The sequence below is a fragment of the Stenotrophomonas sp. TWI809 genome (assembly GCF_039673205.1).
In the GTDB taxonomy this organism is placed as follows: domain Bacteria; phylum Pseudomonadota; class Gammaproteobacteria; order Xanthomonadales; family Xanthomonadaceae; genus Stenotrophomonas.
Genome location: NZ_JBDJLE010000028.1, coordinates 1 through 42,831, shown reverse-complemented (window position 1 = coordinate 42,831; position 42,831 = coordinate 1). Strand labels below are relative to the sequence as shown.

Annotated in this window: 46 protein-coding genes; 22 read left to right on the top strand and 24 right to left on the bottom strand. The window is 66.5% G+C overall.

Annotation, left to right across the window (positions count from 1 at the left end; translation table 11 throughout):
* Positions 1 to 109 precede the first annotated feature (109 nt).
* The 7 genes from ABE472_RS16930 to ABE472_RS16900 all read right to left on the bottom strand — a co-directional run bounded on the left by ABE472_RS16930 (position 110) and on the right by ABE472_RS16900 (position 9,009).
* Positions 110 to 1,534 (bottom strand): replicative DNA helicase, encoded by a 1,425-nt coding sequence (locus ABE472_RS16930; RefSeq protein WP_121037974.1) that lies wholly within the window; start codon positions 1,532 to 1,534, stop codon positions 110 to 112.
* 214 nt (positions 1,535 to 1,748) lie between these two features.
* Entirely contained in the window at positions 1,749 to 2,309 is a 561-nt protein-coding gene (locus tag ABE472_RS16925; protein ID WP_313210278.1) for an NADPH-dependent FMN reductase, read from the bottom strand.
* A 162-nt stretch (positions 2,310 to 2,471) separates the two neighbouring features.
* Entirely contained in the window at positions 2,472 to 4,415 is a 1,944-nt protein-coding gene (asnB, locus tag ABE472_RS16920) for an asparagine synthase (glutamine-hydrolyzing) (protein WP_346466678.1), read from the bottom strand.
* A 3-nt stretch (positions 4,416 to 4,418) separates the two neighbouring features.
* Entirely contained in the window at positions 4,419 to 6,698 is a 2,280-nt protein-coding gene (locus ABE472_RS16915) for a thiamine pyrophosphate-dependent enzyme (RefSeq protein ID WP_346466677.1), read from the bottom strand.
* A gap of 46 nt (positions 6,699 to 6,744) precedes the next feature.
* Complete coding sequence (locus tag ABE472_RS16910) at positions 6,745 to 7,404, bottom strand: glutathione S-transferase family protein (RefSeq protein WP_313210284.1); 660 nt, start codon at positions 7,402 to 7,404, stop codon at positions 6,745 to 6,747.
* 91 nt (positions 7,405 to 7,495) lie between these two features.
* A complete protein-coding gene (locus tag ABE472_RS16905; RefSeq protein ID WP_346464620.1) occupies positions 7,496 to 8,047 on the bottom strand; it encodes a GNAT family N-acetyltransferase in 552 nt (183 codons plus the stop codon).
* Between the two features lie 131 nt (positions 8,048 to 8,178).
* Positions 8,179 to 9,009, bottom strand: coding sequence for a glycine zipper 2TM domain-containing protein (locus ABE472_RS16900; protein ID WP_346466676.1), 831 nt, complete (start codon positions 9,007 to 9,009; stop codon positions 8,179 to 8,181).
* A gap of 159 nt (positions 9,010 to 9,168) precedes the next feature.
* On the opposite strand from ABE472_RS16900, the gene ABE472_RS16895 reads away from it, so the two are divergent.
* Together ABE472_RS16895 and ABE472_RS16890 are read left to right on the top strand one after the other, a co-directional pair.
* Entirely contained in the window at positions 9,169 to 9,393 is a 225-nt protein-coding gene (locus tag ABE472_RS16895) for a DUF6116 family protein (RefSeq protein WP_152152652.1), read from the top strand.
* Positions 9,390 to 10,163 (top strand): TatD family hydrolase, encoded by a 774-nt coding sequence (locus tag ABE472_RS16890; RefSeq protein WP_313218828.1) that lies wholly within the window; start codon positions 9,390 to 9,392, stop codon positions 10,161 to 10,163. Before ABE472_RS16895 ends, ABE472_RS16890 begins: the two co-directional genes overlap by 4 nt.
* On the opposite strand, the gene ABE472_RS16885 is transcribed toward ABE472_RS16890, so the two are convergent.
* Positions 10,137 to 11,540 (bottom strand): MFS transporter, encoded by a 1,404-nt coding sequence (locus ABE472_RS16885; protein WP_346466675.1) that lies wholly within the window; start codon positions 11,538 to 11,540, stop codon positions 10,137 to 10,139. The two genes, ABE472_RS16890 and ABE472_RS16885, sit on opposite strands and share 27 nt — an antisense overlap.
* A gap of 98 nt (positions 11,541 to 11,638) precedes the next feature.
* Between ABE472_RS16885 and ABE472_RS16880 the strand changes: the two genes are divergently transcribed.
* A complete protein-coding gene (locus ABE472_RS16880) occupies positions 11,639 to 12,511 on the top strand; it encodes a LysR family transcriptional regulator (RefSeq protein WP_346466674.1) in 873 nt (290 codons plus the stop codon).
* A 28-nt stretch (positions 12,512 to 12,539) separates the two neighbouring features.
* Here ABE472_RS16880 and ABE472_RS16875 read toward each other — a convergent pair whose 3' ends face one another.
* Positions 12,540 to 13,349 (bottom strand): tRNA threonylcarbamoyladenosine dehydratase, encoded by an 810-nt coding sequence (locus ABE472_RS16875; protein WP_313210297.1) that lies wholly within the window; start codon positions 13,347 to 13,349, stop codon positions 12,540 to 12,542.
* Positions 13,350 to 13,443: 94 nt separating this feature from the next.
* Here ABE472_RS16875 and ABE472_RS16870 point away from each other — a divergent pair, with 94 nt between their 5' ends.
* On the top strand, positions 13,444 to 13,884 hold the full coding sequence (locus ABE472_RS16870; protein WP_313210299.1) for a hypothetical protein: 441 nt from the start codon (positions 13,444 to 13,446) through the stop codon (positions 13,882 to 13,884).
* Positions 13,885 to 14,002: 118 nt separating this feature from the next.
* Entirely contained in the window at positions 14,003 to 14,488 is a 486-nt protein-coding gene (locus ABE472_RS16865) for a glycine zipper 2TM domain-containing protein (RefSeq protein ID WP_019185918.1), read from the top strand.
* An 84-nt stretch (positions 14,489 to 14,572) separates the two neighbouring features.
* Here ABE472_RS16865 and ABE472_RS16860 read toward each other — a convergent pair whose 3' ends face one another.
* Positions 14,573 to 14,776, bottom strand: coding sequence for a cold-shock protein (locus tag ABE472_RS16860; RefSeq protein ID WP_019185917.1), 204 nt, complete (start codon positions 14,774 to 14,776; stop codon positions 14,573 to 14,575).
* Positions 14,777 to 15,007: 231 nt separating this feature from the next.
* Between ABE472_RS16860 and ABE472_RS16855 the strand changes: the two genes are divergently transcribed.
* The 3 genes from ABE472_RS16855 (at position 15,008) to arsC (ending at position 17,166) form a co-directional block, all read left to right on the top strand.
* Complete coding sequence (locus tag ABE472_RS16855; RefSeq protein ID WP_259261564.1) at positions 15,008 to 15,493, top strand: DUF456 domain-containing protein; 486 nt, start codon at positions 15,008 to 15,010, stop codon at positions 15,491 to 15,493.
* Positions 15,494 to 15,646: 153 nt separating this feature from the next.
* The gene (locus tag ABE472_RS16850; RefSeq protein WP_346464624.1) at positions 15,647 to 16,813 is read left to right on the top strand and encodes a phospholipase A; all 1,167 of its coding nucleotides are present in this window, start codon (positions 15,647 to 15,649) and stop codon (positions 16,811 to 16,813) included.
* On the top strand, positions 16,813 to 17,166 hold the full coding sequence (arsC, locus tag ABE472_RS16845) for an arsenate reductase (glutaredoxin) (RefSeq protein ID WP_346466673.1): 354 nt from the start codon (positions 16,813 to 16,815) through the stop codon (positions 17,164 to 17,166). The genes ABE472_RS16850 and arsC overlap by 1 nt, the downstream gene beginning before the upstream one ends.
* Positions 17,167 to 17,175: 9 nt before the next feature.
* Here arsC and ABE472_RS16840 read toward each other — a convergent pair whose 3' ends face one another.
* On the bottom strand, positions 17,176 to 17,529 hold the full coding sequence (locus tag ABE472_RS16840) for a hypothetical protein (RefSeq protein ID WP_313210307.1): 354 nt from the start codon (positions 17,527 to 17,529) through the stop codon (positions 17,176 to 17,178).
* Positions 17,530 to 17,706: 177 nt separating this feature from the next.
* Positions 17,707 to 18,342 (bottom strand): glutathione S-transferase family protein, encoded by a 636-nt coding sequence (locus ABE472_RS16835; RefSeq protein ID WP_313218839.1) that lies wholly within the window; start codon positions 18,340 to 18,342, stop codon positions 17,707 to 17,709.
* A 160-nt stretch (positions 18,343 to 18,502) separates the two neighbouring features.
* On the opposite strand from ABE472_RS16835, the gene ABE472_RS16830 reads away from it, so the two are divergent.
* Complete coding sequence (locus tag ABE472_RS16830; RefSeq protein ID WP_313218840.1) at positions 18,503 to 19,138, top strand: LysE family translocator; 636 nt, start codon at positions 18,503 to 18,505, stop codon at positions 19,136 to 19,138.
* Between the two features lie 102 nt (positions 19,139 to 19,240).
* Here the strand turns inward: ABE472_RS16830 and ABE472_RS16825 are convergent, their stop codons facing one another.
* Positions 19,241 to 20,758 carry a fumarate hydratase gene (locus ABE472_RS16825; RefSeq protein ID WP_019185911.1) on the bottom strand — a complete coding sequence of 506 codons (1,518 nt, stop codon included), beginning with the start codon at positions 20,756 to 20,758 and terminating at the stop codon, positions 19,241 to 19,243.
* Positions 20,759 to 20,912: 154 nt separating this feature from the next.
* Between ABE472_RS16825 and ABE472_RS16820 the strand changes: the two genes are divergently transcribed.
* The 5 genes from ABE472_RS16820 (at position 20,913) to ABE472_RS16800 (ending at position 25,929) form a co-directional block, all read left to right on the top strand.
* The gene (locus ABE472_RS16820; protein ID WP_346464626.1) at positions 20,913 to 21,809 is read left to right on the top strand and encodes an RNA polymerase sigma-70 factor; all 897 of its coding nucleotides are present in this window, start codon (positions 20,913 to 20,915) and stop codon (positions 21,807 to 21,809) included.
* A 36-nt stretch (positions 21,810 to 21,845) separates the two neighbouring features.
* Complete coding sequence (locus ABE472_RS16815) at positions 21,846 to 22,289, top strand: carboxymuconolactone decarboxylase family protein (RefSeq protein ID WP_346464627.1); 444 nt, start codon at positions 21,846 to 21,848, stop codon at positions 22,287 to 22,289.
* A 144-nt stretch (positions 22,290 to 22,433) separates the two neighbouring features.
* Complete coding sequence (locus ABE472_RS16810; protein WP_259261553.1) at positions 22,434 to 24,305, top strand: ABC transporter ATP-binding protein; 1,872 nt, start codon at positions 22,434 to 22,436, stop codon at positions 24,303 to 24,305.
* A 95-nt stretch (positions 24,306 to 24,400) separates the two neighbouring features.
* The gene (locus ABE472_RS16805; protein ID WP_019185907.1) at positions 24,401 to 25,180 is read left to right on the top strand and encodes a ferredoxin--NADP reductase; all 780 of its coding nucleotides are present in this window, start codon (positions 24,401 to 24,403) and stop codon (positions 25,178 to 25,180) included.
* 203 nt (positions 25,181 to 25,383) lie between these two features.
* Positions 25,384 to 25,929 carry a TlpA disulfide reductase family protein gene (locus ABE472_RS16800; RefSeq protein WP_313210322.1) on the top strand — a complete coding sequence of 182 codons (546 nt, stop codon included), beginning with the start codon at positions 25,384 to 25,386 and terminating at the stop codon, positions 25,927 to 25,929.
* 226 nt (positions 25,930 to 26,155) lie between these two features.
* On the opposite strand, the gene ABE472_RS16795 is transcribed toward ABE472_RS16800, so the two are convergent.
* On the bottom strand, positions 26,156 to 26,638 hold the full coding sequence (locus tag ABE472_RS16795) for a glutathione peroxidase (protein ID WP_313210324.1): 483 nt from the start codon (positions 26,636 to 26,638) through the stop codon (positions 26,156 to 26,158).
* Positions 26,639 to 26,899: 261 nt separating this feature from the next.
* Between ABE472_RS16795 and ABE472_RS16790 the strand changes: the two genes are divergently transcribed.
* Entirely contained in the window at positions 26,900 to 29,071 is a 2,172-nt protein-coding gene (locus ABE472_RS16790; RefSeq protein WP_346466672.1) for a M3 family metallopeptidase, read from the top strand.
* Between the two features lie 122 nt (positions 29,072 to 29,193).
* On the opposite strand, the gene ABE472_RS16785 is transcribed toward ABE472_RS16790, so the two are convergent.
* The 5 genes from ABE472_RS16785 to ABE472_RS16765 all read right to left on the bottom strand — a co-directional run bounded on the left by ABE472_RS16785 (position 29,194) and on the right by ABE472_RS16765 (position 32,780).
* Positions 29,194 to 29,589: a tetratricopeptide repeat protein gene (locus ABE472_RS16785; RefSeq protein ID WP_346466671.1), complete on the bottom strand. Its 396-nt coding sequence runs from the start codon at positions 29,587 to 29,589 to the stop codon at positions 29,194 to 29,196.
* 92 nt (positions 29,590 to 29,681) lie between these two features.
* Entirely contained in the window at positions 29,682 to 30,149 is a 468-nt protein-coding gene (locus ABE472_RS16780) for a hypothetical protein (RefSeq protein WP_313210332.1), read from the bottom strand.
* Positions 30,150 to 30,421: 272 nt separating this feature from the next.
* On the bottom strand, positions 30,422 to 31,540 hold the full coding sequence (cfa, locus tag ABE472_RS16775; protein ID WP_346466670.1) for a cyclopropane fatty acyl phospholipid synthase: 1,119 nt from the start codon (positions 31,538 to 31,540) through the stop codon (positions 30,422 to 30,424).
* Positions 31,541 to 31,554: 14 nt separating this feature from the next.
* Positions 31,555 to 32,412, bottom strand: coding sequence for a DUF3298 domain-containing protein (locus ABE472_RS16770; RefSeq protein WP_313218849.1), 858 nt, complete (start codon positions 32,410 to 32,412; stop codon positions 31,555 to 31,557).
* A gap of 65 nt (positions 32,413 to 32,477) precedes the next feature.
* Positions 32,478 to 32,780 (bottom strand): GNAT family N-acetyltransferase, encoded by a 303-nt coding sequence (locus ABE472_RS16765; protein WP_121041132.1) that lies wholly within the window; start codon positions 32,778 to 32,780, stop codon positions 32,478 to 32,480.
* Positions 32,781 to 32,992: 212 nt separating this feature from the next.
* Here ABE472_RS16765 and ABE472_RS16760 point away from each other — a divergent pair, with 212 nt between their 5' ends.
* On the top strand, positions 32,993 to 33,172 hold the full coding sequence (locus ABE472_RS16760; RefSeq protein WP_313218851.1) for a hypothetical protein: 180 nt from the start codon (positions 32,993 to 32,995) through the stop codon (positions 33,170 to 33,172).
* Positions 33,173 to 33,415: 243 nt separating this feature from the next.
* Here the strand turns inward: ABE472_RS16760 and ABE472_RS16755 are convergent, their stop codons facing one another.
* Both ABE472_RS16755 and ABE472_RS16750 read right to left on the bottom strand, forming a co-directional pair.
* On the bottom strand, positions 33,416 to 34,039 hold the full coding sequence (locus ABE472_RS16755; RefSeq protein ID WP_019182898.1) for a rhomboid family intramembrane serine protease: 624 nt from the start codon (positions 34,037 to 34,039) through the stop codon (positions 33,416 to 33,418).
* A 7-nt stretch (positions 34,040 to 34,046) separates the two neighbouring features.
* Entirely contained in the window at positions 34,047 to 35,609 is a 1,563-nt protein-coding gene (locus tag ABE472_RS16750; RefSeq protein ID WP_070470348.1) for an oligopeptide:H+ symporter, read from the bottom strand.
* A 177-nt stretch (positions 35,610 to 35,786) separates the two neighbouring features.
* Here ABE472_RS16750 and ABE472_RS16745 point away from each other — a divergent pair, with 177 nt between their 5' ends.
* Positions 35,787 to 36,635: an endonuclease/exonuclease/phosphatase family protein gene (locus tag ABE472_RS16745; protein ID WP_313210343.1), complete on the top strand. Its 849-nt coding sequence runs from the start codon at positions 35,787 to 35,789 to the stop codon at positions 36,633 to 36,635.
* Between the two features lie 81 nt (positions 36,636 to 36,716).
* Here the strand turns inward: ABE472_RS16745 and ABE472_RS16740 are convergent, their stop codons facing one another.
* Positions 36,717 to 37,328 carry a superoxide dismutase gene (locus ABE472_RS16740; protein ID WP_123730769.1) on the bottom strand — a complete coding sequence of 204 codons (612 nt, stop codon included), beginning with the start codon at positions 37,326 to 37,328 and terminating at the stop codon, positions 36,717 to 36,719.
* A 268-nt stretch (positions 37,329 to 37,596) separates the two neighbouring features.
* Here ABE472_RS16740 and ABE472_RS16735 point away from each other — a divergent pair, with 268 nt between their 5' ends.
* Both ABE472_RS16735 and ABE472_RS16730 read left to right on the top strand, forming a co-directional pair.
* Positions 37,597 to 38,070 carry a ribonuclease domain-containing protein gene (locus ABE472_RS16735; RefSeq protein ID WP_346466669.1) on the top strand — a complete coding sequence of 158 codons (474 nt, stop codon included), beginning with the start codon at positions 37,597 to 37,599 and terminating at the stop codon, positions 38,068 to 38,070.
* The gene (locus ABE472_RS16730) at positions 38,067 to 38,513 is read left to right on the top strand and encodes a barstar family protein (protein ID WP_313210348.1); all 447 of its coding nucleotides are present in this window, start codon (positions 38,067 to 38,069) and stop codon (positions 38,511 to 38,513) included. Before ABE472_RS16735 ends, ABE472_RS16730 begins: the two co-directional genes overlap by 4 nt.
* Positions 38,514 to 38,620: 107 nt before the next feature.
* Here the strand turns inward: ABE472_RS16730 and ABE472_RS16725 are convergent, their stop codons facing one another.
* Positions 38,621 to 40,336: a hypothetical protein gene (locus ABE472_RS16725; protein WP_346466668.1), complete on the bottom strand. Its 1,716-nt coding sequence runs from the start codon at positions 40,334 to 40,336 to the stop codon at positions 38,621 to 38,623.
* 9 nt (positions 40,337 to 40,345) lie between these two features.
* Positions 40,346 to 40,945 carry an NfuA family Fe-S biogenesis protein gene (locus ABE472_RS16720; protein ID WP_313210352.1) on the bottom strand — a complete coding sequence of 200 codons (600 nt, stop codon included), beginning with the start codon at positions 40,943 to 40,945 and terminating at the stop codon, positions 40,346 to 40,348.
* A 90-nt stretch (positions 40,946 to 41,035) separates the two neighbouring features.
* On the opposite strand from ABE472_RS16720, the gene ABE472_RS16715 reads away from it, so the two are divergent.
* The 3 genes from ABE472_RS16715 to zupT all read left to right on the top strand — a co-directional run bounded on the left by ABE472_RS16715 (position 41,036) and on the right by zupT (position 42,718).
* Positions 41,036 to 41,377, top strand: coding sequence for a 4a-hydroxytetrahydrobiopterin dehydratase (locus ABE472_RS16715; RefSeq protein ID WP_346464526.1), 342 nt, complete (start codon positions 41,036 to 41,038; stop codon positions 41,375 to 41,377).
* A 4-nt stretch (positions 41,378 to 41,381) separates the two neighbouring features.
* Positions 41,382 to 41,801, top strand: a complete 420-nt coding sequence (locus ABE472_RS16710) for an energy transducer TonB (RefSeq protein WP_313210355.1) — start codon at positions 41,382 to 41,384, stop codon at positions 41,799 to 41,801.
* A 107-nt stretch (positions 41,802 to 41,908) separates the two neighbouring features.
* Complete coding sequence (gene zupT, locus ABE472_RS16705; RefSeq protein ID WP_019182887.1) at positions 41,909 to 42,718, top strand: zinc transporter ZupT; 810 nt, start codon at positions 41,909 to 41,911, stop codon at positions 42,716 to 42,718.
* Positions 42,719 to 42,831: the final 113 nt, after the last annotated feature.

The following is a 42,831-nucleotide window of genomic DNA, read 5'->3' as shown; positions in this document are numbered from 1 at the left end:
CCCCCTGGAGGCCCCGTTCAACCGCCCGGCCCCCCGGGGGCCCGCCGCCCCCGGCTCCGGGTCCCCCGGGCCCCGCCCCGCGCCCGGCACGACCGTAACGCCTTCGGCGTTACTCGAACGAACCCACCGAGTCGTGCGACAGGTTGTCGAAGCGGGTGTACTCACCGAAGAACTTGAGCTTGCACGAGCCGGTCGGGCCGCCTCGATGCTTGCCGATGATGATCTCGGCCAAGCCCTTGTCCGGCGACGTTTCCTTGTTGTAGTAGTCGTCGCGGTAGATGAAGACGATCATGTCCGCATCCTGCTCGATAGCGCCGGATTCGCGAAGATCGGCCATCACCGGGCGCTTGTCGGTACGCGTTTCCAGCGAGCGATTGAGCTGGGAGAGCGCGATGACCGGCACGTTGAGCTCCTTGGCCAGGCCCTTCAACGAACGCGAGATTTCCGAGATTTCGGTCGCGCGGTTTTCGCTGTTGCCCGGCACGCTCATCAGCTGTAGGTAGTCGATCACGATCAGGCCCAGGTCGTGCTCGCGCTTGAGGCGGCGGCACTTGGAACGCAGGATCTCCGGCGACACACCGGGCGTATCGTCGATGAAGATCTTGGTTTCCTTCAGCATCCGGATCGCACCGGTCACCCGGCTCCAATCCTCATCTTCCAGCTGACCGGTACGCAGGCGCTGGGCGTTGATGCGGCCGTTGGAGGAAATCAGACGCATCGCCAGCTGCGAGGCCGACATTTCCATCGAGAACACCGCCACGCCCTTCTTGGACTTGATCGCGGCGTACTCGGCGATGTTCAGCGCCAGCGTGGTCTTGCCCATGGCCGGGCGCGCAGCCAGGATGATCAGATCGGTCGGCTGCAGGCCGGCGGTCATCGCATCGAAATCGGTATAACCGGTTGGCAGGCCGGTGATGTTGCCGCCGTTCTCGAAGCGGTTGCGCAGCTCTTCAAAGGCGTCTTTCAACGCACCGGGCATCGCCACGAAATCGGTGCGGCCGCGCGCGCCCTGTTCGGCGATCGCGAACACGGATTTTTCCGCTGCCGAGAGCAGCTCGCTGCTTTCGCGGCCTTCGGGCTGGAAGCCGTCGTTGACGATGTCGGTGCCGACCTGGATCAGCTGGCGCAGCACGGCCTTGTCACGCACGATCTCCGCGTAGGCACTGATGTTGGCGGCCGACGGCGTGGTGCTGGCCAGCTCGATCAGGTACGCGCCATCCCCCACCAGCTCCATCTTGCCCTGCGATTCAAACCACTCGCCCAGGGTCACCGCATCGAACGGGCGATCGCGTTCGGACAGCTCGCGGATCGCGCGGTAGATCATCTGGTGATCGCGGCGGTAGAAGTCGGTTTCGGTCAGCTGGTCGTTGACCCGGTCATAGCTTTCCGGGGCCAGCATCAGCCCGCCCAGCACCGCCTGTTCGGCCTCGATCGAATGCGGCGGCACGCGCAGGGCGTCGATGCGCATCTCATCGCGATCAAAGCGGTCACCGCGGTCTTTGCGGTCGGAACGGAAGCCAGAACGGGCGGACATGGGGGGCGTATTTCCTGCAGTGTGAGGCGTAGGACATGGTAGGCACGCGGGGCGCCCCGCAGCCATGCACAAACCTGTGGATAAGCAGTGGATGAGCTGGGGATACCGGCGCCTGCCGGTACGATCGGCCGGGGCCGTCGCATCGCGTGCGACGGACGCCCTTGCGGCGCCCGTCCACGCCATTATCGCAGATGCATGACCCGCCCGCGGTGGATCAGTGCGTGCCGCCGTGGGTGCCGACCCAGGCGATGAATTTGTCCACGAAGCCCTGCAGGAAGTCCCTGGTGCCCTCATTGCTGATCGTGCCGTGCGCGTCGATCAGCCCTTCCTTGAAGTGCAGGAAGGCCTCGGGCTGGCCCAGCACCGGCATGTCCAGGTAGGCCAGGATGTTGCGCAGGTGCTGCTGGGCCAGCGCCGTGCCGATCACCCCGATCGAGGCGCCGATCACCGCCGCGGGCTTGCCGGCGAAGGCGCTGTCGCCATACGGGCGCGAGCCCAGGTCGATGGCGTTCTTGAGCACGCCCGGGACCGAGCGGTTGTATTCGGGGGTGACGAACAGCACCGCATCGGCCTCCCGGATCTGCTGCTTCAGGCGGACGCCCTGGCTGGGGTAATCCTTGTCGAAATCCTGGTTGTACAACGGCAGGTCACCGATCTCCACGTAGGAGAACACCGCCTTGCCGGCGGCGAGTTTCTCCAGCGCGTGAGCCAACGCCTGGTTGTGCGAGCCCTTGCGCAGGCTGCCGACCAGTACGGCAATCTTGTATTCGGCCATCACGTTCGCTCCGTTGGGGGAAAGGCCCAGCCTAGGCGGGCCCACCTTCGGCAACGGTGAAGGCGGCGTCAGCCACGCATGGCGTGGCGCTACGGCCGACACCACATACGGTAGAGCCACCCCATGGGTGGCTGCCTTACGTCCGCACCCGCACGCGCGGCACTACGCGCCCGTCACGTCGGCGCGTGCGTTGCGCCAATGCGCCTGCCAAGCCTGGAACATCAGCACGTTCCACAGATGCGTGTGCCATTTGCGCTCGCCCTGTTTGAACTGCTGCCACAGCGGGGCGACCGCCTCGACGTTGAACACCCCCTCCTCGGCCAGCCGCGCCGGATCCAGCAGTTCATCGGCCCAGCCACGCAGGTCGCCCTTGAGCCACGCGCTGACCGGGGCCCCGAAGCCGCGTTTGGGGCGGTGCACCATATCCTGCGGCACATAGCGGCCCAGCACGCGCTTGAGCAGGTACTTGCTGACGCCATCGCGCTGTTTCATCGCCATCGGCAGCGACCAGGCGAACTCGGCCACCCGCCAGTCCAGCAGCGGTGCACGCGCCTCCAGGCTGACTGCCATGCTGGTGCGGTCCACCTTGCACAGCAGATCATCCGGCAGATAGGTGCTGAAATCGGCCAGCATCATCGCGTCCGCCGGCGAGCCGGCGCCATGCAGCGGATCGGCCAGGTCGTAGAAGCTGCCGGCCGCCTGCGCGCCACGCACGGCGGCCACTGGATCACGCCAACGCGAAATGCGGTTGCGGTAGACATCCCCAATCCCACGCGCGCCGGACTCGGCCAGCAGCGCCGCCAGCCCGCCGGTGCGCGATGCCTCGCCCTGCGTGTGCGCATGGCGGGCCATCCAGCGCCGCAGCGGCGCAGGCACCTTGCCCAGCAGGCGCCAGTTGCGCATCGCACGCTGATAACGGGTGTAGCCGAAGAACAGTTCATCGCCACCGTCGCCGGACAGCGCCACGGTCACGCCCTGCCGCGCCAGCTTGGCGACCAGCGCCGTGGGCACCTGCGAGGCATCGGCGAAGGGCTCATCGAACATTGCCGGCAGACTGGGCACGACGGCCAACGCATCGGCACCGCTGACATACAGCTCGGTGTGATCGCAGCCCAGGTGCTGGGCCAGCGACTTGGCCAGCGGCGCCTCGTCATGGTCCGAGCCGGTGAAGCCGATGCTGAAACTGTGCACCGGCTGGCTCGACTGCGCCTGCATCAAGGCGGCCACCACCGAAGAATCGGTGCCGCCGGAAAGGAAGACGCCGACCGGCACATCGGCCACCATGCGCAGCGCCACCGCGTCGCGCAGCACGGCATCCAGACGTTCTTCGGCCTCGGCATCTTTACCGGTGAACGGCGCGGCCAGGGCCTGCTGCATGCGCTCGCGCGCGTTCCAGAACGGCTGTTGCAACTGGTCCGGGCGATGCGCGGCAGCGCCGGCGGCCACCGCCTCGGCATCCAGCCGCAGCACGCGACCCGGCATCAGCTTGAAACAACGTTCGTGGATGCAGTGCGGCGCCGGGATGTAGTCCAGCCGCAGCAACAGGGTCAGCGCATCGCGGTCGACCTCGTTGTCGAAGGCCGGGTGCTGCCACAGGGCCTTGAGCTCGGAGCCGAACACCAGTGTTTCACCGGCCCAGCCGTAGTACAGCGGTTTCTTGCCGACCCGGTCGCGGGCCAGCCACAGGCAACGCTCCGCGCGGTCCCACAGCGCGATGGCGAACATGCCGTTGCTGCGCTGCAGGGTCTCGTCGAAGCCCCATTCGGTGATCGCGGCGAGCAGTACTTCCGTATCCGAGTGGCCGCGGAACCCATGCCCCAGGACCTCCAGCTCGGCGCGCAGCTCGGCGAAGTTGTAGACCTCGCCGTTGTAGGCCAGCACGTAGCGGCCATCGGCCGAGGTCATCGGCTGATGCCCCAGCGGCGACAGGTCCAGGATGCTCAGCCGGCGATGCGCCAGCGCGATGCCGGCCGAGGCATCGGCCCACACCCCGCTGTCATCCGGGCCGCGGTGCACCAATGCGTCGCCCATGCGCCGCGCCTGTTCTTCCAGTGCTGCCTGCTCCCTTGCCGGAGCGGGCAGCAACATGCCTGCCAATCCACACATGTATCAATGGTCCTGCGCCAGCGCGAGGGCGGCGTTCAATACCGCATTGTCGCTTGGAAGCACGCACAATGCTGCCCCCGCCAGCGGCGTGTAGGTATCGGCCCCGCATACCCGCCGGATCGGCAGGTGCCCCAGCCCGGCCTCGACCAGCGCGGTGATCACGCCCTCCCCCACCCCCGCGCTGTGCCGCCCCTCATCGACCACCAGCACCCGCTGGGCATCGGCAGCCTGGCCAGCGATGAAACCGGCATTGAGCGGCACCAGCCAGCGCAGATCGACCACCCGCACCTGCCAGCCCAGCTGCTGCTCGATCGCCCGCGCCGCCCGCAGGCTCATCGGCACGCCATTGCCGTAGGTGAAGATGACCAGGTCACTGGCCTCCGGCGCGTAGACCCGGCCCTCGCCGGGTACCAGTGCCTGGTCGGCGGCCGGATACGGGAACAGCCATTGGCCATCGCCCGGCGCGTGCAGGTCCTTGGTCATGTACAGCGCGATCGGCTCGAGAAACACCGCGACCCGGCCGTCGACGGTCGCCAGCGCGGCCAAGGTACGCAGCATCATCGCCGCATCGTCGCCGCGCGAGGGACAGCCGACCACCAGGCCGGGGATGTCGCGCAGCGCGGCGATCGAGTTGTCGTTGTGGAAATGCCCGCCGAAGCCCTTCTGGTAGCCCAGCCCGGCAATGCGCACCAGCATCGGATTGCGGTACTGATCGTTGGAGAAGAACTGCAGTGAGCACGCCTCGCCACGCAGCTGGTCAGCCGCGTTGTGCAGATACGCCAGGTACTGGATCTCGGGGATCGGCAGCATGCCCAGGTTGGCCAGGCCCTGTGCCATGCCCAGGATCATGGTTTCATCGAGCAGGGTATTGAACACACGGCGCGGCCCGAAGGCCTTGAGCAGACCCTTGCTGACTGTGTACACCCCGCCTTTCTGCGCGACGTCCTCGCCGAACAGCAGCGTGGCCGGGTACTTGGCCATCAGATCGTGCAGCGCCTGGTTGATCTGGATCGCCAGATGGCGCGGCGGCTGTGTCTCGGGCAGCTGCGCCTCACCTCCAAACGCGGCGGCACGCGCGTCATCGGCAGCCACCCGCGTGGCTTCGGCATGGACCGCCGCCGGCGAGTACGGCGCCAATGGTGCGATCACTTCCGCGAGATCGGTCAGTTTCGGGCGGCGATCCGCCTCGGCGGCCGCGGCGAAACAGCGCGCGCGCACGCGCTCGTACAGATCGAGCACCTGCGCGGCGGTCATCCACCCGGACTGCAGGGCGATCGCCGCCGAGCGCAGCAGCGGATCGCTGGCCTCGGCCGCGCACAGCTCCGGCAACGGCCGCCATTCGATCTCGAAATCGGTGCCGGCATGGCCCATCAAACGCGTGGTGCGCAGGTGCAGGAAGGTCGGGCGGCGGGTCTGCCGGCAATGCGCCAGCGCGCGCTCGACCTGCGCATGCCCCTCGACCAGATCCAGCCCATCAGCGAAGAAGTAATCCAGGCCCGGGCGGTGCGCGAAACTCTGCGCGATCCAGCCGTCCGGGGTCTTGACCGAAATGCCGATGCCGTTGTCTTCGCAGACGAACAGGATCGGCGCTGGCAGCCGCTGGTAGGCCGCCCACGCCGCCGTGTTGAACGCGGTCTGCGCGGTGGCGTGGTTGGCCGAGGCATCGCCGAAGGAGCAGATCACCACGCTGTCCTCGGGAATCGGCAGCGTGTGACCGATGCGTCGCCCGCTTTCGATGGCCAGCGCGGTGCCCAGGGCCTTGGGCAGGTGCGAGGCGATCGTCGAGGTCTGCGGCAATACCCACAGCGGCTTGCTGCCCCACACTTTGTGGCGCCCGCCGCTGGCCGGATCGTCCCGACTGGCCGCGAACGAGAGCGCCGCGTCCATCACCGGGTCCATGCCGGGCAGCTTGCGGAAGCGCTCGGCCATGAAACCGCCGGAACGGTAGTGCAGGAACGCCGGATCGGTGTGCCGGGACAGGCGCGCCACCAGCGCATTGCCCTCGTGGCCAGACGAACCGATCGTATAGAAGACCTTGTTCTGCACGCGCAGCACGCGCGCCATCAGGTCCAGATGGCGGCTGATCAGCTGCGACTCGAAGAGGTCGGCAAAGCCCTGCGCGTCCAGCGAACTGCCAGGCAGGATGGGGCTGCCGGGGGCTGACCTCGGCGCAGGATCGCCACGCCACTGCTGCACGAAATCGATGAAGTTGGCGTCGCATATCTCGGCCCGGTTGAGGCCCTTCATGCGCGCGGGAATCGGATCGGGAACCACGGCAAACATGCATCACCCTCCGTGACGTGTTGCGTAGGCGGATAACCGGACGAACTCAGCGGGACTGCGCGAACAGGGCCTGCACCTCCGGCAGCGGTGTGGGCATGGGGACGAAGCGCGGCTGCTCGCGCACGCGCTGCAGCCAGGCCTGGACGGCCGGATACGGTGCCAGCGCGACGCCGCCATCCGCCGCGACATCGGTGTACGCGAACAGTGCGATGTCGGCGATGCCGTAGGCGCGGCCACTGAACCACGGCGCCGTGCCCAGATGCTCCTCCATCACCGCCAGCGCCTGGGCCGAGCGCTCACGCAGGCGCGGCAGCTCGGCACGGCGCGGTGACTCCAGCGGCGTCCAGCCGCTGATGAAGCGCGCGACCGCCAGGCATGGTTCGTGGCTGTACTGTTCGAAGAACATCCAGCGCAGCGTCTGTGCGCGCTCCCAGCCATCCGTGGGCAGATACGGTGTGCCCTCGGCCAGCCAGAACAGGATCGCGTTGGATTCGGGCAGCACACGCCCGTCATCGCGCTGCACCAGCGGCACCTTGGCATTGGGGTTCATCGCCAGGAAATCCGGCGTATGGGTCTGGCCGTGCGCACTGTCGACCTCGACCCAGTGGTAGCGCGTGCCCAGCTGCTCCAGCAGCATCCGCACCTTGTGGCAGTTGCCCGATACGGACATGCCGTACACCGTCAATGGAGCCCGCAACGACGTCATCGCTACCCTCTTGCGCATGCACCGCGGGCGGCTCGCCCGCGATGCCGAGTCTGGCCTCACCCGATCGCCTTTGCCAAGCGCGGGTGCAGCATCACCGTTGGCCGGCGCGGCGCTGCTGCCACTGCTGCCGCGACTGGCCCCAGATCTCGATCGGCTTGCCAGCGTGCGGCGGCGGCAGCTCGCCCATGCGCAACAGCGAACTGCCCAGCTTGCGCGCGACGACCTTGGAGTTTTCGTTGGCGGCATCGATGGTGTGGATGACCTCGTCCCAGCCCAGCGTGTCGAACGCCCAGTCCATGCTTGCCACCGCCGCTTCGGGCGCATAGCCCTTGCCCCAGCTCTCGCGGCGGATGCTCCAGCCGACCTCGGTGCCCGGCCAGTCCAGCGGCTGCCAGGGGCCCATGCGGCCGACCCACTCACCGCTGCTCTTTTCGATCACCGAAAACATCGAAAACCCGTAAAGATGCCAGCTGCCGACCAGGCAGCTGAAACTGCGCCATGCCTCCGAGGGGGGGCGCACACCACCGAGGTGCTGCATCACCTCCGGGTCCGAGCAGAAGCGCAGGAAGGCATCGAAATCCTCGGCGCGCGGTGGGCGCAGGATCAGACGGTCGGTCTCCAGCTGGAGGTCGAAAATGCTCATGGCGTCCTCGTGTGTTGCATGCGTGCCGGCATGATCGCAGATGCCGTGATCGGCAGGCCGTGCGGCGCACCCCAAAACGCAGCACGCCGGCAGAGGCCGGCGTGCTGGTGGTGCTTTCGAGCTGCAGGAACTTACTGCCTGTTCGCATCCAGTGCGGCGGTCTGGGTCACCAGCTGGCCATCGATCACCGGCAGGCGATCGCTGCTCGGCTTGTTGTCCATCTTCACGGTCTTCTCGGCGCCGTCGTAACGGTAGGTCACGTTGTAACCGGTGACCGCATTGGTGGTGCCCATCGGGATGCGGTTGCCCGGCTTGCTGGCCATGCGCATGGTGCCGGTGGTGCCGTCTTCATTGCGGTAGGTGATGTTGTAGCCGGTCACGCGGGTCGACTCGGAGGTGGCGGTTTCGGTGTGGCACTGGCGCTCGGTGCGGTTGACCACGCGGCCACCCACATGGCGCTTGTCCACCTGGTTGCCGATCATGCCGCCAGCGACAGCACCAGCGGCCGTGGCGGCCTTGCGGCCATTGCCACCACCGACCTGGTTACCCAGCAGGCCGCCGATCACGGCACCAGCGACGGTACCGCCAACGTTGCCGTCGCGTTCGGGCAGGCGTTCCTGCACCACCACGTCCTGGCAGACTTCATGCGGGGTCTGGGTGCTGGACGTCTCGCGCACCGGCTCGGTGCCGATCACGGTGGCGTACGCCTTTTCCTTCTTGGTCAACGGATCGACCTTGACGATGTCGGCGTATTCCAGCTTGCCCGCCTTGTCTTCAATGGCCAGCTGGTCGGTGCGCGCGCCATCGTCGGCGAGCGGCGTGGTGTCCAGAGTGGGCCGGGTCTGAGCAGCGGTCACCGCATCGGGCGAGGAACTGCCGCCCTTCATGAAGGCAGCGGTGGCGATACCGCCAACCAGCAGCGCACCCGCAGCGACCAACGCAGTAGTAGTTGTACTTTTCATAACCGGCTCCTTGCGGACGATCCGCAACGTTCTTGAGTGAATTCCAGCACGGCCACCCTGAACGGAATCTCCACGGATCGTGAACATCCTGCCGCCCATTCAGGTTCGGTGAGCCTTGAGCTCGTGATAGCGTTTACAGCATCTGCCCAGGAGTGCCTCATGTCCAATCCCATACTGTTGCCGGTGCTGGAATGGGCGCGTCGGCTGCGCTACCCCACCCTGTTCAAGATCACCGCCGCGCTGTTCGCGGTGACGCTGGTGATTCCCGACCCGCTGCCGTTCGTGGATGAAATCCTGTTCGGCCTGGGCACGCTGCTGCTGGCCAACTGGAAGCGACGCGGCGACAAGCTCCCGCCGCCGCTGCCGGCCAAGCGCCGCGCGTGAGGTTGATCGACAGCCACTGCCATCTGGATGCGGGTGAGTTCGATGCGGATCGCCCTGAGGTGATCGCGCGCGCGCGCGCGGCCGGCGTCATGGCCCAGGTCGTTCCCGCCGTCACTGCCGCCAGTTGGCCCGGCCTGCGCGATGCCTGCCGGCTGGCCGATGGTCTGCACCCGGCCTACGGGCTGCACCCGATGTTTCTGGACCAGCACCGCCCCGAACACCTGGAGGCGCTGCGTGCGTGGCTCGAACGCGAGCGCCCCTGCGCGGTTGGGGAATGCGGGCTGGACTTCTTCGTGGAGGGTCTGGACGTGGACGCTCAGCTGCACTACTTCCTGGGCCAGCTGCGGCTGGCACGCGAGTTCGACCTGCCGGTGATCGTACATGCGCGCCGCGCGGTAGATGCGGTGATCGCGGCGATCAAGCAGATCGGCGGGCTGCGCGGCGTGGTGCACAGCTTCTCCGGCAGCCCCGAGCAGGCACGGCAACTGCACCAGCTGGGCTTCCTGATCGGACTGGGCGGCCCGTTGACCTATGACCGCGCCCAGCGCCTGCACCGTCTGGTCGCCAGCATGCCGCTGGAGCAGCTGCTCCTGGAAACCGACGCGCCGGATCAGCCGGATGCGGGGATCCGCGGAGAGCGTAATGAACCGGCACGCTTGCCGGTGATCCTGGCGACGGTGGCGCGGCTGCGCGGGGAGCGGGCCGAAGTGATTGCCGCGCAGACCACGGCCAATGCGCGCACCCTATTCGGGCTTCACGGCTTCTCCTGAAGCGCGCAACGGGTGGAGTGGCCCCGGCCGCATGCCAGACCAGCACAGGACGCTCGCCAGCAATAACGCTCCCGCCGACATGCCGATCGAGATGTGCATGCCATGCATGAACGCATCCGGCGCGCCATCGCCGATCAGGCTGCCAAACAGGGCGACACCCAGCATGCCGCCGACCTGTCGCGCACAGTTGAGTACGCTGGAGGCGATGCCTGCCCGCGACCGGTCGACCGATGCAAGCGTCGCGTTGGTCATGGTCGGCACCACCAAGGCGACCCCGCTTGCCGCCATCAGCATCGGTACGATCAACAGCGCGTAATGGCCCCCGATGCTCACCCGCATCAACAACAGGTAACCCGATCCTGCCAGCGCAAGACCCATGAACATCAGCAACCTGGGACCGAGCCGCGTAATCAGGCGCCCCGCCACCACATTGAGTGCGACCAGAACGAGGGTCATCGGCAGAAAGGCCAGCCCGGTCTGTTGCGGGGACAGATGCTGCTGCATCTGAAAAAACAGACTGAACACGAAAATCAGACCGTAATAGGCGAAATTCACCGCGACGCCTGCCAGCGAGACGATGGAGAACGTGTGATTTCGAAACAGATTCAATGGCAGCATGGGTGAGGTGCTGTGAGCTTCAATCCAGAGGAAGGCGGTGAGGGACACGAGCGCCAACAGGGCCCCTCCGCGCACCACGCCATGCGCCCAACCCAGCTGACCTGCCTCGATCAGGGTCATGGTCGTCGCTGCCAGCGCAACCATGGCAGCCACCTGCCCACTCCAATCGAGGCCACGCCGATGCCCGCCGCCGGACGGCGCCGCATGCCGAAGCGTCAGGCAGATCCCGATCAAACCAACCGGAAGATTGATCAGAAACACGCTGCGCCAGCCTGCATGCGCTACCAGCACTCCGCCCAGCACGGGACCGGCAGCCAGCGCCGCTCCCCCGAGAGCGCCCCACCACCCGACGGCACGACTACGCGCCTGGCTGTCCGGAAATGCCCGCTGCACCATGACCAGCGAGTTGGGTACCAGCAGCGCCGCGCCCATGCCCTGGATCAGTCTGGCTCCCACCATCACAGGCAGACTGCCCGCAAGCCCGCAGGCAGCCGACGCCAGAGTAAACACCGCCAGGCCCGAGAGATAGAGCCGGCGCGCGCCGAAGCGGTCGCCCAGCGCCCCGCTTGTCAGCAGCAGTGCGGCGAATGCCAAGGTGTAGGCGTTGACCACCCACTGCAGGCCGGCCACATCAGTTGAAAATTCACGCTGCAGGGCATCCAGTGCAACGTTGACCACACTGATGTCCAGCAGCACCACGACGAAGCCGAACGCGGCGGCCCAGAGCGTACCGCGCGCGGAAGCAGAAAAAGCTGCCATTTGGGGTCCCACAAGCATAAGAGACCGTCCATGCTAGGCTTGGTTGGCACCCTCGAAAATTCCCCGAAATCACACTCCAGACCTGCGAAAACGCACCGATGTTCGACTGGGAGAATCTCCGTCATTTCTTGGCGGTTGCGCGCGACGGCACCTTGTCAGGCGCGGCTCGGGCGCTGCATGTCGACCATGCAACCGTCAGCCGTCGTGTTGCGGCCCTGGAGGTCGAACTGCAGGTTGCGCTGGTCGAGCGCTTGCCACGCTCCATCCGCCTTACCGCGATGGGCGTCCAGATTTACGAGCACGCCAAGGCCATGGACACCTCAGCATTTGCTGTCGCCCGCGCGAGCCGAGCCAGCCAGGATGCTGTCAATGCCAGGGTGACCCTCAGTGCACCGCCAGTGCTGGTGGCGCACCTGCTGGCGGAACGGGTTGCCGACTTCCGGGCAGAGCAGCCCGGCATTCAACTTTCCGTGTCGGCCCAAGCCCAGCAGGTATCACTCGCCCGCCGCGAGGCGGATGTGGCTCTGCGGCTCGTCCGTCCCAAGGAAGCCAGCAGCGTTGTGCGCAGAATCGGACGAATGGCGTTCGCGCTCTATGCCAGCCACGATTACGTCGCCACCCGTCGGCCCGAAGAGTGGGCCTTCATTGCCTATGACACGCAGTTTGCTGACATGCCCCAGCAGAAGTGGCTGCTGCAGATCGCAGGAAGCCGTGCCGTGTCGTGCGAACTGAGCGACATCAGCAGTCATCGGGCAGCTGCTCTGGCCGGAGCAGGCGTGGCCGGGTTGCCGCGCTTTCTGGGTGATGCCGCGCCAGGACTGATTCAGCTGGCGCATGACGGAGCGCCGTTCTCACGTGACATCTGGCTGGTGGTGCACCGTGACCTCCGGCGGTCACCCTCGGTACGCACGGTCATGGACTTTGTGGCGACCGTCGTCGCGGACCGGCCCGGCCTTGCGTTGAACGCGTGAGCCGGTCCACTGCCGTGCCGATAGCGGCTCAGTCGGCCGTGACCACCGTGGCCGGCTTCTTCATCAACATCTCCAGCGCCTTCCCGACCGCCGCGAACGCGAACGCGCCGGTGATATGCGTGGCCGCGCCCAGCCCGGCGCCGCAGTCCAGCTTCAGCGCCGCGTCGGCGCCAAGGTTCGGGCGGATGCCGCACACGCTGCCGTCGGCCTGCGGGTACTTCACGTTTTCCAGCGAGTACACCGCCGGCACGCCGAAGTAACGCGAGGCGTTCTTGGGGAAGTTGAAATCGCTGCGCAGCTTCTTGCGGATCAGCGCCATCATTGCGTCGTGTTCGGTGCGCGAGACATCGCGGATCCGCACCAGGGTGGGATCAGTACGGCCACCGGCCGCCCCCACGGTGAGAATGGGCAGCTTGCGGCGGCGGCACCAGGCGATGGTCTCGACCTTGACCCGGAAGCTGTCGCAGGCATCGATCACCAGATCGAAATCGCGGTCCAGCAGCTCGACCATGTTGGACACGGTCAGGAACGAGGCAACCGCATCGACGCTGATGTCCGGGTTGATCGCGCGGCAGCGCTCGGCCATCGCCTCGGCCTTGTTGCGGCCGTACTGGCCGGCCAGCGCCGGCAGCTGGCGGTTGGTGTTGGACACGCAGATGTCATCGGCATCGATCAGGGTCAGGTGCCCGACCGCCGTGCGCGCCAGCGCCTCGACCACCCACGAGCCGACGCCGCCCATGCCCACCACCGCCACCCGGCGGCTGGCGAGCAGATCCACGGTGCCTACTCCATACAACCGGTCGATGCCGGCAAATCGTTCGCGCAGTACGTCGTTCATGCGCCTATTTTAATGCGCCCAGGCCCGGCCGGGACGCGCCGTGGACAGGACGCGTCGTACCATCGCCGCAGCCACCCTCACCGAAGCCCTCACCATGAACGCCCCCGTGACCCCGCAGCGCCGCCCGTCCGCCGCGTACCGCTACCTGTTCGTCGGCCTGCTTGGCCTGGTGATCGGCCTGATCGCCACGGTGATGGTCTCGCGCGCCATCCAGGCCCGCCAGGATCCCTTCCCCGATTCGCTGATGCACGTGATGAACCGCCAGGTGCAACTGCTGCAGGCCGCGCAGGCGCAGAACCGCTGCAGCCTGGCCGACACCGTGCCGCGGCTGCAGACGCTGCGCTCGCTCTCCAATGATCTGGACCTGGCCTTTCCCGGCCTGAAGGACAGCCAAGGCTTCCAGCAGCACGCCAGCGCCCTGCGCGCCACCCTCAATGAGGCCTTGGCCGCACCGCCGACCGACTGCCCGGGCATGGCCACGCTGGTGGAGAAGATCCAGGCGGACTGCAAGGCCTGCCACCAGGATTTCCGCTGATTCATCTTCCAGCCACGCTGGCGGCCCGGGATTGGCACGCTGTTCACGCAGCACAGGACACGATCTGCTCCATGCGCACCAGACGCATTCGACCACCCCTCTGGCCAGGAGATACACCATGAAGATTCAACTGATTGCCGCCGCTGCCGTTGCCACCGTCGCCCTGGCTGGCTGTGCCACCACCTCGCCGGGTTACGGCAGCAGTGGCTACAACAACGGGTACGGCAATTCCGGCGGCAACTACAACACCAACCGGTGTGCCGACTGCGGCATCGTGACCCGCATCAACCAGGTCGCTTCGGGCCGCAGCGCGCCGAGCGCGACCGGCGCGGTGCTGGGTGGCATCGTCGGCGCGGTCGCCGGCCATGAGATCTCCGACCACACCGGCGGCAGCCGCGGCAACAAGAACATCGCCGCCGCCGCAGGCGCGGTGGGTGGGGCGCTGGCCGGCAACCAGATCCAGAAGAACGTGACCAGCGATACCTTCGACATCACCGTGCGCATGGATGACGGCCGTACCGTGGTCGTCAACCAGCGCGATCTGGGTGGCATCCGCGAGAACACCTACGTCCGCGTGGTCAACGGCAAGGTGATCCTGCGCTGATCGGCGCAACGCACACGTAGACAAAAAAGGGCCCGCGCAAGCGGGCCCTTTTCGTGTTTCAACCAGGCAGGACCCGGTCTGCGCTCAGAGCGGCTTGACCTTGTCGGCCTGCAGGCCCTTCTGGCCAGTGACCACTTCGAACTCGACCGCTTGACCTTCCTTCAGGCTCTTGAAGCCCTGGGATTCGATCGCACGGAAGTGCACGAACACATCTTCGCCGCTCTCACGGCTGATGAACCCGAAACCCTTCGCGTCGTTGAACCACTTGACGGTGCCCTTCTCAGCCATCTCAGCTACTCCCTAACTGTCTTGTTGTTGGATACACCCGTACAGGCGGCTGACAGCAAGGGGAAGCGGGGTGCAACGATGCAGCGGATCTGGAAGATCTACCATCATCAGGCCACGATCCACGGTGACCTTGCCAAGCTCAGCGTCTGCAACTTAACCCGAGCAAAACGAAAAAGCAACTGGCCAAAACCTTCGGATGTCAACCCCATTTCAGGAACCATACTGGACAGCATGGACCATTCATTCATCTTGTACCTGCTAGCCGTCGTTCTGGTGCTCGTCGGCATTGCCGGCGTGATTCTTCCCGCCCTGCCCGGCATCCCGCTGGTGTTCGCCGGGCTGGTGCTGGCGGCATGGGCCGACGATTTCGTCCATGTGGGCTGGCTGCCGCTGACGGTCCTGGGCCTGTTGACCCTGCTGTCTTTCGCCGTGGACATCCTGGCCACGGTGGTCGGCGCACAGCGGGTAGGTGCCAGCCGCAAGGCCCTGTGGGGAACCTTCTTGGGCAGCATCGTCGGGGTGTTCTTCATGCCGATCGGCCTGTTCGTGGGCCCGCTCGCCGGCGCACTGCTGGGCGAGTACTGGCACACCCGCGAGCTGGGCCGCTCCACCAAGGTGGGCCTGGCGACCTGGCTTGGCATCCTGCTGGGGTTCGCGCTCAAGCTGGCGCTGGTGATCGCGATGCTGGGCCTGTTCGCGTTCGCCTGGTTCTTCTGAGGTCACCGCCAGACCGGGGCTTCACGCCCTGACCACACCATTGACCGGCATAAACCGGATCAGATCGACCGTGTCGTGCGCTGGCGGGATTATTCCTCAGCGGCCACACTGTGCCGGTTGACCCATTCATTCTTGTCACGCGGCCCTGCTCCCATGACCATGCCCCATTCCCGTTCCGTCCTGTTCACTGCCCTGGCCTTGGCCGGCACCGCCCTGCCCGCCGCAGCACAGGAGGCGGCACCGAAGCCGGCGTCACCGGAGGCCTGCGCACTGGTGGACACCGACGCAGCGCGCCTGGCCTGCTACGACACGCTGTTCGGGCGCACGCCCGACGTAACCCTGGCCGCCGATGCCGCCGCCACCGCCGCCAAGCAGGAGCGCCGGGAAGAACGTCATGCCGCCCGCAGTGCCGACGCCGACGCGCCCGCGACGCAGCGGGTCAAGCAGCGCCTCGGAGAAGTGTTCAAGAACGACGGCCATGAAGATGCGCTGGCCAATGCCGGCAAGGGCTCGCTGCTCGACAGCCGTTGGGAGCTCGCGCAGGACTCCAAGCTTGGCGCGTTCCAGCTGCGCGCCTACAAGCCGGTCTACCTGCTGCCCGCGTTCTGGACCAGCGACAAGAACCAGATGCCGCAGTCGCCCAATCCGGTCAACACGGTCACCACCTCGCAGCAGCTGGACAGCGCGGAACTGAAGTTCCAGCTCAGCTTCAAGACCAAGATCGTGGAGAACCTGTTCGGCGACAACGGCGACATCTGGGCCGGCTACACGCAGAGCTCGCGCTGGCAGGCCTACAACGCCGACAACTCGCGCCCGTTCCGTGAGACCAATTACGAGCCGGAAGTGATGATGATGTTCCGCAACGGCTACTCGATCGGCGGCTGGCGCGGGCGCATGAGCGGGATCGGCGTCAACCACATGTCCAACGGCCGCGCCGATCCCCTGTCGCGCAGCTGGAACCGGGTGATCGCCACCGTCGGCCTGGACCGGGAAAACTGGGCGCTGGTGCTGCGCCCGTGGTATCGCATCCCGGAAGACCGCAAGGACGACAACAACCCGGACATCTCCGATTACATGGGCCGCGGCGACGCGACCCTGACCTGGAACAAGAACGGCCACGAGGTCTCGCTGATGGCGCGGCACTCGCTGCGCGGCGGTGATCGCTCGCACGGCGCGCTGCAGCTTGATTACGGCTTCCCGATCAGCAACCTGCTGCGCGGCCATGTGCAGATCTTCGATGGTTACGGCGAGAGCATGATCGACTACAACCACAAGGCCACCTATGTCGGCCTGGGTGTGTCGCTGCTGGAGTGGTATTGATGGCGGTGACGATCTGGCACAACCCGCGCTGCAGCAACTCGCGCGGGGCGCTGGAGATCCTGCGTGAGCACGGCATCGAGCCGGTGGTGATCGAGTACCTCAAGACCCCGCCGGACCGTGCCACGCTGGCAGGGCTGATCACGCGCATGGGCATCGCCCCGCGTGCGTTGCTGCGCAACAAGGAGCCGGCCTATGGTTCGCTCGGGCTGGACGACGATGCGTTGTCCGATGCCGCGTTGATCGAGGCGATGGTCGCCCACCCGGAGCTGATCAACCGCCCGATCGTGGAGACCCCGCGCGGTGCACGCCTGTGCCGGCCGCCAGAGAAGGTGCTGGAGATCCTACCGGCGTAAAACCGCGCCTCAGCTGCCGCCGCAGCGGCTGGTACACCGGTTGATATCCTCCCCGCAGGTCAGCGCCGGCAGCCGGTTGCGGCAGTAGTCGCTGCTGGCCTGGCATGATTTACGCAGGTCCGGGTTGTCGATCTTGTCGCACTTCGCATCGCGCTGGGTCGCCACCCCGGCGCCACAGCTGTCGCCGCTGCCAAATCCCGTACGGTTGGTCATGCAACTGTCGTACTGGCGTTGGCACTGCTGCATGCACTGGTTGGCGGCGGTGACCTCGCGCAGGCTGGGCGGGGCGGTGTGGAAATCGCCATCACTGCTGCAGGCGGTGACCAGCAGGATCAACAGCAGGGCGGAAAGCATCCTCGGCATCGTCGTGCTCCGTGTGGAAAGCATCCGGCCGTGGCCGGCATGTGTGCATGCCCGGAATGTAGCACTGCTTGTTTTCCGAATTAAGGCCGGGGTTCCCGGCGCGGTCGCAGACGCCTGTTGCGTTACATCGGCTGCGGCGCGCGTCGCATCTTCGAGGCGCACATCGACTGACGTCCTTCAACGCCAGTCGGTGATGCCCTCGCGCCGGTAGACCTCGGCGAACGCCGGCCGTGCTTTCAGACGATCGGCGTAGGCCTTCAATGCCGGCCAGGTGTCACTGGGCGTGGGCATGTTGCGCGACCAGCGCATCAGCATCACCAGCATGAAATCGACCACGCTCAACGACTCGCCCAGCACATACGGGCCGCGCGTGGACAGATGCTCGGCCAGATGCTGCCACGCGCCTTCCAGCCGCTCGCGCGCCCGCTGGCGGGTCGCGTCCACGTGCTCGGGGCCCGCCATTTCCTGCGGGTAGAACCACGCCCGATACGCCGGTTGCACGGTATTGGCGCACCAGAACATCCAGCGGTACGCCTCGGCACGGTCGGCAGTCCCCGGGGCTGGCAGCAGGGCCGCTTCCGGATGGCGGTCTGCCAGATGCAGCGCGATCGCTGCCGCTTCGGTCAATACCTGCCCGTCCAGCACCAGCGTCGGCACCAGGCCCGCCGGATTCAAGGCGAGATACGCTGCATCCTTGTGCTCGCGCTTGTCGAAATCCAGCAGCACCAGATCGTGCTCGATCTGCAGTTCCAGCAACAGCCAATGGACGACCAGGGCGGCGGTACTCGGCGATCCATACAACGTGGTGCGCATGCTCAGGGCCTCTTGAGGGAGGCGCACAGTATGCGCTCGCGCTCCGTGCCATCACATGGGTACAGAGCACGGGCGATGGGGACGCGTTCTGTCTCTGACACTGCGCCGCGGACGCTCGCAGAATGCGTCTTCTGCCCCGCCGCCAGTCCAGGATCCTCCCATGCCCGATTCGTCCGCTCTGCTCGCCTTCGGTCTGATTTCGCTGGGCATGGTGCTGACGCCCGGGCCGAACATGATCTATCTGATCTCGCGCTCGATCTGCCAGGGACGCACCGCCGGGCTGATCTCGCTGGGCGGTGTCGCGCTGGGTTTTCTGGTGTACCTGGTGTGCGCGGCACTGGGCATCACCGCGCTGCTGATGGCAGTGCCGCATGCCTACGATGTGTTGCGTTTCGCCGGCGCGGCGTATCTGCTGTACCTGGCCTGGCAGGCGCTGCGCCCTGGCGGACGTTCGCCGTTCCAGCTGCGCACGCTGGACCATGACAGCCCGCGCAGATTGTTCGGCATGGGGCTGTTCACCGCGCTGCTCAATCCGAAGATCGCCGTGATGTATCTCTCGCTGCTGCCGCAGTTCATCCAGCCCCATGGGCATGGCAGCGTGATGGTGCAATCGGTGGTGCTCGGGCTGGTGCAGATCGCGACCAGCGTCAGTGTCAACGCACTGATCGTACTGGCCGCCGGCAGTATTGCCACCTTCCTGGCCGGACGCCCGCGCTGGCAGACGGTGCAGCGCGGCCTGATGGGTACGGTGCTCGGCGCGCTGGCGGTGCGCATGCTGGTGGACGCGCGCCGCTGAGGAGAAGCACTGGCCAACGGTCGGTGCCTGCCCGCCTCAGCCACGAAAAACGGCGCCCTTGGGGCGCCGTTTTCGTGTGCAGCGTTATCGCGACGGGAAGCCTCAGGCGACGACGACCGGAATCTTGCCGATGCGGGCCTGCCACTCGCGCGGGCCGGTCTGGTGCACGGACTCGCCGGTGGAATCCACCGCCACGGTCACCGGCATGTCCTGCACGGTGAACTCGTAGATCGCTTCCATGCCCAGATCCGCGAAGCCGACCACCTTGGCCGCCTTGATCGCCTTGGAGACCAGGTAGGCCGAGCCGCCGACCGCCATCAGGTAGGCCGACTTGTTGTCACGGATCGCCTCGATCGCCGCCGGGCCGCGCTCGGCCTTGCCGACCATGCCCAGCAGGCCGGTCTGTTCCAGCACCTGGCGGGTGAACTTGTCCATGCGGGTCGCGGTGGTCGGGCCGGCCGGGCCCACCACTTCGTCGCGCACCGGATCGACCGGGCCGACGTAGTAGATGAAGCGGCCCTTGAGGTCGACCGGCAGCGGCTCGCCCTTGTCCAGCATCTCCACCATGCGCTTGTGCGCGGCGTCGCGGCCGGTCAGCAGCTTGCCGTTGAGCAGCAGGGTCTGGCCGGGCTTCCAGCTGGCGACGTCTTCCGGAGTGATCGTGTCCAGATCGACCCGGGTGCCCTTGGAGGCGTCATAGGTGATCTGCGGCCAGTCTTCCAATGACGGCGGATCGAGCATCACCGGGCCGCTGCCATCCAGCGTGAAATGCGCATGGCGGGTGGCCGCGCAGTTCGGGATCATCGCCACCGGCAGGTTGGCCGCGTGGGTCGGGAAGTCCTTGACCTTGATGTCCAGCACGGTGGTCAGGCCGCCCAGGCCCTGCGCGCCGATGCCCAGCGCGTTGACCTTGTCGAACAGTTCCAGGCGCAGTTCTTCGGCACGGTTGGAGGCGCCACGGGCCTTGAGCTCGTTGATGTCGATCGGCTCCATCAGCGACTCCTTGGCCAGCAGCATCGCCTTCTCGGCGGTGCCGCCGATGCCGATGCCGAGCATGCCCGGCGGACACCAGCCGGCGCCCATGGTCGGCACGGTCTTGAGCACCCAGTCCACGATCGAGTCGGACGGGTTGAGCATGGCGAACTTGGACTTGGCTTCCGAACCGCCGCCCTTGGCCGCGACGATCACCTCGACGGTGTCACCCGGCACCACCTTGACGTTGACCACGCCCGGGGTGTTGTCCTTGGTGTTGATGCGCTTGCCGGCCGGATCGGCCAGCACCGAGGCGCGCAGCTTGTTGTCCGGATAGTTGTAGGCGCGGCGCACGCCTTCGTTGGCCATGTCCTCCACGCCCATCGTGGCGTCGTCCCAGCGCACGTTCATGCCGATTTCCAGGAACACGGTGACGATGCCGGTGTCCTGGCAGATCGGCCGGTGGCCTTCGGCACACATGCGCGAGTTGATCAGGATCTGGGCCATCGCCTCCTTCGCGGCCGGCGACTCTTCGCGCTCGTAGGCAGCGTTGAGGCTCTTGATGTAATCGACCGGGTGGTAGTACGAAATGTACTGCAGCGCGTCGGCGATGGACTGGATGAGGTCTTCCTGCTTGATCGATGTCACGACTTGCTCGCTTGCTGGAGGCTGGCGGGGGTTGAACCGCCGATTTTAACAAGGACCGCCCCTCGGCGTTGAGAATCGCTCGCGGTGGCCCGGTTTGGTGCACAGTGGCTGCCCAGCCTTGTCACAGCGGTCTGCCCGGCCGCGTCCTCCCGGCATGACCCCGACCGATACCTTCCAGACCCACCGCCCCCGCCTGTTCGCCCTGGCCTACCGCCTGCTGGGCAGCCGCAGCGACGCCGAGGACACCGTCCAGGACGCCTGGCTGCGCTGGCAGGGCACCGACACCGCCGTGATCCGCGATCCGGAGGGTTGGCTGGTCACCGCCACCACCCGGCTCGGGCTGGACCGGCTGCGCGCCCGGCGCAGCGCGCGCCTGGACTACGTGGGGCCGTGGCTGCCCGAGCCGCTGGAGATCACCCTGGACCCGGATCCGCTGCAGGACCCGGCCCAGCGCCACGCGCTGGCCGACGAGGTTTCCGTGGCGTTCCTGGCGCTGCTGGAGCAGCTCACGCCGGACGAGCGTGCTGCCTTCCTGCTCAAGGACGTGTTCGACTACGACTACCCGGACATCGCCCCGCTGCTGGAGCACTCCCCCGCCAACTGCCGGCAACTGGTGCACCGGGCGCGGCAGCGGCTGCAGACCGGCGCCCCACGCTTCGCGGTCTCGCCCGCGCAGCACCGCGACCTGCTGGCACGCTTCATGGACGCCTCGCAGCAGGGCGACCTGACGGCGATCCGCTCGCTGCTCGACGCCAACGCCGAGATGATCTCCGATGGCGGCGGTCGCGTGACCGCGGCGATCCGCCCCCTGCTGGGCGCTGAGCGCATCGCGCAGCTGTACTGGGCGATCGCCCGTCGCAATGGCCAGCATCCCGCCCAGCTCGGCCAGGTCAACGGCGAGCCGGCGATCCTGCGTTTTGCCGGGGACCAGTTGCACTCGGTCACGATGATCACGGTCGATGGGGAGCGCATCGTGCGCGTGCTCAGCGTGCTCAATCCGGAAAAACTCACCGCGCTTGTCACAGCGCGCGAGGCTGGCGCGTCCTCCTGATGAAGACGGCCATTGCGGCCGTCATGGAGTACCCACATGTCCGCTTCGCCCCGCGTTCCCTACACCCGTCTGGCCGCTGAGGCCTTCAAGGGCCTGCTGGCCACCAGCAAGGCCGTCCACGACAGCTCCATCGATCCTGTATTGATGGAGCTGGTGTTCATGCGGGTCTCGCAGATCAATGGCTGTGGCTACTGCATGGACATGCACGGCACCACCCTGCGCAAGGGGGGGATCGAACCGCGCAAGCTCGATACGCTGCCGGCCTGGCACGAGAGCCGCTTCTTCGATGCGCGCGAGCGTGCCGCGCTGGGCTGGGCCGAAGCGCTGACCCGGCTGAGCAGCGCAGCGCCGTCCGATGCGGCCTACGACGCACTGGCCCTGCATTTCGATGAGAAGGGCATCAGCGATCTGAGCATGGGCATCGCGGTGATCAACGCCTGGAACCGCCTCGGCGCCGGCCTGCTGCCGCCGCTGCCATAAGGAACGGGTAGTGCCGGCCGCTGGCCGGCTCCGCAGGTGGCGGGATGCAACCTGGCGCCGGCCAACGGCCGGCACTACCGGGCTGCGGTCCGCGTGCACTGAATTCATGCATCAACCACGGTCACGGCGCGCACAATACCGCCCATGCCCGCCTCCCCCGCTGCCGGTGCACCCGGCCAGAAGAATCCCAGCCTGCGCGAGCGCGTCAATGCGATGCGCAACCTGCCCCCGTTCCTGCGCCAGGTCTGGCAGACCAGCCCCGGGCTGACCCTGGCCAGCCTCGGGCTGCGTGTGATCCGTGCGTTGCTGCCGGTGGCGATGCTGTATGTCGGCAAGCTGATCATCGATGCGGCGGTACTGCTCAGCCAGCACGATGCGGGCTTCCCGCCGTTCGGCGAGGCGCTCTCCAGCGGGCTGCTGAACCCGCTGCTCGGGTTGCTCGCACTCGAGTTCGGCTTGGCCATGGCCTCGGACCTGCTCGGCCGCATGGTCAGCTACGCCGATACGTTGTTGTCAGAGCTGTTCACCAACGTCACCAGCGTGCGCCTGATGGAACACGCCGCCGAGCTGGACCTGGAAGATTTCGAAGACCCCGACCTGCAGGACAAGCTGGACCGCGCACGGCGCCAGACCATGGGCCGGATGAACCTGATGAGCCAGCTGTTCGGCCAGGTGCAGGACAGCATCACCGTGGCCAGCCTTGCGGTCGGCCTGATCGTGTACGCGCCGTGGTTGATCCTGCTGCTCGCGGTGGCGCTGATCCCGGCGTTCATCGGCGAATCGCATTTCAACGCCGCCGGCTACAGCCTCAATTTCCAGTGGACGCCCGAGCGTCGGCAGCTGGAGTACCTGCGCCAGATCGGGGCCAGCGTGGAAACCGCCAAGGAGGTGAAAATCTTCAACCTCCATCGCTTCCTGATCGACCGCTACAAACGGCTGGCCGAGAAGTTCTACCTGGCCAACCGCGCCCTCGCGCGCAAGCGCGCGATCTGGGGCACGCTGCTCGCCGCGCTGGGGACGCTCGGGTACTACGCGGCGTATGCCTACATCGCCTGGCGCACGGTACGCGGCGATTTCTCGATCGGCGACCTCACCTTCCTGGCCGGCAGTTTCCTGCGCCTGCGCCAGCTGCTCGAAGGGCTGCTGATCGGCTTTTCGCAGGTCGCCGGGCAAGCGCTGTACCTGGACGATCTGTTCTCGTTCTTCCAGATCGAACCGGAGATCCATTCGCGCCCGGACGCGGTCGCCATCCCGCAGCCGATCACCCAGGGCTTCGTGTTCGAGAATGTCGGATTCCGCTACCCCGACGCCGAAAGCTGGGCGGTACGCCATCTGGATTTCGACCTGCGTGCCGGCGAAGTGCTGGCGCTGGTCGGCGAGAACGGTGCCGGCAAGACCACCCTGGTCAAGCTGCTGGCCCGCCTGTACGACCCCGACGAAGGCCGCATCCTGCTTGATGGCCGCGACCTGCGCGATTACGACCTGGACGACCTGCGCGCCAACATGGGCGTGATCTTCCAGGACTTCGTGCGCTACAACCTCAGCGCCGGCGAGAACATCGGCGTCGGCCTGGTCGAGGCGATGACCGACGACGCCCGCATCCGCGATGCCGCGCGCCGCGGCATGGCCGATGAAGTGATCGCCGGCCTGCCCGGCGGCTACGACCAGCTCATCGGCCGCCGCTTCAAGATGGGCGTGGACCTGTCCGGCGGTCAGTGGCAGAAGATCGCGATCGCGCGTGCCTACATGCGCGATGCACAGGTCATGATCCTGGATGAACCGACCGCGGCGCTGGATGCGCGCAGCGAGTTCGAGGTGTTCCAGCGCTTCAAGGAACTGTCCGACAACCGCACCGCGGTGCTGATCTCGCACCGGTTCTCCTCGGTGCGCATGGCCGACCGCATCCTGGTGCTGGCCGGCGGCCGGATCGAGGCCAGCGGCACCCATGCCGAACTGATGACCCAGGGCGGACGGTATGCCGAACTGTTCGAGCTGCAGGCCGCCGGGTACCGCTGAAACCCAGACGCGACAGGCCTGTCCGGCCAGTCAATGAGAATTTATCTCATTTGAGATAAACTAGACCCGACGAAACCGACCAGAACCCCACCCCCATGTCTTCCGCTTTTGGCGCCGAAACGGTGCTTGAGGTCCGTCACTGGACCGACGCCTACTTCAGCTTCACCACGACCCGCGACAGCGGCTTCCGCTTCGAGAACGGCCAGTTCGTGATGATCGGCCTGGAAACCGAGGCGCGCCCGCTGCTGCGCGCGTACTCCATCGCCAGTGCCAACTGGGAAGAAAACCTGGAGTTCTTCAGCATCAAGGTCCAGGACGGCCCGCTGACCTCGCGCCTGCAGCACATCAAGCCGGGCGACAAGGTGCTGGTCGGCAAGAAGCCTACCGGCACCCTGCTGATCAGCGACCTGCACCCGGGCAAGCACCTGTACCTGCTCGGCACCGGCACCGGCCTGGCGCCGTGGCTGTCGGTGATCAAGGACCCGGAAACCTACGAGCGCTTCGACAAGGTGATCCTCACCCACGGCGTGCGCTACGAAAAAGACTTGGCCTACCGCGACCTGTTCGAGAAGGAACTGCGCGAGCACGAATTCCTCGGCGAGATGATCGGCGACAAGCTGCTGTACTACCCGGCCGTCACCCGTGAGGCGTTCCCCAACCAGGGCCGCCTGACCTCGCTGATGGAAAGCGGCGAGATGCAGAAGACCCTCGGCCTGCCGCCGCTGGATCCGGAAAACGACCGCGCCATGATCTGCGGCAGCCCGCAGATGCTGGCCGACCTGCGCACCGTGCTGGACAGCCGCGGCTTCCAGACCTCGCCGCGCATCGGCACCCCGGGCCACTACGTCTTCGAGCGCGCGTTCGTCGAAAAGTAATCGCGGCGCCGGGCTCCGCCCGGCTGATCGACGAACCTGCGCGCCAGCCGGGCAGCGCCCGGCTCTACGGGGCTGATACGCCAACCGCAGCCCTGCCGGGTAGAGCCGACCGTTGGTCGGCTCCCGCGGCAACGATCGCATGCACGTTGGGCTATATTCCGCGTCAGCCCGGCAACGGCCGGGTCTGACCTGGAGCCGTACCGATGATCAGGAAGATCCGCCCCGCCCTCGCCTGCCTGCTGCTCGCCATGAGCCTGGCTGCCAGCGCCGCCGCGCCCGCAACGCCCTCACCGAAAGCCGGCGATATCCCGCCGCAGATCCTGGGCAAGGACCGCCGGGGCAATGTGGTGGACCTGGCCAGCCAGCGCGGCAAGGTCGTCATCGTCACGTTCTGGGCCTCGTGGTGCGGCCCGTGCCGCAAGGAACTGCCGATCCTGGGCCAGCTGCAGAAGGTCATCGGGCATGACGCGCTGCAGGTCTACGCGGTGAACCTGAAGGAACCGCGCGCCGATTTCGCCGCCATCGCCCGCAGCCGCAACGCCCCGCCACTGGACTACATCCACGACGCCAAGGGCGAGGTCAGCGACCAGTACGGCATCCAGACCATCCCGCACATGTTCATCATCGGCCACGACGGCAGCATCGCCGGCGTGCATCGCGGCTACTCCGAGCAGAGCCTGCCGAAAATCGTCGACGACATCCTCGCCCTCCTGCCCGAAGACGTGCGCAACCGGAAAGCAGGCGGCTGATTCCACCGCCGCGGTGTAGAGCCACGCCATGCGTGGCTGGAACGTCGGCGATCCGATGATGCGAGCCGGTAGAGCCACGCCATGCGTGGCTGGAACGTCGGCGATCCGATGATGCGAGCCGGTAGAGCCACGCCATGCGTGGCTGGAACGTTGGGCGAACCGGTGATGCGAGGAGCCGGCCAGCGGCCGGCACTACCGGGATCACGGAGCCGGGCAGAGCCCGGCGTTACGCCAGCGCCGCCTCGATGTCGCCGCGCAGCGACTCGGGCTTGTCAGTCGGCGCATACCGCGCCAGCACCTGCCCATCGCGCCCGACCAGGAACTTGCTGAAGTTCCACTTGATCCCGCGCGTGCCCAATACCCCGGCCTTCTCGGCCTTGAGCCACTGCCACAGCGGATCAGCGCCGGCGCCGTTGACCTCGACCTTGTCCGACATCGGGAAACTGACCCCGTAGGTCAGCGAGCAGAATTCCCCGATCTGCGCCGCATCGCCCGGCTCCTGGTGCCCGAACTGATCGCAGGGAAACCCGACCACCACCAGCCCCCGTGGCCCGAACTCCCGCCACAGCGCCTCCAGCCCCTCGTACTGCGGCGTAAAGCCGCACTTGCTGGCCACATTGACCAGCAGCAACACCTTGCCCCGGTACTGCGCCAACGCCTGCGGCTGGCCGGACAGGTCCACGAACGGGAAATCGAAGGCAGTGGTCATGGCAGGGGATTCCGGTGGAAAGACCTCATCTTAGCTTGCCTGCTGGACTCGTCATGCACGGCTGGGGAGCCGGCCAGCGGCCGGCACTACTGCTCCCAATCTGGCCACACGCCGCTTTTTAAGGCGCCAATCAACTGTCCGGCGCCGCAGTTGCTTTCGCCATGCCCCGGCCGTGGTCCGGCCAAAACATGCCTTTCGACACAAGCCCCTCCGCAACGGCTCGGGTTACCCTCAAAGACTTGTCTGACCGGAGAATTCCCCTTGACCACCCGTCTTGCCCTCGCCGTCGCCGTGACCCTCGGCCTTGCCCTGCCCGCCTATTCGGCCACCGCCGCCACCCCGGCCGCGACCAGCGCCCAGCAGGCCAACCCGTTCTTCGCCGACAGCCCGCTGCCGCTGCACTTCCCGCAGTTCGACAAGATCAAGGACAGCGACTTCGCGCCCGCCTTCGACGCCGGCATGGCCCAGCAGCTGAAGGAAGTCGAGGCGATCGCCAACAACAAGGCCAAGCCGACCTTCGACAACACCCTCATCGCCCTGGAAAAGAGCGGTGAGACCCTGGACCGCGCCACCACCGTCTTCTTCAGCCTGGTCGGTGCCGACACCAACGACGCACGCAAGAAGCTGCAGGCCGATTACTCCGCCCGCTTCGCCGCGCACAGCGACGCGATCGCGCTGAACGGCAAGCTGTTCGCCCGCATCCAGACCCTGTACGACACCCGCGCCCAGCTCGGCCTCGACGCCGAGGGCGTGCGCCTGGTCGAGAAGTACTACGAGAGCTACGTCCGCGCCGGCGCCAAGCTGTCCGAAGCCGACAAGACCAAGCTCAAGGAAATGAACGCCGAACTGGCCAACCTGGGCACCAAGTTCAGCCAGAACGTGCTGGCCGAAGTGAACGCCTCGGCGATCACCGTCGATGACGTCAAGGAACTGGCCGGCCTCTCGCAGGAGCAGATCTCCGCCGCTGCCGAAGCCGCCAAGGCCCGTGGCCAGGACGGCAAGTACGTCATCACCCTGCTCAACACCACCGGCCAGCCGCCGCTGACCAACCTGGCCAACCGCGCGCTGCGCCAGAAGATCTACGAAGCCTCCATCACCCGCGGCAGCCGCGGCGGTGAGTACGACAACACCGCCCTGGTCTCGCGCATCATGCAGCTGCGTGCCGACAAGGCCAAGCTGATGGGCTTTGCGAACTTCGCCGCCTACAACCTGACCAACCAGACCGCCAAGACCCCCGAAGCGGTCAACGCCATGCTCGGCCAGCTCGCCCCGGCCGCCGTCGCCAACGCCAAGCGCGAAGCCGCCGACCTGCAGGCGATGATCGACAAGGAGCAGAAGGCCGCCGGCAAGCCCACCTTCAAGCTGGAAGCCTGGGACTGGGCGTTCTACAGCGAGAAGGTCCGCCAGGCCAAGTACAACTTCGACGAATCCCAGCTCAAGCCGTACTTCGAAATGAAGAACGTGCTCGAAAACGGCGTCTTCCACGCCGCCCAGCTTGAATTCGGCCTGACCTTCAAGCAGCGCACCGACCTGCCGGTCTACCACGAAGACGTCACCGTCTATGACGTGTTCGATGCCGACGGCAGCCAGCTGGCGATCTTCATCTTCGACCCGTACGCACGCGCCTCCAAGCGCGGCGGTGCGTGGATGAACTCGTACGTCTCGCAGTCCGAACTGACCGGCTTCAAGCCGGTGGTCGCCAACCATCTCAACATCCCCAAGCCGCCGGCCGGCAAGCCGACCCTGCTGACCTGGGATGAAGTGACCACCACCTTCCATGAATTCGGCCATGCCCTGCACGGCATGTTCTCGAACGTGAAGTACCCCTACTTCTCGGGCACCTCGGTGCCGCGCGACTTCGTCGAGTTCCCCTCGCAGGTCAACGAGATGTGGGCCGATGATCCGGTCATCCTGAAGAACTACGCCAAGCACTACCAGAACGGCACGGCCATGCCGCAGGCCCTGCTCGACAAGGTCGTCGCTGCCGCCAAGTTCAACCAGGGCTTCGCCACCACCGAGTACCTCGGTGCGGCCATGCTCGATCAGCGCTGGCACCAGATCGGCCCGGACCAGGTGCCGGCTGCCAAGGACGTCATGAAGTTCGAAGCCGATGCCCTGGCCAAGGACGGCATCTTCTACGCGCCGGTCCCGCCGCGTTACAAGACCCCGTACTTCAGCCACATCATGGGCGGCTACTCGGCCGGCTACTACGCCTACATCTGGTCCGAAGTGTTGGATGCCAACACCCAGAAGTGGTTCCGCGAGAACGGCGGCCTGAGCCGCAAGAACGGTGACCACTTCCGCCAGACCCTGCTCTCCAAGGGCGGCAGCGTCGATGCGATGGAGCTGTTCCAGAACTTCGCCGGCCACGCCCCGCAGATCGAGCCGCTGCTCGAAAAGCGCGGCCTGACCTCGGGTGACAGCAAGAAGTAAGCGTCCGCTGCAACGACGTGCAGTACAAAAAACGCCCGGCACTGCCGGGCGTTTTTTTTGGTTCTTCTACCCATGGCGATACGGACGTGACCGTAGGTACCAACCGTTGGTTGGTGCGACCCTCAATGCGCCTGCGGGTCGAACCAGGCTTCCCAGGTGAACGGTGAGGCAGCCATCGTGCGCGCCTGTTCGAACGCCGCCCTCGCCTGCGCCGTGCGCCCGGTATTGAGCAACGCCACGCCAAGGTTGAATGCCGCATGCCGATCGTCGCTCCCCAGCGCCAACGCCCGCTGCAACACCTCACGCGCACGGGCGTACTGCGCGCGGTCACAGGCAACGGCGCCGAGCCCGGTCAGGAGCAGCGGATCTTCGCTGTGTGCCGACAACGCGGCCTCCAGCGTGGCCGTGGCCGTTGCAAGTGCAGCGTCCGCATCACGCGTACCGGCGAACGCGGCCTCCACCTCGCTGCGGGCGCTCAGCAACGCGTGGACTACGACGGAAGAAACGGCGTCATGCATGCGGCGCAATGCTAACGGGAAACACACCCGACCGGCGATGCCGGGCGGGATCAACGCGGCTGCCAGCGCTGTGCCGGCAGCCGCAACCGCGCTTAGTTCGAGGCGGTGGTATAGACGTAACCCAGCGGCGATCCTGCCTGGTCAACCTTCGCCTTCACCTTGAAGTGGAACGCCGGCAAGTTGGAGCCGCTCATCCGGCAGTTTTCGGTCTCGGTTACCTTGCAGGTGTACGCCTGCTCGGTCGGCTCGAAGCCCATGCCGATGTACATGTCCAGATCTGGATTGGTGCGCAGCATGGTGGTGGTGTAACGGTTCGCCCTCGGCTTGATCACACCGGAGATCGTCTCACCTGCCATCAGCGTTACAGTCATGCCCGCCGTGCGTGAGCCGCCCGGCGCCGTCTGCAGGTTCCAGGACAGGCACACCATGTCGGACGGATCAGTGCACGCCACTTCTTCCACGTCGTAGGCCTTGCGCGCGGCCGACGCCTGGCTGGCCAGGGTGCAGGCGAACAGCACCGCGATGGCGCTGGCGAAATGGGTTTTCTTGTTGCTCGTCATCTGTTGATCAACTTCTTGTTGGGGACGGATGCCATCGCGAACCGCAGCCGAGAGCCCACGGCGCGCAACGACCGCGCCAAATTGGCATGCGGCGGCGGCGAAAAACTGCGCACCGAGTCACGTATCGTCCGGCCCCGCAGCGCAGCGTGCCCGCGAGGCATTGAACGACCCAACCGCGACACATCGTGATTCTTTCAGCCTATCGAAACTGAACGAATGCAATCCCGTAATAACGCCTCGAGGGGCGACACGCGGTATCCATGCCGATCCCGTCAGCGCGGCGCCACATACCCACCCGGCACCCCATGCGGCGACAGCACCAGCTGCCACAGCTGCGCATGCCGGCAACGGAAGCTGGCCATCGAGGCGGCCAGGTAGAAACGCCACATGCGCTTGAAGCGTTCGTCGTAACGCTGCGGATCCAGCTGCGGCCACGCGTTTTCCACGTTCAACCGCCACGCCTGCAGCGTCCGGTCGTAATCAGTGCCGAAGTTGTGCCAGTCCTCCAGCACGAACAGCCCTTCAAACGCGGCGGTGAGCTGGGCGGCCGAGGGCAGCATCGAATTGGGGAAGATATAGCGCGCAATCCAGGGATCGGTGCGGTGGCGCGACAGGTTGCCGCCGATGCTGTGCAGCAGGAACAACCCGTGCGGATGCAGGCAGCGCCGCGCCACCTCAAAGTACCCGCGATAGTTCTTGTCGCCCACGTGCTCGAACATGCCCACCGAGAAGATCGCGTCGAAGGTCTCGTTGAGGTCGTGGTAGTCCTGCAGGCGGATTTCGATCGGCAGACCGGCACACAGCTGGCGCGCGTACTCGGCCTGCTCCTGCGAAATGGTGATGCCCACGCCGGAGACGCCATAGCGTTCGGCGGCGAACTTCAACGCTTCGCCCCAGCCACAGCCGATATCCAGCACGTGCTGGCCGGGGCGCAATCCCAGTTTGCGGCAGATCAGGTCGAGCTTCGCCTCCTGCGCCCCGTCCAGGTCCTGCGCGTCGCGCCAGTAACCGCAGCTGTAGACCAGGCGCTGGCCGAGCATGGCCTCATACAGGTCGTTGCCGAGGTCATAGTGGCGCTTGCCGACTTCGAAGCTGCCACTGCCCGCCTGCAGGTTGAACAGGCGCGCCTTGAGTCCATCGGCCACTTCGCGCCAGCTGTGCACGCGCTCGTCCAGATGAGCCTGCATCAGGTGATACAGGAAGCCGTCCAGCGAGGCGGCGTCCCACTGGCCGTCCATGTAACTCTCGCCCAGGCCGAGCGAGCCCTGGGCCATGACCCGCGCGTAGAAGCGCGGGTCGTGCACCGTGATGTCCTGCGGCTGGTCACCGTCAACGGTGACCCCCGCCTCATGCAGCAACTCTGTGACCCGTCGTTGCAGCCCAGCGTCCACGTCGCCTCCGTCGATCAGCCCCGGGCGAACAACCCCGCGACATCCTGCCCCACGTGCGGCACCAGCACGGCGGCCGGGACGTCCACGGTCTGCGTGCCGTCCGAGTAGGGCCCTACCTGGTAGGGCGGGAACACGAAGCGTATCGCAGAGATGCGCCCGTCGGAACCGGTCAGCGGCTGGAACTGGCTGAAGTTGTCGGCACTTGGCCCGGTGCCGTCGGCGATCATCCGGCTGGCATTGCGCAGCGATTCCTGCATCTGCGCCGGTTCCATTTCATCGCCGCTCAACCGGGTCGCCACGCGCTCGCGCAGCTGGTCGGCCACGTAATCGCTGATCGCCTTCCAGCCCTTGGCATCGGCCACCAGCTTGTCGGCGGTCAGCATCTGCTGCTGCTCCGGCAGCCACACAAAGCGCGCCACCAGCGGCTCACCGTGGGCGCCGCCGGTATAGCGGCTGCCATCGGCGGTCACCACCACCAGCTGCGGCGTTTCCAGCACCTTCTCGAAGGTCAGCGAAAGCTCGTAGGGCATGGTCGGCTTGTCGTTGCCCAGCCCGTCCAGCGCCTGCTGCAGCTCTGCCCGCGCACTGTCGGCATAGCCACCCAGCGCCTTGGCCAAGCCCGGATACCGGGCGATGTCCGGCGGGTAGGTGATCCCGACCACGGCCTGCGGCGAGGTCTCGATCACATCGCGCAGCTCGACCGGTGCGTCTGGAGCCACCGCGGGCGCGACGGCTTCGGCGGCCGTGTCGACCGGCGCCGCCGGTGCTTGTGTGTCGCCGTCGTGCTTGTTGCAGCCTGCCAGCACCACCACGCCCATGGCCATGGCCAACGCGCTGGCGCGCAGCGCGCGACGGTTTCCTGCGATGTTCATCCTGAAATCCCCTTGTTGTAACCCACCATCATGATCGGCCATCCCTGAAGCATGACCCGCTGTCGTCATCGGACCAGCAGGTCGTCGTACTCCTCGTGCCGCTGCAGGAACGCCTCGGCGTAAGCGCAGGCCGGCACCACCTTGAATTTCTGTTCGCGCGCATAGCGCAGCGCCACCTTGGTCAACTCACCCGCCACGCCACGGCCGGCGATCGGCTCCGGCACCTCGGTATGGGTGATGATCATCCGCTTGCGCTTGATCTGGTAATCCAGCAGCGCCAGATGCCCTTTGACCCGGGCCTGGAAGCGGTGATTGGCCAGATCGTGCTCCACCTCGTAAGCCAGTCCGGGCGGCGTGACCGAAGCCATGAGCGGTGTCTCCTGCGGCGACTGCAGCGATAGTGCGCAGCCGGCCGCCATGATCGCGTGAAGCCTGAACAGGGGCAAGCAGCGACGTGCTGCGTCACATCCCGCCCTAAAGCCCGGCGCCTGCAGGCCGATACCGGAGTCGGACAGGGCGTGAAAGCTGGCATGGCTTTTGCGAAGACCTGCCTGTACGCACCCGCTTTCCGGAGGTCCGCATGGACAACACTGCACCTGCCCCCGCCCCCCACGGCGACGCCGACACATCCCTGCTGGAGGGCTTGTTCCAGTTGGCCGTGAATGGCCAGACCCAAGGCTGGGAATTCGCCCAGATCGACAACGAGGTCTATGCCCGCCTGCTCAGCACGTATGGCGTAGACGGCAAGAAGGCCGCCTGACGGTTGCCGGGCTCACGACCAACGGTCGTGAGCTACCCCGGCCAGATACGTCCTCGTAGGTACCGACCGTTGGTCGGTACGCCCCACCCCGGCCAGATACCTCATCGTAGGTACCGACCGTTGGTCGGTACGCCCCACCCCGCGCCAGATACCTCATCGTAGGTACCGACCGTTGGTCGGTACGCCCCACCCCGCGCCAGATACCTCATCGTAGGTACCGACCGTTGGTCGGTACGCCCCGACTCAACCGCCGAGGCGGAAGGTCGGGTTGCTCAGCTCACGCAGGAAGTGGCTGAAGATGCTCGGCTGCATGGCCAGCATGAACAGCACACCGAAGGCCGCACCGGCCAGATGCGCGCTGTGGTTGATGCGATCGCCGCCGCGGCGGTCCATCCAGATGCTGTAGCCGACATAGAACACGGCATAGATGATCGCCGGCGCCGGAATGAACAGCACCAGGATGATCGACCACGGCTTGATCAGGATGAAGGCGAACAGCACCGCCGATACCGCGCCCGATGCGCCCAGGCTGAGGTAGTTGGGGTTCTTCTGGTTCTTCAGATAGCTCGGCAGGATCGACACCAGCAACGCACCCAGGTAGAACGCCGGATACGTCAGGTAGCTGCCGCTCAGCTGCAGCATCACCTGTTCGATGAAGCCGCCGAAGAAGAACAGCGTGATCATGTTGAACGCCAGGTGCGACAGATCGGCGTGGATGAACCCGTACGTGATCAGGCGATCGTACTGACGGTTGCGGTCCACCGCCGGCGGCCACAGGATCAGGCGGTCGGCGAGCGCACGGTTCTTGAACGCCATCCACGACACGATGACGGTAATGGCGATCAGCAGCAGGTTGACTGGGGTCATGTCAGGCTCAGGCGGTGCGGTAGTTGTCGACCATACGATAGCGCTTGGCATACCAACCGAAGGCCAACGCCGCCAGGAACGCAAAGCCGGCGAAGAAGAACATCAGGAACGCCGCCTCGCTCAAGCCGGTACTGGCGATCTGGTGGGTCACCGTATCGTTGCGCACCGCCGCGTTGGACAGCAGCACCCACAGGTTGCCGATGGTGGTGGTCAGGTTCCAGAAGCTCATCACCACGCCCTTCATGGCCTGCGGCGCCTGGCTGTAGGCGAACTCCAGGCCGGTGGCCGATACCAGCACCTCACCGAAGGTGAGCAGCGCGTAGGGCAGCATCTGCCAGAAGATGGACATCACGTTGCCGCCATCCATCATCACCTGGATGCCACCGACCACGATCCAGGCCAGGCCGCTGAAGGCGATACCGGCGGTCATCCGGCGCAGCGCGGTCGGCTCGAAGCCGAAGCGGCGCAGCATCGGGTACAGCACCAGGTTGTTGAACGGGATCAGGATCATCACCAGCAGCGGGTTCAGCGCCTGCATCTGCGACGCAGTGAACCAGCTCGGCATGGCCATCTGCTGGCCCTGCAGCACCCAGGTCGAGGCCTTCTGGTCAAACAGCGAGAAGAACGGCGTGGTCAGGGCGAAAATCACCAGCACGCGCAGCACCGAGCGCACGCCCTCGACCGCTTCGGCCGGATGCACCGCACGGGCGCGGTCCAGCTGGATCCAGGTACCGCCACCGATACCGGCCAGCAGCAGGACCAGCGCGATGCACAGGCAGATCACGATGCCCAGGCTGCCCACCAGCCCCATCGAGGCCACCGCCAGCACCGCGCCGAGAATGGCCAGGGTACGCCCCGGACGGCCCTTGCCCGGCACCTGTGCCGACAGCGCGGTGCGCACCACGTTGCCGAACGAATGCGGGTCCTTCGGCGGCAGCGGCACAAGCACATAGCGCTTGCGGCCCATCCAGAACACGAAGGTGGCCACGAACATCAGAATGCCCGGGATGCCGAAGGCCCACGATGGGCCCAGGTTCTTCAGCGCCAGCGGGATCAGCAGCGAGGCGAACAGCGAGCCGAAGTTGATGATCCAGTAGAAGGCGTCGAACACGACCTTGGCCAGATGCTTGTTGCTCTGGTCGAACTGGTCGCCCATGAACGAGGCCACCAGCGGCTTGATGCCGCCCGCGCCCAGCGCGATCAGGCCCAGGCCGACGAAGAAGCCCTGGCGGCTGTCCTCGAAGATGGCCAGACAGGCGTGACCGGCGCAATAGATCAGGCTGAACCACAGGATGGTGTGGTACTTGCCAAAGAATTTGTCGGCCAGCCAGCCACCGAGCAGCGGGAAGAAATACACGCCGATCATGAAGCTGTGCATGATGTCCTTCGCCTCACCGGCGCGGCCATCGGCGGTGATCTCCTGCAGCAGCAGCGAGGTGATCAGGAACTGCACCAGGATGTTGCGCATCCCATAGAAGCTGAAGCGTTCGCAGGCCTCATTGCCGATGATGTAGGGAATCTGGCGCGGCATCTTGCCTTTGCCTGCGCTGGCGGCTGCGATATTGCTCATCCTGTGGGGCTGTCCTGCGAACACGAAAGGACCAAGATTACCGGAACCCCCTACCCCAGCGCACGCTGCACAGCTGCATGACAGGCGGCGCCGGACATGGCAGGCGGGCCCGAAACGACCGCGCGGGATGGCGCCCATGTCACGGATCGTCGACGGGGGAAGCGTAAACTTATCGTTATGCGCACGCACATCAAGGGTCAGACCCGACGTTGGACCGGCTGGATCCTGCTGCTGTTGCTGGCGGCCCCCGCCGCAGGCGCGCATGCGCGCCAGGCCGAGGAGGCCCTGCCCTCGCTGAAGATCGCCACGCTGGAACTGCCGACCCAGGACGATGCGCAGTGGCAGCAACGGCGGGACCAGGTGCTGCAGCTGCTCGAATCCATGCAGCCGGACGTGATCGCGGTGCAGCGCGTGCTGCAGACCCAGGGGCGCAATCCGGCCTGCTGGCTCGCCAGCCGGCTGCGCTACAGCTGCGATTTCGTCACCGCCGATCCGCCCAGCCAGCCGTTGCGCCATGGCAGCGCGATGCTGACCCGGTTGCCGGTCACCGATGACGCCGTCACCCTGCTGCATCCGCCCGGGCAGTTCAGCGCGGCCGGCATGGTACGGATCAAGCTGCGCGAAGAGCTGATCAACATCTACGTGGCCCGGCTGCGGCCGGAGCCGGATGACGCGCAGATCCGCCGGCACCAGACCAGCGACCTGATGACCTGGATCGGCGCGACCGCCGAGGGCCTGCCCTCGCTGATCGCCGGCGATTTCTCCGCGGAGATCACCGAACTGGTGGGCAGCACGCCGGGCTTCCAGCCAGCCCGCAAGAACCCCGGCGAACGCGTGGACCCGCCCTCACTGGCCGGCGCAGCGCGTGGGCACGGCCTGGACGTGCTGTTCCAGGTGAAGTACTTCGGCGGCATCCGCCAGGACAGCATCAAGCTGCCGGCCAGCGAGAGTGACCCCACCGCGATGCGCCTGGGAACCATGGCGACCCTGCGCCTGCAGACGCCGGAAAGCACCAGCGCGCCCTGACGTCGCAGCGCTGCGGGCGGCGCAACGAAAAACGGCCAGGCATCGCTGCCTGGCCGTTCGCGTTTCAGGTGACCGTGCCGATCAGGCAATGGCTTCCTGGTAACGACGCTCGACTTCATTCCAGTCGACGACGTTGAAGAACGCGCCGATGTATTCCGGGCGACGGTTCTGGTACTTCAGGTAGTACGCATGTTCCCACACGTCCAGGGCCAGGATCGGCGTGTTGCCGTCCATCAGCGGGCTGTCCTGGTTGGCGCTGCTTTCCACCACGACCTTCTTGTCCGGGGTGACGCTCAGCCAGGCCCAGCCGCTGCCGAAACGGGTCAGGGCCGCCTTGGTGAAGGCTTCCTTGAACTTTTCCAGGCCGCCCAGCTGCGAATCGATCGCCTTGGCGACATCACCGACCGGCGCGCCGCCGCCGTTGGGCGACATCACGGTCCAGAACAGGGTGTGATTGGCATGGCCGCCGCCGTTGTTGCGCACGACGCCCTGCAGATTTTCCGGCAGCGACTTGGTCTTCTTGACCAGTTCTTCCACCGGCAGGTCGGCGAACTCGGTGCCTTCCAGCGCGGCGTTGACGTTGTTGATGTACGTCTGGTGATGCTTGGTGTGGTGGATTTCCATCGTCGCTGCGTCGATATGCGGCTCGAGCGCGTCGTAGGCGTAGGACAGCTTGGGGAGGGTATAGGCCATGTGGTTCTCCTGGTAGCTCACTCACCCGGCAAAGACCGGGCGTTGCGGAGTCGATGATGGGGATGGCCGATAAGCTTACCAAGGGCCATGTAAAGGAAACTTCGTCCTGCGCAGTCGATCGCGTGTCCGGATCGTGACGCGACAGTGACGGTGCACGCCGGGGGACGCGGGCTCCTTCGCCGTACAACACGCCTGTTCGGCTGGGCCTCACCGTGCGGGGCGATGATCGCAGTAGAGTAGTCGCCTCGCCCATCGCCCCTGGCCCCTCATGCGCAAGCCAATGCTGTTGTTGATCGCCATCGCGCTGCTGGTGGGCGGCCTGGCCGCCATCAAGCTGGCCCAGCGCCCGCCCGCGCCGCAGTTCGCGCCCTCGCTGACGCAGCCGGATGCCGCGCCGCCCGCCGGCGCCGCGACGTCATCACCGGCATCGACTCAGGCAGTGCGCGATCCCCTGCCCCCCTTCCTGCCCGCCGAGGCGCGCGACACCATCGCGCTGATCCAGCGCGGCGGCCCGTACCCGCACCGGCAGGACGGCAGCATTTTCAGCAACCGCGAACAGCGCCTGCCGCAGCGGCCGCGCGGCTACTACCACGAATACACGGTGGACACGCCCGGCGCCGGCAATCGCGGCGCGCGGCGCATCGTCACCGGCGGCACACCCCCTACTGGCTGGTTCTATACCGATGATCACTATGAAACGTTCCGCAGTTTCGACGTTCCACCTGCCGGGAGCTGGCAATGACGCATGACGGATTCGAATTGGGCCTGCACGACATCAACAATGCCGGCATCTATGCGATCGGCAACGATGATGTCGCCCCGTTGTCGGCGGCGATGCGCGATGCCGGCCTGCGCGTGATCCAGATCGATCTGGACGGCTGCCACGACAAACGCACGCTGCTGATGCGCCTGGCCGCCCGCCTGGATTTTCCAACCGGCTTTGGCGGCAACTGGGATGCGCTGACCGACAACCTGCGCGACCTGGCCTGGCTGCCGGCCAACGGCTATGCGCTGTTCTTCAGCGACGCTGATGCCCTGCGCAGCGATGCCGGCGCCGATTTCGACACACTGCTGGACGTACTCGACGAAGCCAGCCGGTACTGGAGTGACGGCAACGTGCCGTTCTGGGCGTTCGTGGCACTGCGCGATGCGGACGTGGAACCGGACGCGGACCCCGCACCGTAACGCCCAGCATCCGGTAGAGCCACGCCATGCGTGGCTGCGAGGCGCCGTGACACCCTACCGAAACCCAGCCACCCATGGGGTGGCTCTACCGCCGATGAGGCGCAGCCTCATCGGCTGCCGTTGTCTTCCTGCAGCTCTTTCTTGAACGGGATGTCCGGCGGCGGCCGCGCGATGGCCGGCTGATCCTGCATGTTGGGATCGCTCAGGCCGCACCCGCCACCGAACTGCAACACGGAAATCACGCAGGAAATGGACGAACTCGTGCCCGGGATCGGAATCTCCACGGCCTTGATGCCCTTACGCACCCACTCGGCCAGCAACGATTCGTTGGGGGCCCAGTACTTGTCGAACGAGGTCGGCGTGTAGTCGTACGGTGGGCGCTTGAGCCATGTGCCGGACTGTGCGATGCGCTCCTTGCTCCAGCCGTCCTTATCGCCGCCCGGTGCGCCACGCTCGCTGTTAGCGTGCCCGTCCTGGCCTGGCACGCGCACGCTGCCGTCGGCCTTGAACAGGCTACCGCCCGTACCTTGGGTCGCACTCACGGCCCGGCCATTGAGGTCGGCATCCTGCGGATGATTGGCCGCACCCCAGTCGTCGGACCGGTTGGGCGTGGTCCAACTGCCCGGGGGCGCCCTGGAGGGGCTCGACGCGGCGCGCGCTGCAGTCGCCGCCGTGGATGCACTCGCCGTACTGCTGGCATTGCTTGCCGCCGCCGGTGATGGCGGTGCCGGGCGCGGGGCGGCGTTGGGCACCGCGCGTTCGCGTACGGCGACCTCCGCCGATCGACCGGGCACCGCCACCTCGCGCGTGGGCACTGTGGCCACGCTCACCGCCGGCGCGGTCACCGGCCGGATCTCGCGTTCGCGCACCTGCACGTCACGTTGCGGAACGGCGGCCTCCACCCGTGGACCGGGAATGGCCACGGTCGGTGTCGGCGCTTCTATCACGGTGACCTGCCGCTCCTGCACGCTCAGCTCGGGCGTGCGCACCTGCGGTTCGGCCGGGCGCGGCGCCGGTACGGAGGCACGCGGCGTCGGCGCCTCCACCGTGACCACGGTGCGCTCACGGACGGCAATGTCCTGTGGCTCGCGCGTCATGACACGCACGTCGGTGCGCGGGACGCTGGTCGGCGGCACCACGAAATCGGTCGTGGCCTGGGCCACCTCGGTCGCCTGGACGGGCTGTTCCACCGCGGGCGTGGCTGGCGCGGGTGGCGCCGGTTGCGGCTCGCTCGGCGGCGCCGGCGCTGCGGTCGGCTGCGGGGCCGAGGCTGTCTGCGCATCGGCCTCGGCCTGCGCCATCGCCTGGGCATTGGCCATCGCCGCAGCGATCGCCGCTTCCGCCGTGGCCGGCTCGGCAGCGGCGGGTTGCGCGCCTTCCTCCTGCTGCGGCGTGCCGCGTCCAACGAACGCCACCTGCACACGCCCGCTCTCACCGCCCTGGTCCGGTTCGGCAGGCGGCCGGATCAAGGCGACCCACAGCAGCAACAACGCGAACATCAGATGAAGCAACGCGCTGATCACGGCCGAGGTCCAGCGCATCCAGCGCTGATCGCGCGGCGCCGGATCCCAGCCCTGCCAGAGCAGGCGACGCATCGCCTGGACGAAACTCAGTTCCGGCAGGCGCCCGCCCCGCGGAAGCGGCTCGCGCTGGGCCAGCTCGGCCAGCACTTCGCTGGCCCGGAACGGCCGCGGCAATGGCGACAACGCGCGCAGCCACAGGCCCCACCCATAGGGGAGGCCGGTGGTTTTTTCGAGAATGCGCTTGTCCGGCTGGCGAGCCAGCAGCCAATCGAGGATGTCGTCAGCCCGGCGCAGTGGCACGCAGCGCGATCAGGCTGCCGTGCCGCGGGGAATGTACGGCGCGTCGCCACTCTCGTGGTCGGTCGCATCGCGCACCGCGGTGATGCCGGGCACACGCCCCATCAGGGTTTTTTCGATGCCCTGCTTGAGCGTGACGTCGGCCATGCCGCAGCCCTGGCAACCGCCGCCGAAGCGCAGCAGCACCACGCCATCGGCCGAGACTTCCTGCACCGCGACCTTGCCGCCGTGCGAGGCCAGCTGCGGGTTGACTTCGTTCTCCACCACCCAGCGCACGCGCTCGACCAGCGAGGAGCCTTCGGTCGGCGCCTCGCCCTTGATCTTGGGGGCCTTGATGGTCAGCTGCTGGCTGCCCGTGGCATTGGTGACGAAATCGATCTCGGCACCATCGAGCCAGGCCACGCTGGTAGCGGCCACGTAGAGGGTGAAGCCATCGCAGTCCACGGCCCACTCGTCACCGAGCAGCTCACCGGGATCGGCGAACTCCAGGCGGGCATCGGCGCGCGGGGTACCCGCATCGACGGCGGTGAGGCGTACGCCCATGCCGGGCACGGCCTCACGTTCGATCAGCTTGCGGAAATAGGATTGGGCAGTGTCGGATATCTGGATCATCGGGCTATTCTAGCCAATCCCTTGTTATGCGCTCATTCGGTTTATACACCGGACCGCGCATTGTTCAGTCATACAGATGTGGAGGAACCCATGGCCGACCTGATTCCGCTGGCGCAAGCCCACTGCGTGCCGCGCAAAGGCAGCGACCACAAGCTCGGCACCGCCCGGGTCGCCGAGCTGCTGGCCCAGATTCCCGGCTGGGAGCTGGCCGAGGCCGGCCAGGCGCTGACCCGCACCTTCCGCTTCGACAACTACCACGGCACCATGGCCTTCGTGAACGCCCTGGCCTGGGTGGCCCATCGTGAAGATCACCACCCGGACCTGGGCGTGCATTACGACCGCGCCGTGGTGCGCTTCTCCACCCACGATGTGGGCGGCCTGAGCGAGAACGACTTCATCTGCGCGGCGAAAGCCTCGGCCCTGACGGAGTAAGCCCATGAAACTGCAGTACCTCCTGCTGTCCAGCCTTGCCCTGGCCGCCCTGGCCGGCTGCAACAAGACACCCGCCGAACCGGCCGCCCCGGTCGCGGCACCCACCGAGGTCGCCGCGGTCAAGACGCCACCGCCGGAGTACCCGATCGAACTGGCCTGCCAGGGGATCGGCGGCACCAGCACCTTCAAGGTGACCATCGCCGCCGACGGCCAGCCCAGCCAGGTCCAGCTCGCCAGCGGCAGCGGCAACGCCCAGCTCGACGAGCAGGCGCAGAAGGCCGTACAGGCCTGGCAGTTCAAGGCGGCCACGCGCGCCGGGCAGACGGTTCCGACCACGATCCAGGTGCCGGTCAGCTTCAATCCGCCGCAGCCCAAGCCCGACCAGTGCTTCGCGGTCGAAGAACGGCTGCGTCGCGGCGGTTGATCGCCGCGTTGTGTTGAGGTCAGCCGCCGCAAACCTCGTGCTCCCTACTCCGCGCCCCGGTGATGTTGCCCGGGGCGCGCTGCACTTCTACAAGGACGCGTTGGCGGATGCCTGATATTTCCAGTGAAAACGTATGGATCGCCCTGGCGGTCACCCTGGCCGCCGGCCTGGCCACCGCCCTGGGCAGCCTGATGGTGCTGTTCTCGCGCCGGCCCAACCCGCGCCTGCTGGCGTTCGGGCTGGCCTTTGCTGGTGGCGCGATGGTTTTTGTCTCGCTGACCGAGATCCTCAACAAGGCGATCGACTCGTTCACCCAGGCCTACGACGCCCGGCTGGGCTTCGCCTATGGCACGGCGGCCTTCCTGGTCGGCGTGCTGCTGATCGTGGTGATCGACCACCTGATCCCGAACCCGCACGAGAGCCTGGACAAGCAGGACCCGCTGTTCCGCGACAACAACAAGGCCTACATCAAGCGGGTCGGCCTGCTGACGGCGGTGGCGATCACCGCGCACAACTTCCCCGAGGGCCTAGCCACGTTCTTTGCCACGCTGGAAAGCCCGTCGGTGGGCATGCCGCTGGCCTTCGCCATCGCCATCCACAACATCCCCGAGGGCATCGCGATCGCGGTCCCGGTGTATTTCGCCACGCAGAACAAGTTCTACGCGTTCGGCGCCAGCCTGCTGTCCGGCCTGGCCGAGCCGATCGGCGCGGCAATCGGGTATGTGGCCCTGTCCGGCGTGCTCAACCACGCCACGTTCGGCTGGGTGTTCGGGATCATTTCCGGGGTGATGGTGTTCCTGGCCCTGGACGAACTGCTGCCGGCGGCCAAGCGCTACGCCAAGGGCCACGAGACCGTGTACGGCCTGGTGGCCGGCATGGGCAGCCTGGCGATCAGCCTGGTGCTGTTCAAATGGTGAGGCCAGGGCCATAACCCGATAACGCGGGCCCGGTAGTGCCGGCCGCTGGCCGGCTCCTCCACATGCCGATCGACACGTGTCGGTAGTGCCGGCCGCTGGCCGGCTCTGCACAG

What these genes read in the sequence shown, in the direction of transcription:
- ABE472_RS16930 (WP_121037974.1), bottom strand. Translation starts at nt 1,534, where the DNA reads ATGTCCGCCCGTTCTGGCTTCCGTTCCGACCGCAAAGACCGCGGTGAC.
- ABE472_RS16925 (WP_313210278.1), bottom strand. Translation starts at nt 2,309, where the DNA reads ATGGCCGAATACAAGATTGCCGTACTGGTCGGCAGCCTGCGCAAGGGC.
- asnB (WP_346466678.1), bottom strand. Translation starts at nt 4,415, where the DNA reads ATGTGTGGATTGGCAGGCATGTTGCTGCCCGCTCCGGCAAGGGAGCAG.
- ABE472_RS16915 (WP_346466677.1), bottom strand. Translation starts at nt 6,698, where the DNA reads ATGTTTGCCGTGGTTCCCGATCCGATTCCCGCGCGCATGAAGGGCCTC.
- ABE472_RS16910 (WP_313210284.1), bottom strand. Translation starts at nt 7,404, where the DNA reads ATGACGTCGTTGCGGGCTCCATTGACGGTGTACGGCATGTCCGTATCG.
- ABE472_RS16905 (WP_346464620.1), bottom strand. Translation starts at nt 8,047, where the DNA reads ATGAGCATTTTCGACCTCCAGCTGGAGACCGACCGTCTGATCCTGCGC.
- ABE472_RS16900 (WP_346466676.1), bottom strand. Translation starts at nt 9,009, where the DNA reads ATGAAAAGTACAACTACTACTGCGTTGGTCGCTGCGGGTGCGCTGCTG.
- ABE472_RS16895 (WP_152152652.1), top strand. Translation starts at nt 9,169, where the DNA reads ATGTCCAATCCCATACTGTTGCCGGTGCTGGAATGGGCGCGTCGGCTG.
- ABE472_RS16885 (WP_346466675.1), bottom strand. Translation starts at nt 11,540, where the DNA reads ATGGCAGCTTTTTCTGCTTCCGCGCGCGGTACGCTCTGGGCCGCCGCG.
- ABE472_RS16880 (WP_346466674.1), top strand. Translation starts at nt 11,639, where the DNA reads ATGTTCGACTGGGAGAATCTCCGTCATTTCTTGGCGGTTGCGCGCGAC.
- ABE472_RS16875 (WP_313210297.1), bottom strand. Translation starts at nt 13,349, where the DNA reads ATGAACGACGTACTGCGCGAACGATTTGCCGGCATCGACCGGTTGTAT.
- ABE472_RS16870 (WP_313210299.1), top strand. Translation starts at nt 13,444, where the DNA reads ATGAACGCCCCCGTGACCCCGCAGCGCCGCCCGTCCGCCGCGTACCGC.
- ABE472_RS16865 (WP_019185918.1), top strand. Translation starts at nt 14,003, where the DNA reads ATGAAGATTCAACTGATTGCCGCCGCTGCCGTTGCCACCGTCGCCCTG.
- ABE472_RS16860 (WP_019185917.1), bottom strand. Translation starts at nt 14,776, where the DNA reads ATGGCTGAGAAGGGCACCGTCAAGTGGTTCAACGACGCGAAGGGTTTC.
- ABE472_RS16855 (WP_259261564.1), top strand. Translation starts at nt 15,008, where the DNA reads ATGGACCATTCATTCATCTTGTACCTGCTAGCCGTCGTTCTGGTGCTC.
- ABE472_RS16850 (WP_346464624.1), top strand. Translation starts at nt 15,647, where the DNA reads ATGACCATGCCCCATTCCCGTTCCGTCCTGTTCACTGCCCTGGCCTTG.
- arsC (WP_346466673.1), top strand. Translation starts at nt 16,813, where the DNA reads ATGGCGGTGACGATCTGGCACAACCCGCGCTGCAGCAACTCGCGCGGG.
- ABE472_RS16840 (WP_313210307.1), bottom strand. Translation starts at nt 17,529, where the DNA reads ATGCCGAGGATGCTTTCCGCCCTGCTGTTGATCCTGCTGGTCACCGCC.
- ABE472_RS16835 (WP_313218839.1), bottom strand. Translation starts at nt 18,342, where the DNA reads ATGCGCACCACGTTGTATGGATCGCCGAGTACCGCCGCCCTGGTCGTC.
- ABE472_RS16830 (WP_313218840.1), top strand. Translation starts at nt 18,503, where the DNA reads ATGCCCGATTCGTCCGCTCTGCTCGCCTTCGGTCTGATTTCGCTGGGC.
- ABE472_RS16820 (WP_346464626.1), top strand. Translation starts at nt 20,913, where the DNA reads ATGACCCCGACCGATACCTTCCAGACCCACCGCCCCCGCCTGTTCGCC.
- ABE472_RS16815 (WP_346464627.1), top strand. Translation starts at nt 21,846, where the DNA reads ATGTCCGCTTCGCCCCGCGTTCCCTACACCCGTCTGGCCGCTGAGGCC.
- ABE472_RS16810 (WP_259261553.1), top strand. Translation starts at nt 22,434, where the DNA reads ATGCCCGCCTCCCCCGCTGCCGGTGCACCCGGCCAGAAGAATCCCAGC.
- ABE472_RS16805 (WP_019185907.1), top strand. Translation starts at nt 24,401, where the DNA reads ATGTCTTCCGCTTTTGGCGCCGAAACGGTGCTTGAGGTCCGTCACTGG.
- ABE472_RS16800 (WP_313210322.1), top strand. Translation starts at nt 25,384, where the DNA reads ATGATCAGGAAGATCCGCCCCGCCCTCGCCTGCCTGCTGCTCGCCATG.
- ABE472_RS16795 (WP_313210324.1), bottom strand. Translation starts at nt 26,638, where the DNA reads ATGACCACTGCCTTCGATTTCCCGTTCGTGGACCTGTCCGGCCAGCCG.
- ABE472_RS16785 (WP_346466671.1), bottom strand. Translation starts at nt 29,589, where the DNA reads ATGCATGACGCCGTTTCTTCCGTCGTAGTCCACGCGTTGCTGAGCGCC.
- ABE472_RS16780 (WP_313210332.1), bottom strand. Translation starts at nt 30,149, where the DNA reads ATGACGAGCAACAAGAAAACCCATTTCGCCAGCGCCATCGCGGTGCTG.
- ABE472_RS16770 (WP_313218849.1), bottom strand. Translation starts at nt 32,412, where the DNA reads ATGAACATCGCAGGAAACCGTCGCGCGCTGCGCGCCAGCGCGTTGGCC.
- ABE472_RS16765 (WP_121041132.1), bottom strand. Translation starts at nt 32,780, where the DNA reads ATGGCTTCGGTCACGCCGCCCGGACTGGCTTACGAGGTGGAGCACGAT.
- ABE472_RS16760 (WP_313218851.1), top strand. Translation starts at nt 32,993, where the DNA reads ATGGACAACACTGCACCTGCCCCCGCCCCCCACGGCGACGCCGACACA.
- ABE472_RS16755 (WP_019182898.1), bottom strand. Translation starts at nt 34,039, where the DNA reads ATGACCCCAGTCAACCTGCTGCTGATCGCCATTACCGTCATCGTGTCG.
- ABE472_RS16750 (WP_070470348.1), bottom strand. Translation starts at nt 35,609, where the DNA reads ATGAGCAATATCGCAGCCGCCAGCGCAGGCAAAGGCAAGATGCCGCGC.
- ABE472_RS16745 (WP_313210343.1), top strand. Translation starts at nt 35,787, where the DNA reads ATGCGCACGCACATCAAGGGTCAGACCCGACGTTGGACCGGCTGGATC.
- ABE472_RS16740 (WP_123730769.1), bottom strand. Translation starts at nt 37,328, where the DNA reads ATGGCCTATACCCTCCCCAAGCTGTCCTACGCCTACGACGCGCTCGAG.
- ABE472_RS16735 (WP_346466669.1), top strand. Translation starts at nt 37,597, where the DNA reads ATGCGCAAGCCAATGCTGTTGTTGATCGCCATCGCGCTGCTGGTGGGC.
- ABE472_RS16730 (WP_313210348.1), top strand. Translation starts at nt 38,067, where the DNA reads ATGACGCATGACGGATTCGAATTGGGCCTGCACGACATCAACAATGCC.
- ABE472_RS16720 (WP_313210352.1), bottom strand. Translation starts at nt 40,945, where the DNA reads ATGATCCAGATATCCGACACTGCCCAATCCTATTTCCGCAAGCTGATC.
- ABE472_RS16715 (WP_346464526.1), top strand. Translation starts at nt 41,036, where the DNA reads ATGGCCGACCTGATTCCGCTGGCGCAAGCCCACTGCGTGCCGCGCAAA.
- ABE472_RS16710 (WP_313210355.1), top strand. Translation starts at nt 41,382, where the DNA reads ATGAAACTGCAGTACCTCCTGCTGTCCAGCCTTGCCCTGGCCGCCCTG.
- zupT (WP_019182887.1), top strand. Translation starts at nt 41,909, where the DNA reads ATGCCTGATATTTCCAGTGAAAACGTATGGATCGCCCTGGCGGTCACC.